Source organism: Prochlorococcus marinus XMU1412 (assembly GCF_017696315.1).
GTDB classification, from domain to species: domain Bacteria; phylum Cyanobacteriota; class Cyanobacteriia; order PCC-6307; family Cyanobiaceae; genus Prochlorococcus_A; species Prochlorococcus_A marinus_AF.
Window position 1 is genome coordinate 489,927 of the sequence record NZ_JAAORJ010000004.1, and the last position, 57,416, is coordinate 547,342.

Here is a 57,416-nt window from a genome sequence, read left to right on the forward strand (position 1 = left end):
GCTAAATCCATAGAATTTACAATATCAACTATTTCATTTTTAAAAGTTTTTGAACTATCACCATCAATTTGCTTTGAATAACTTAATTCTTTAAGCTGTATCAATCTCTCTGCTTGATCATCTGGGCATTCTTCTCTGAGCACAGATTCCCAGAGATCTTCAATTAAAAGACGATTTTTATCAAGTGGATCATTGTTACTTATCAGATCCACGTTATTATTTTTTATCTGTCGAAAAGATTCCATATAATTATTATGTCACAAGTGAAAATGTTCAGATCAAATGTTTATTTAAATAATCAAACATTCTAGGCCTCACTCCTAATCATATCTTCGATAGAAATTTTCATGATCTGCTCAATAGAAAGCCCTTTTTCATATTGATTTATCCATTTCATAGATTGATTGCCTTCTTCAAGCACTTTATAGATAGGATCTAAAAGATGTTTCATGCCAAAATTTTCTGCTGTGTATGATAAATCTGATAATAAGTTTTGAATCCATTCTCTACAAATAACTCTTTTGCCATCTTGCCAGTGAATTAACTCTGAATTCAGACTATCTTTAGCAGCATTAATTTCATTTTGATCACATATTTCTGACAACTCATCCATAGAAAAAGTACTAGCATTCATAGGATCTAATGTATTTATATTTTCAAAAAGATTTAAGATCCTTAGTTCTATCATGGCCGTTATCCCTAAAAGCAGATTAATATCGTGAACAAAATCACAAATTCTTAATTCCAAACGATCAAGCACTAAAGGTCTTTGGGGACCATTTGGTCGGATTGAAGACCAAAAATGCCTAATATTTTGCATTGTTTTATTAGATATATTTTCCTCTATCCAGTCAATATAAGAATTATGATTTTCAAAAAAAGGCACGCTATTAGGTGTTTTAGGAAACTGGATCCATCTCTGAGAGTGATTATTTGTAATTTTATTATTTAAAAAAGGTGAACTAGCACTTAATGATAGATATAGAGCAGCCTCAGATCTTATAAGTCTTATAGCTGCAAAAAGCTTATCTAAATTATCAATTCCTACGTTTATATGTACACTTGAAGTTGCTATGGCGGTTCCATAATGATCTTGTATAAATTGATGATAAAGATTATTAATATCAGACCTTTGAAATTGAATATCGTGTTCAAAACAAAGAGTGGATGAAGGAATGATTGTTAACTCTTTTGTGTTTAGCCATCGTCTTAACTTTTTTCTTGGAATTATTAATTTCTCATATAGAGAACCGTAATCTTTTTCAGGTGTTGTTATGTATTCAACGTTTCTGTTATCTGGCTCTTTAACAAAATCAGGAAATATTTTCTCAATTTCATCCGAAACACCAATATGAGAATTTAAAGAACCTGTAAAAAGTTCCACCTCAAAACCCTTATAAAGATTATTTTGACTCATTTATTTATCCAAACAGGCTAATGCTTTTAGTATCCCCTTCGCTTTATTTATTGTCTCTTGATATTCATTTTCAGGAAAAGAATCAGCAACTATTCCAGCCCCTGCTTGCACTGAAACATCATATTTCCCATCTATTGAAGGTTTAACTATCATAGTTCTTATTGTAATTGCTGTATTTAATGCGCCATTAATATCAATAGATCCGTACACACCAGCATAAGGTCCTCTAGCATCTTTTTCAAAGTGCTTAATCAATTGCATAGCTCTTATTTTTGGAGCACCAGTCACTGTCCCAGCGGGAAAGGATGCTTTGAGCAAATCCCATACATCAGCATTGTTTTTTAAGATTCCCTCAACTTGACTGACTATATGCATAACATGTGAATATTTCTCAATCACCATTAAATCCTTGACCTTTACAGTACCAATTTCACAAACTCTTCCAAGATCATTTCTCCCAAGATCAATTAGCATTACATGCTCAGCTATCTCTTTTGGATCATTTAATAATTCCTTTTCTAATTCCAAGTCTTGCTGATTATCAATACCTCTAGGTCTAGTGCCAGCTATTGGTCTTAAGCTTGCAACAATCTGACTATTTTTATTTTTTTCTGCTTTAACCATTACTTCAGGACTTGAACCTATCAAATACCATGAGCCAAAATCAAAAAAAGACATATATGGAGATGGATTAACCATCCTCAAACTTCTATATAAATTAAAGGGATCATTATTGACTTGAGTTTGGAATCTCTGACTAATAACTATTTGGAAGATATCTCCCTTTCTTATGTATTCTTTTGCAGAGAGAACTGCATCCTCAAAATCTTTTTTCTCCCAATTACTTTCTAGATCTAAATTCAAATTCTCATTTTCATTCCAATCTAAAAACTCATTTTCTTTTAGAGGAACTCTCATTAAATTTCTAGTTTTCTTAATTTTAGAAATTGAATTTAGATACAACTCTTCAATTGCGCACTCTTTTGAAGAAGTTGTATCTGCATAAACCACTGACGTAATACATCTTTTTATTTGATCAAAAACAACTAGCTGATCAAAAAACATCCAGGAACCATAAGGAATATTGTTTTCTAGTGTTTCATTTATTGGAACACTTGGTTCTATTCGATTTATTAATTCATAGCCCCAAGAGCCATATAACTGTCCAATTGATGGTAAGTCATCAAGCATGTTTGACTTGTATTCGTTTGTCCAACTTTTCAAAATATCAAAAGGATCACCTTTATGTGTTTCAGTTTTGCCATTATTCCAAGTTTTAATTATTTCTTCTCCATAACAAACGGCTTCCCAAAGAGGTTTAGTAGCAACGATACTCCACCTACCTAAATTCTCGCCACCTTCAACAGATTCAAGAAAAACACCATGGGAATCTTTTGAAGATAATTTTAACCAAGTCGATAATGGAGTCTCTAAATCTGCTGGCCAAGTTTCAACGATAGGTATAAAATTTTTACCTTCTTTGTAAGCCTTTAAAAAACTATCTTTTTGTGAGCTGATCATATTAATAATGTCAGCCCAAATTATAATTATTTTCTCCTTTTATATCAACTTTAAGGAAGTTAATCAAAAGTATTCTTAGTTGTAAATTTCAAACCAGCTGGATTAGGATTCTCGCCTATTCTTCTAGGATTATGACCTACTTTCTCTCTGCCTTCATTGACTTTTTCAGGGAAAACACCATCTTTGGGGTGTAAAAATTCAATATCACCACCCGGGAAAATTCGGTAGATTTTAAAATCTTCAATTCTTGGTTTGAAGGCTCTTAATTGTGTCCCTAATGCAAGGCATTGTTCTTTTCTTGCAAAGTACATTAAATTATCACCTTCATGCATTATAGCGGCTCCACCGGTGGGCAATTCAAATGCTTGTTCCTTGGAACTTTTCCATACAATTGCATATTTTTCTTCGGTTTCTGCTGAGTTTAATAAACCCCCAGTACTTCCTATATGCTTTGGAAATTGACCAACTAAAGTTTCAGTCATCCTAGATTTTGAGTTATTTCTAATAAGAAACTAGCATTCATATTTTGCAAAATTCAAAATTAATAGGAAATTTTCTACATTATTTAATATATGGAAAACTTGTTTATCATTTTATTTTGAATCTGAAATCGGAAAAAATACTGTCAAACCTGTATCACGTCTTTGTGTGACATGACCTCCTAAACTAGCTAACAACTTTTGAGTGGCATTTTGACTAAGTTGTAAACTTCCAGTTTGAGGATTCCAATTTAAAACAGGACCAATATCAGAACCGTTATCTTTTTTTAGAATTTCTTTTTGATTGTTATCTAATTTTTGTACTTTGAGTTGAAGTCTGAGTTTTTGACCAGCTGGTCTTAATTCTAAAATTAATGTACTCCCTTCTTTTAATCCTCTAGTATTTTTATCAATTAATCCTCTTAACATTAATTCTAATTTTTCAGAATCACTCAAAATTTGTGGAAGTTGTTTGGGGATATCTATCTTCAAAGAAATACCACGACGGTTTAATTGTTTATTCCATAAAGGAGCAAGCTTTTTGAAAATTTCGGCTAAATTAATCTTCGCCAAGTTATTCAATGATGGCACTTCATTACCAACTAATTCTGCTGCATTAAAGATTAAACCAAACCTATCAATTTGTTCATTACATTCATTATCTATTTGAATTAAACGATTTCTCATTGATTCATCCATTTTATATTTTTTTAAAGTAGAACTTATTAAGGTTCTTATTGTTGCCAAAGGAGTTCTTACTTCATGAGAAATTGCACGTAATAGTTTTGCTTCAGTGATTTGAACATTTTTTTCATCATTTTTCACAGAATTCTGTATATTATGATTTGGCGAAATTTTTGCTAATTGTGCCGATAATATTGGCCAAAATAATTTTTCAAATTGGTTATTAATATTAAGGTTACCTAAATTATTGATTGCATTACGAAATTTTACTCCTTCCTCATAATTTTCTTGATTTAATTTTGCATGCATTAATTCAATTGAAAGTTTAAGGCTCTCTTCATCACACTTCATTAATAGAATTTTCTTATCTTTTTCTCCTACAATTGATAATACGCATTGAAAATTTGGAGTGATTATCATCAAAAAAGGTTCATAGCCATCTTCTTGACAAAGATTTAAGACTTTATAATTACTAACTAAATCGAAATCTTTTTTTATCTTTTCTGAATTATTGACTGGTAAAAAACCTGCATTCTCATTTTGAAAGTATGGAAACCCTTCAGGAGACCAAAGCCATCCATGAAGTTGATTTAAAAATTTTTTATCATTAAAAGCTGGCAAAGGGGAGGCAACCCATATCCCCCCCTGTTTACAATTCTGAGAAAGGAAATCTTTTTGAATAACTTCTAAGGAAGCCCACCACATTCTTCTGGATGTATCATCATCCACATATATGGTTTTAATTCCTTTAATCAAAAGCTCTTGAATTTTTTTTATAGTTATTTTTGCTTTCATCAACTTCTTAGTGATCTAGAACGTTTCAATATAGATAAAACAAATCCAATAGATATAAAATTAGTCACCAATGACGTTCGACCATAGCTCATAAAAGGAAGGGGAATCCCAGTAACTGGTCCTAATCCAATAGTCATAAATAAGTTAATAATTATTTGAAATAAAAAAATTGAGGCTATTCCAATAACAATTAGAGATTCAAAGTTAGTCCTAGCAATTGTTGCAGTATTAATAAGTTTTTTAATCAAAAAAAAGAACAAAAATAAAACTATAGCGCACCCCACAAAACCTAATTCTTCCCCTAGAGCACTGAATATAAAATCAGTATGTTGTTCAGGTATAAATTGCAAATTAGTCAGCTTACCTTGTAGCAAACCAGTCCCAAATAATCCTCCAGAACCAATTGCAATTTTACTCTGTATCAAATGATATCCGCCACCCAATGGATCTCTACTTGGATCTAAAAATAAAACTAATCTATCTTTTTGATATTCTTTTAAGCCATATTGCCACAAAATTGGTGTAAATTTTGCGACTAATAAATGGAACGAAATAGCGAGAGCAGAAAAAATAATTTTCCTTTTTGTAGATCTATAAGCAAGATATCCTATAACTGGAATCCAGAAAATAAGAAGATTTGGTAAGGTTAGATATAAAATTGATGTGATAATACAAAGCACTAATATCAAAATCCACTCTATGGGCATTTGAGCCCAATAGAGCATCACACCTGACAAAACAATTAAAACTAAAGATGTACCTAAATCAGGTTGAAAGAAAATTAATAACCAAGTAATAATTACTACTAATAAGGGCAATACTAAATCTCTTATTGTTAGGATTATTTTTTTATCGAGTACTAAAGCAAGAGTTAATACACAACTAAGTTTAGCTACCTCTGAAGGCTGAAAAGAAAAGATGCCCAAGTTTAGCCATCTTTGAGCTCCAGAAACTGAAATCCCAAAAAAATAAATAAGTAATAAGGATATTAAAGTAAAAAAATAAAATGGAACCACATACTTTCTAATTCTCTCTAACGGTATATAAGAAATAAAAAATGCTAAGAAATAACCTAAAAAACCAGTTACGATATGACCTAAATAGTTCGATACTAAAAAATCACCCTGAATACTTTTTATCAAAAAACTCGAAATAATAACTAAAAACAGTGGAATAATAAGTAGCGGAGAAAATAAAAAACCTCTATTGAAGTTGTCTTTTTTTTGTAAAAATCCTCTGTTATTTAATAAAAAAATTCTCTTAAACATCAATAAGTTTTAACAAATTGATTCTTAATTAATTGCGCTAAATTACCAAATACGACAGAACTTTCTTTACTGGGCTGGCTTATTGAGATTGGTACACCTTTATTACTATCATCAACGAGAGGGATTTCAATAGGAATTTGAGCTAATAATGGTAAGTCATTTTCATTAGCTAATATTTGTCCACCACCTTTACCAAAAATTTCATATTTTTTACCTGGCATATCTGGCGGAATAAATACAGACATATTTTCTACAATTCCCAATAAAGGTACTCCGAGTTGTTTAAACATTGCTAATCCCCTCCTTGCATCTTGCAAAGATACTTGTTGAGGAGTAGTGACAACTATAGCTCCAGAAATAGGCACAGATTGAGAAAGTGATATTTGAGCGTCTCCTGTTCCTGGAGGCAAATCAATAACCAAAAAATCAAGATTATTCCATTCAACTTGGTACAAAAATTGTCTGATAATACTATTAAGCATTGGTCCTCTCCATATAACTGGCTGACCTTCTTCTATGAGGAAACCCATCGATACCATTGAAATTCCATATTTATTTATTGGAATTAACCTTTGATCACTGCCACTTCCTTCTGTAACCTTTGGATTCTGTTCGGCAACTCCCATCATTGAGGGAGTATTAGGTCCATATATATCCGCATCCAGCAAACCAGTTTTTAAGCCTAATTTAGCTAGAGAACAAGCGAGATTAACTGCAATAGTACTTTTCCCAACTCCACCTTTACCACTGCTAACAGCTATGATATGACTAATACCAACAATCTTCTGCAACTCAGGAGCATTACTTTGATTTTGAGATTCAGTTTTGGAAGGATTATTATCTATCTCTATTTGAACATCATCAATATCTTCAAAATCCATTAGTATCCCTCTAACCTCTTGAACAATTCTATCTCTCTGAGAATTTGCAAACGATGGTAATGATAATGTTACGATTACTCTCGGTATAGTTACTCTTACATTTTTAATCCAAGCTAATTCAATTACATTTTTCTGTGATCCAGCGTCTAGAACTTTTTGTAAAGCAAAATTCGCATCTTCTATTGTGGTCATTAAATTTTTAAATATTTTGACAAGGTAGTCGACTGTTTAAAAGATTAAGAACTATGTCGAACTATCAAATAATAGGCAATAAGGACCCCCTAAGAGAAATTATAAAGAGAAACTTATAATTAACCAAAAAAATTTTTTTCTTCAAGATTTACTAAATACATGTTGAAAGAACCTCCTAAAAACTCGAGAGAAAAAACTAAAAATCTCTTATTAACTCTACAAGACAAAATTTGTTCAGGACTTGAAAATGTAGATGGCAAAGCGAAATTTACAGAGGAATCCTGGCTAAGAGACGAAGGTGGCGGTGGAAGATCAAGAGTATTGAAAAATGGTTCTATTTTTGAGCAAGCTGGCGTTAATTTCTCGGAAGTACAAGGAAAAGAATTACCTCAATCTATAATCTCTCAAAGGCCCGAAGCAAAAGGTCATGAATGGTTTGCTACGGGAACTTCTATGGTTTTGCATCCTAAGAATCCCTATATTCCTACAGTTCATCTGAATTATCGATATTTCGAAGCTGGTCCTGTTTGGTGGTTTGGGGGAGGTGCAGATTTAACCCCTTTTTATCCTTATCTTTCTGATGTAAGGAATTTTCATAATGAACATAAAAAAGCTTGTGAGAAAGTTGATCAAGATTTGCATAAAGTTTTCAAACCATGGTGTGATGAATATTTCTTCTTGAAGCATAGAAATGAATCTAGAGGCATCGGAGGTATTTTTTATGATTATCAAGATGGTTCAGGAAATATTTATAGAGGAAATAATCAAAATGGAGACGCATCAAAAGCTTCACAAAATATTGGCAGATCTAATTTAAATTGGGATGATTTATTTTCTTTAGCGGAAAACTGTGGGCAGGCATTCCTCCCTTCATATTTGCCCATTATTGAAAAAAGAGCTTCTCAAACATATTCATCGAAAGAAAGAGAATTCCAGCTATATCGAAGAGGTAGATATGTCGAATTCAATTTAGTTTGGGATAGAGGGACAATCTTTGGACTACAAACAAATGGCAGAACTGAATCTATATTAATGTCCTTACCGCCTTTAGCTAGATGGGAATATGGATATAAAGCCACAAAGAATTCTCGAGAGGAATTTCTGACATCAATTTTTACAAAACCCCAAGATTGGTTAAATGATAAAGAGTTAGAGAAATTCTGTATAGAGAATAATATTTTTGATTAAAAATTATCGAATAGAATTTTAAAGTATCTTAAATAGGCGTTTTAAATAAAGAACCGTCACTTTTCAATTGAAGTTTTTCTCCGAGTTCATTTTCTAAAGAGATTAATTCATCTCTATGAGCTCTAAGCCTCAAAAAAGTTGAATCATTGTCTTTTTCGTTGATCAACCTTAATTCAAATTTCTCCTCTCTTGCTGATTTTTTAAAATAAACAATTCCAGACAAAGGGCCACCAATTAATCCCAAAAGAATAGGCCACCAACCCAATTCAGGATATATTTGAATAATTACTAATCCCAAAGCACAAGAACCAAAACCGCCAAGACAACCTAAAAAAATTGCTAAAAATTTACTAGAAACAACTTGACCCTTGAATATCAAAATTCTTTGTTCAAAATCTCCTCCTGTTTGCTTCCATCCCCTCAAATTAAGCCATTCACATAAAACATTTAAAACCTGAATTGGCTGCTGAGAAGATGAAATCTCAACGATGGTTGTTCTATCTTTACTGGAAGCCCTAAGAAAAAAAAATAATCCTATGGCCAAAAGAATTGTCAGCAATAATGTTGAATTTAAGGAATATGACATTAAATAATTTTTTCTAGTAATTCGAGAATAAAAATTAAAGTTACATCATATTATAATTTTTTAGAATTATTCAGTAAAATATTCCTATTAGATAAAAATTCTTAATTAAATAAAATCTTAAGTTATATTCTAAATCTTAAATTTCCTTAAATACTTTTTAAAAATGACTATTGAAAATAAAAATATTGATCTTCTTTATAGCGATTTAACAGTAGATTTATACAATCTTTATAAAAAGTCATCCTACCTAGCTATTGACACTGAAGCAATGGGTTTAATTCATGGAAGAGATAGACTCTGTTTAGTACAAATATGCAATGAATTTAAAAAAACATCCTGTGTAAAAATCGAACTTAATACATCTTCTTCACCTAATTTAAAAAAACTTCTTGAAGATGACAAAATTACTAAAATATTTCACTATGCGAGATTTGATGTAGCAGCTCTAAAATGCAATCTTGAAATTAATACAAAAAATATTTTTTGTACAAAAATTGCTAGTAAGTTGGCAAGAACTTATACAAATAAACACGGTTTAAAGGATTTAATTAATGAATTATTAGGTATAGAACTGGACAAAAGCTCACAAAGTAGTGATTGGGGTAGCAACGAAGATTTAACTAAAGATCAATTAGATTATGCAGCAAATGATGTTAGATATTTAATTGAAGCTATGCATAAATTAAAAGTTATCTTAAAAAGAGAGAATAGATATGAATTAGCTCAAAAATGTTTCGAAACAGTTTCTGTACATGCTGATTTAGACATACTAAAATTCTCAAATATATTTGAACATTAAGAATCAATCTTCAGTTAAAAAATTATCTTCACCATCAAGAGTTTCCATAAGCTTATCAAGTATTCTTGAAGAACTTAATTTATCTGCATCATTTTTTTCACAAATTTTTAAAACATTTTGCGCAACTTGTATTTTTTCTTGAATAGTTTTCGAGCCTTCTTTTGCAATTTGAATTTCTACTTTCTTTTTAGCAGAAGATAAGCTAACACTCATAAGTTTTGCAATCTCTGCACAAATTTTTAGATATTGCCGATCATTTATTGGATACATAAAAGAATTAATAATTAATAAGCTAGTGCCATTTACTAAGATAACAAATGAAGGTTTATGGCATCTACAATTTTCTTACTTGCTCCGGATTCCCCCATTCTTTTTTTTCCAATTTTTGCTTGTTCTAACCTATCAATTTTTCCTTTCAAAAGGAAACTTAAACGTTTTAAAAGAATTTTTTTGTTCTTGCAAACTAAAACACTACCTCCCAATAATCTTGATTGCCTTTTTGCAAATGATTTTGTAAATTGTGGTCCCGGTCCCGGTAGAGAAAGAGATGGAATTCCAAGGCCAGCAATTTGCTCTGTAGCAGTTCCTGCATTGGACAAGCCAACTTCTGCCATATTGGCCCATGAATTGAATTTACCTTTTCCAATCACTACATATTGATCTTTCTTTTTCCATACTGAATCTTCATCAATTAGAAATTTAACTTTACTCTGTTTTATAAAACCATATTTATTTAAATAACTTTGAATTTGAATCACATTCCCATTAGTGCTCAAAGGCAAAAGTATTACCAAATCCTTTGATAAATGAAAATCTTGCAAACAATTTAGAAAATTATCAAGATTTTTAAGAGCTTCAGGGTATCTACTTCCAACTAATAAAATAATCCTTTTAAAAGAAATAATATTTGATATATTTTTGTTTGTTGCATTAACAAAATCCATCATTGGATTACCCAAGTATTTTGCATCAATATTTTTTTTATTCAAATTATTAGCTGTAATTTTATCTCTCATAATTAAATTTCTACATCTTGAAGATTTCATTAAAAACATTTCCCATGGATCCCATTCAGAACCTTTCAACTTATGATAAAAATCACTTAAATCCCAACCTGGTCCGCTACTCCAAGTATGATCACTTTTGGGAGTTCCAATGAAACTAAATTCGCATTCTGAACTCCAAGCATAGAGTAATGGCAAGAAATCGCCCACTGCGATAATTTTGCAGTTATGTTTTGACTTCTGTTTTACGAGTAGAAAATTTCTTAAATTATCGATTAAAAATCCTGCAAAAAAATCAAGCACAAATCCCTTCAGACTTTGATTACTAAAACCTCCACTAGGCAGCTCTTTTAAATATCCTATTTTACGAAAATTCTTTGATTTTATGGAATTAAATACATCTCCATTTCCTACTAACGGCAAAACTTCAATATTTTTATTTTTTATTTTTTTTAGTAATCTTTTTATTATCTCCGATGCGATTACATCTTCTCCATGACCATTGCATATAAATAATAGAGAATACGACACCTTACTGTTAAGATCATAAAGAGACTCAATCGAATCTTTTTCGGCGGCATGGCCAAGTGGTAAGGCAGAGGATTGCAAATCCTTTATCCCCAGTTCGAATCTGGGTGCCGCCTTATTAAATTTTTTTAAGCATTTAATTATGAGGTTTTCTAAGAACTTCAATTTCAAATAAAGGGAATAAAGTTTCAATTACTTGTTGATATATGAAAAAAAAATCTTTTCTTTATTATTGATAAATAATAACTGATATCAATTAATAAAAAAAATTTAATTGTTTTATTAATTATTTTCATCAGATTATTTATATAGAAATTTGAATTATTTTAGTAATCATTATCTGCTACACACATTCCTAAACATCTAACACCATTTGATGCAGTCCTTTTGCAATGATTACATAAAATGGGATCTTTCTCTGAAGTAAGGTTAATTTTTGAATTATTTTGATCTTTAAAACTTATTAACTCTTGTGTTGAATCAAATAGAGTCATTCTTGGAATCATCACTTGGGTCGATACTAACAACAAGTGAAGCATTAGTGTTGGAAGAAGGTATATCCATAATTTTTACAGTTTCTTTAGGTTCATCAACAACTTGATTATCTTCAGTACCTTCATCAACTGCACAAGCTTCAAGAGCCTCTCTAAGTAGTGAATCAAAAGTTGCTCCAGGCAATCTATGTCTAGCAACCTCAAGGAAAGTTCTCGGTAACGATTCAGATGCAGCATCTCGCAAAGCAGGATTATTCTTTCTATGTTCTTGTTCTTCTTCTATTGATTTAATAAACCTCAGTGTGACATCTCTTTTGGTAGAAGCTTTTATCAGCGTATCGTTTTCCGGATTACTAACATTAGGTTCATTTTCGAGATCACTAAGTCTTTTTTCCAAACTATTTAAAACTTCATTAGCTTCTTTACTAATATGCGCTAATTGACCATCGGACAAATTAGGTAAATCAGCGACAAAAACTTTCCCATGATCCCTTAGTGTCAAGAAAGTTGGCCTTGGGCCTTGAGTCTGTCTACCAATTGATTCAGAATTATTACCTATTGGTCTTTTTGGAGGTGTAGGGCCAGCTGAACTACGTCTACGTGTAATTCTTTGATTATTTGCAAAGGGCATTGAATAAAGGTTAAATCTTAATACTTAAACTTCCGATATAATTCGGCGGTAATTTTATTATATTACACCTAACTTTTTCATTTGGGTATAAAAAATAATGTTTTAAAACTCATTTAAAAAAGATAAAAAAATTTAAGTTAAAATTTCTGGCAAAAATTTACTAATTGTTTTTTCATTTTTTCGAACTATCTTTCCAATTTCCCAACTATCTATACCATAATCTTTACAGATACTTAATATCGCGTCCTTAAATTGTTTATCAATAATTAAACAAAATCCCACTCCAAGATTGAAAGTATTCCAAAAATCTTTTTTAGGAATAGATCCTTTCTCTTTAAGGAATTTAAATAAAATAGGTATTTCCCAAGTACTGGTATTGATATAAGGAATAAAATCAGAAGGCATACATCTTGGTAAATTTTCTGGAATTCCTCCTCCAGTTATATGAGACATTGCTTTAATTTCTATATTTTCAGTTAAGATTTGGTTAATCACATTATTGTAAATTTTTGTAGGTTTCAATAACTCATCATAAAAATTTAAGTGAGAAACTTTTTCAAATTCTTTATCTATTTGATTATTGTTTTGAATAATTTTTCTTACTAAACTAAAGCCATTACTATGAACTCCATTACTTTTTAAAGCAATTATTAAGTCATTTTCTGAGACTTTTTTACCATTAATAAGCTTATCCTCATCAACTATTCCAACACAAAATCCTGCAAGGTCATACTTATTTTTCGAATAAAATCCAGGCATTTCAGCAGTTTCTCCACCGAGTAATGAACAGTTATTTTCTCCGCAGCCATGTGAAATTCCCTGAACAACCCTCAACAATTGTTTCTTATCAAGCTTACCAGTAGCAATATAATCCAGAAAAAATAAAGGTTTTGCACCACAAGTAATGATATCGTTCATGCACATAGCGACTAAATCAATACCAACCTCAAAGTGAAAGTTTTTACTTTGGGCTAATTCTAATTTTGTTCCAACACCATCAGTTCCTGAAACAAGAACTGGTTTTTTAAACCTATCGATAGGAATTCTAAACAAACCTCCGAACCCACCAATACCCTCAATCACATTAGATGTATGAGTCCCTTCAACTGCCTGTTTAATTTCGGAAACAAATTCTCGGCCAGCTTTTATATCAACACCTGATGTTTTGTAATCCATGAAATAAAAATGATAGACTTTCCTATATAGATATTCCTCCTAAGATTGCTTTTGTCCAGTAATTATTTATCAAATAGATTTATTTTTTAAAAACAAAGTGAAGAAAGTAATCATAAGGAAAACTGAAGAAATAGAAAATTGGAGGAGAAATATAAATAGTGAAATTAACTTCATTCCAACAATGGGTAATCTTCATAATGGACATATTAAACTAATATCAACAGCAAAAAATGACAATTCTAATGTTAATTTAGTAAGTATTTTTATTAATCCACTTCAATTTGATAACAAGTTAGATTTAGAGAATTACCCTAAAACAATTGATAATGATATAAAAATCTCCTTTTCAAATGGCGCAGATGCCATCTTTATCCCAAGTAATGAAGATATATATCCACCGAATAATAAAAATATTAAATTCCTAAAAGCTCCAAAAGAATTATCTTCTTCATTATGTGGATTAAATCGAATTGGACATTTTGATGGTGTTTGTACAGTAGTTTATAGATTACTTAATCTCATCAAGCCAAAAAATCTTTACTTAGGGGAAAAAGATTGGCAACAACTTTTAATTTTAAAAAATCTTGTTCTAAGAAAGAAATTAAATGTTACTATTAAATCCATTCCTACACAAAGAGATTTTGATGGAATTCCTTTAAGTTCACGTAATGTACATTTATCAAAAAATGAAAGAAAATTGATTAAGTTTTTTTCAAGTGAGTTATTAGAAGCAAAAAAAAAATTTCAACAAGATAAAAAGATTAATTTAAACCAAATAACTAAAAAGCTATCAGCAAAAAAAATTTCAATTGAATATTTAGAACATTTACACCCTCATACACTCCAAAAAGCAAGACTTGAGGATAATATTTCGTTACTTGCTGGTGCGATAAGATGTGGAGAGACAAGATTAATTGATCACGTTTTCCTAATGAAAAGAAGGCCTATTATTGCAATTGATGGTCCTGCAGGTTCAGGTAAAAGTACTGTAACAAAGTTAATAGCGAAAAAACTTAAACTTTTATATTTAGATACTGGCGCAATGTATAGGGCATTGAGTTGGCTTATGATAAAAGAAAATATTGATTATAAAAAAGAAGAAAAGTTACAAAATATTCTTAAAGATATATCTATTGTTTTCAAGTCGAATACAAATTCACATCAGGATGTTTATATTAATAATTACTGTGTTACTGAAGAAATTAGGTCACAAAAGATAAGCTCCATCGTTTCTAAAATTTCCTCAATAAAAGAAGTTAGAAAATTCTTAGTAGAAGAACAACGAAAAATTGGGAAATCAGGTGGACTTGTAGCTGAGGGAAGAGATATAGGAAGTACTGTTTTTCCACATGCAGAACTTAAAATATTTTTAACTGCTAGCATTGATGAAAGAGCAAAAAGAAGAAAATCTGATAAAAATAGTAAAGACTCACAAGAAATAGACCTTCATACATTAAAAGAACTTATAAAGAAAAGAGATTTTGAAGATTCCAATAGGGAAATTTCACCTCTAACAAAAGCGAATGACGCAATAGAAATTATTTCGGATGGATATAAAATTAATGAGGTAGTGGATAAAATTATTGATCTTTATAATGACAAGATTCCTAAAGAGACTGAGATCAAATAAATTCAAGAAATACTCTCCAAAAAACCGTTTACAGAGTCTTCTAAAATATCAAGGACAAAATCGAAGCCCTCATCACCTCCAAAATATGGGTCAGGAACTTCTTGCTCATTAAAAACTGATCTAAAATCTTGAATTTTTTTTATTGATGCAAAACCAGTTGAAGCTGTTCTATTTTTAAGATCTTGAATATTTCTAAAATTTGAATCGTCCATCGCAAGAATATAGTTAAACGCTTCAAAATCTTCGCTAGTAATCTGACGAGCCCTGCTTTTGATATTTATATCTCTTCTTTCTGCCGCAATTCTCATCCTAGAGTCAGCTTTTTTTCCAATATGCCAACTCCCAGTTCCAGCAGAATCTATAATAAAGCCATCTGTTAATCTTTTTTTTTCAAGTAAACTTATAAAAATAGCTTCTGCTGCAGGAGACCTACAAATATTTCCCAAACATACAAAAAGAACAGAAATTTTTTTCATATGATCTCAAACTTAATAAATTATAGGACTTTTAAGTAGTAAATAAAACTTCTTTAATTAAAGATTCAGTAAATTCTTTACCAAACAAACTCGACAACATTGGCCTTGCTGGATCGTTATCTCTTCTATAATTCAAATAATTATTTTGACCGTTTATTAATTCTTTTTGCAGTTCAATATTGGCTTCTTTGCTTTCGAAAAGAATTTCCAAATACAAATCAAGATATTCCTTAAATGAGATATATAGCTGATTAGCAATTAAAAAATCACTTCTTTCTTCTTTTGGTAATTTTGACCAGATTACTCCTGGAGAAAAAAATCTAGATACATCAGCAGACATTTTTTCAGCTAATGGGAGTGATAAATGACATTGATTTTTAAGTTTTATAAGTTTTTCTAATAACTCATTATTGTATTGATTTTGTATTTTTAATGAAGGCTGAAAATCTAATACTAATAAATAACTATTAGGTAGAGAAACAAAATCTACTCCAAAAAATGGGACGTTATAAATAGTATTAGGAATAATTAAAAAATTTAAAACAGAATAATTTGGACTATCTATACACACTGCTCTTGCGAATTTAATTCTTTTTTTATGAGTTACACCCCAAGTAGAGAGATTCACATTTTTTTTCGATTTTTTTGAACCATAAGTTGAATCTTTATAAGAATATTCCGAAGGTATTGTTTTTTCTAAACAGTTATATTTACTTAAATTATTTGTTAAATATTTTAAAAAATTGTGCCATCTCCAATCTGGCCTGTAAAAAATAGTATCTTGTATTAACATTCAATGAATAATCTCATTATTTAATGTAAATAGAAATTTATTGATAAATTTATTTGTCCATTTTTCACCAAAAAAAGATTTAAACAATTTATCTGCAGGGTCTTTTTCAAAACTGTACTTATCATATTTAATTTGATTAATCTTTATTTCTTCTGCATTTAAAAATTGATTAATAGGATTCGATTTATAAATGTTTAAATAATTATGTACAAATAAATGGAATATATTATTTAAATCTCTATCAAGATTTAATTTATTTCCTCTACATATAATAACCCATGGGGAAAAATACTTTTTTGAATCATAAATATTCTTCATTTTATTATTATCAAATGCAGAATATTTATTCTTAATATTTCCTAAACTTGAACAATATTTTTCAAGATATTTGCTTTCTTGAATTAAAGGTTGATAATCAAGTATTGCTAATAACTTTTGAGAAGTTCCAAACCATAAAATATCAGCTCCTAAAATAGGCATTTCACTATCAAAATTAGGATATGCGACCGTATTAAACACTTGCAGTTTTTTGCCACCATCTAATCTTGTTATTCGCCACTTTCTATATTCGGGAGATGAAAAAAGCCAATTTTTAATAATATATTTTGAATCTTCATTGTGATGTTCTTTGAATTCGCTAGATATTTGTACTTCATGTCCATTTAATTCATCAATATTGGTTTTAAGGAAATCAACTAATGAATCAAACATAAATATTAGGTCTCGGTACTTCCTTTCCTAACTTTTTTTGTAATGTAATTGAATACAATCTTGCCTAAAACAGCAATCAAGTTACCTTCAAGCTCCTTAAACATTTTCATATTGTAAGTAAAAGCTTGATTAGCTTCATCAATAATTTGATCAGCAGTCTTTTGATTTATTGGAAGTTGATTCAAAGTAAGGGAATATTCTTCCTTGAATTTCTTTTCGTCAGCAATTAATTCAAACTCATAAAAATTTAAACCATCATTTCCCTGCAAATTTAATGCTTTTTTAGCGATCCTTTTCAAGATTTGCCCCCCAGATAAATCTCCTATATAGCGAGTGTAGTGGTGACCAACTAAGAGCTCTGGTGAATTTTTTGCGACCTCTCGGATTCTTTCAACATATTCTTTTGCTGATTGAGAAATATTAATTTCATTCTTCCAGTTTTCACCAAAATAAAATTTAAGATCATTTATAAGAGTTTCTTTCCTGAATAATGATTTAAAACCTATAGGTTTAATTACGGGATGTTCCTCATTGACCAATCTTTCAATTTCTTCTTCCATAGCTTCATAAACAAAATATAAATCACTAATTAATTTTCTATAAGATTTTTTTTCAACAACTCCTTTTAAAAAACAAGCCACAAAGCCAGTATTTTCTGCCATAGTATGGGATTTTTTTGTCCCTTCTCTTAATTGTCCTGCAAGAGCAACTGCCATATATTTTGAATTATTTTTGTAAGTGTATTTAATCTACAAGGAAAATACATAAAACAGCTAATTTTTGTTACCAGCGGATGTTGTAGAGAATAGCTTATAAAGTTCTTTACAAACCAAAAAAAGATTATCTTTTTGTTCCTTTTGCGGTAGATGAGTCCCAGTCATTTCCCAATCACCGATGGTAGCCACTCTCCATCTCTCGGAGGGAACAATCATACCTCGCATTATTATTCCCAACAATTTCGGAACTCTGCCATTATTATCATTTTCAATTCTTAATTGTAAGAGTATTGCTCTACATTCAATAAGAGGACTCCAACCAGGGAAATGAAACGCAAAGTCAATAGTATCTTGCATAGATTCATTATTTGAATTGTCCCAAGGACTAAAGTTTACGCTTGCATCTGGAAAATATTGCCGAAACAAAGCTGCAGTGGAAGCAATTTTATTAGCTATTTCAACATTACTTGCATTTGAACTCGCATTCATAAGTAGCTGAGTAATTTTTTTGAAAATGACATAATTTGCTTTAACTTGCTTATTAACTACTTTTTCTTTTAATAAAGATGTTGAAATGCTGATCAATAAACTATTCTCTATTCACATTTGAATAATAAATTTCTAGGTTTTAAAGAAAATAACTCATCGCAAATTACAATACGAGGAACTTCAATGAGTTATCTTTTATTAATTCAATGCTATGCCAAAATTTGAAAAATTAACTTTACCTAATGAAGGCGAGATAATAACTTTTAATCAAGGCAAACCTAATGTTCCTAATAATCCAATTGTCCCATTTATTAGGGGGGATGGAACTGGAGTTGATATTTGGCCTGCAACTCAAATCGTTCTAGATTCAGCGATAAAAAAAAGCTATGGAGATGAAAGAAAAATTAATTGGTTTAAAGTCTATGCAGGCGATGAAGCTTGTGAACTTTATGGAACATATAACTACCTCCCTCAAGATACTATTGAAGCAATCAAACACTTTGGTGTAGCCATCAAAGGTCCTTTAACGACTCCCATCGGCGGAGGTATTAGATCTCTTAATGTTGCATTAAGGCAAATATTTGATTTATATAGCTGTGTTAGACCATGCAAATATTATTCTGGAACACCAAGCCCTCACAAAAATCCCCAAAATTTAGACGTTATTGTTTATAGAGAAAATACTGAGGATATCTACATGGGAATTGAATGGGAAGCTGAGGATAATAATTGTCTTGAATTAATTAATCACTTAAATAACATTGTCATACCAAAAAGTAAAAATTTAAAAAATAGATCTATACCAGAGGGATCAGGTATTGGAATTAAACCGGTGAGTAAATCTGGTAGCCAAAGGCATATTAGAAAAGCAATTGAACATGCCAAAAGATTATCTGGAGATAAAAGGCATGTGACTCTTGTTCATAAAGGCAATATTATGAAATATACAGAAGGTGCATTTAGAGATTGGGGATATGAATTAGCAGTAAATGAATTTAGAGAAGATTGCATTACAGAAAGAGAAAGCTGGATTTTAGATAATATTCAGAAAAATCCAGATATTACAATTGAAAATAATGCTCGAAAAATTGAACCAGGTTTTGACAAGCTTACAAATAACAAAAAAGCGTTCATTTGCGAAGAAATTAAAGAAGTTATCACATCAATATCAAATTCTCACGGAGATGGGAAATGGAAAGAACTTATTCTTGTTGATGATCGGATAGCTGATAGTATATTTCAACAAATTCAAACTAGACCTCAAGAATATTCAATTCTTGCGACCTTAAATCTCAATGGAGACTATGTTTCTGATGCAGCTGCAGCAATTGTTGGTGGCCTAGGTATGGCTCCTGGTGCAAATATTGGAGATAATGCAGCAATTTTCGAAGCTACTCACGGTACTGCGCCAAAACATGCAGGCTTAAATAAGATTAATCCAGGCTCAGTAATTCTTAGTGGTGTAATGATGCTTGAATATTTTGGTTGGGATGAGGCAGCTAACTTAATTACTAATGGTTTAAGTAAGGCAATAGAGCAAAAAAAAGTCACCTATGATTTAGCACGCTTAATGGAACCAAAAGTAGAACCCTTATCCTGCAGCAGTTTTGCTGAAGAAATTATCTCAAATTTCTAATTTTAAAAATTATTTTTTATTTTCAAAAACTTTCCAAATATTAACCAGTGAATCTTTATTGCCAATATTTCCAGGATGAGTAACAACGGGAAGTTTTTCGCCATTTTTTAGTTTGTAAGTTACTACTGAAATGCCAGTTAAAATCTGTCCTACAAGATAAACATAATCTGCATTAAATCCTTTACTAAGAATCAAATTTGTTGTTATTCCACCTTTTGAAATCAAATATCCTATTTCATACTTCAAATCTGCGACTAATTCAGCAATAAAACAAGCAAGTAAATTATAAAAATTAAATAGTTCAGAAGAATCTAGAGACATAAATTTTCTTGAGGTAAACAAAACAGGAGTTTTGCCTTTCTCAAAAGAAAATCTAATTTCTTTCAAAAATTTATTTTTAAACAAATTCCTTCGCTTCTGATTGTTATCTGATGAAGTAATTTTAAAGAATTCAAAAACATCTAATTCAACTGGATTGCAATTACTTATCTCTAATAAATTATTCAATTGTATTGTTGAAAGTTCTACATATGATCCAACAATTATCAGTCCTGGAAGAAAACTCTTTTCTTTATTTCTTATTCTTAAATTAGAGAAAAATATTTCACTCTGAGAAAAACTTCTTTTCTCAGAAATTGAACTTATAAAACTTGCTGCAGTTCGAAAAAGGAATTTTTTTTGTTTAATTAATTTTTTAATTACTAAAGAAAATTTTTTTAGTTGAGAATAATTTTCTGCATCTACAACTACATGTTTATTGTTCTTCAAGTTCTTTAATGTTTTAAAAACAATATTATTTTCTTCATCATTTAGCATTTCTATATCTGACAATAAAAGATTTTGAATATCTTCAAAATTTATTTGCGATTTACTCTGCTGAAATAAAAGATTCTTGACATTACTTGTCTTATATCCAAAAATTTTATCTGTTGCAAAAATTGTTTGACTAATAGGAGTTTTATCAACAAAATGAGATCCATTAATTGTTAATCTTTTACCCTCTATGAAGGCTGGAATATGAAAAGTAGCATCAAAAGGACCTAAGCAACTATTTAGAGCAATTGGCTCTAAATAGTTATGTCCTCGAAGAGTAGAGTCTCCTCTACTTATAAAAATAATTTTTTCTTCATAGGCTTGAGAAGTAATTACAGTCTTAAGATTTTTGCAAATTTCCTCTATTGTTAATTTCGCATCATTTTCTGATAGTGACCTTGTATTAGCCAAAATAAAAAATAAATTAGATTTAGATTCAAAACCTTTTACTAAAGTTGAGCAGTCCCACTTAAGCAGTAATAAGCAATCGTGAACAGTTTGAGAGCCTGTGGGATCATCATCTATAACGACAAATTTCATAAGTATTACAAAGTTACTTAAGAGATTTTATTTGTATTGAGGCACTTAAACTTTTACTATCATTTGAAGGAATCATAATATTTCTAAATCCATCAACAAAAGAATTTCGGGGACTAGTCCAAGGTTCGAGACATATCATTCTTCTTGGAGGATCGCTCCAAATAACGCCCAAATCAAAAGGATATGGATGATTTAAAGTTACTTCTCTTTTAAAAATTTTATCTCGAAAAGAGCTTCTACCAAAAGTATACATAAGTAGATCAACTCCTAAACTAATTTTGTTTAATTCATCCAAAGTATTACTTATAGTATTTCTTTCTTGATCCTGACAATTAAGTGGATTATCAACAAACTCTAAATTTTTGAAATCTGAAACATTAAAGTAAGGATGCAAGCCAAAATTTATAGGCATAGCAAAGTCTGTTTTATTATGAATTGAAATTTCAAATTCTAAAGAGTTTATTTTTAAGGTAACTTCTATTTTTAGTTCGAAATCGAAAGGATAATATTTTTTGGTTTTTTTAGATGCAGTTAAGAATAAGCATAAAAATTTTTCATTTTCATTGAAGGAGTATTGCCATTGCATATCCCTAGCGAAACCATGTTGTGGTAATTGCAAATAACCCTTTCCAAATACTGAACTGGAGGTATTGAGATTTCCACAAATTGGGAACAAGATTGGAATGCCTCCCCTAATACTTTTTGTCTTGTCCATAAATCTTGTTTCATCGAAATAAAGTATTTCGTTACCATCGGAAACCCAATTTGTAATAACGCCTCCTCTTTCAGGACAAAATTTAATGTAATTATTTTTATCTAATTGAAAGACAAAAATTCCTTGGTCCTTACTAAATAATTCAAGTTTCACGATTATTACTTAAAGAGAATCAACCCAATCCAAAATATGTTGATTAACTAATTCCGGTATCTCATCATGAGGACAATGTCCTGCATCAAGAATAATTTCTTTTGTATTCTTTGGTGTAAATTTTTTATATAGATTTCTTTTTTTTGGAGTGTTCATCCATGGATCTTTCCCTCCCCAAAGAAGTAATAATGGTGCATTTAGTTTTGCGAATAACTTATCCAACGGCAATCCCTGAGGACCTGATGGGTTAAATACACTTCTAAAAACATTAAAAGCTCCATAATCTAGAGAAGGCTTTCTTATTGACTCAACTAAGAAATCATCAACATTTTTTTTATCAACATAAACTTGATTCAAAGTTTTTTTAATATTTTTTGGATTTCTCATATTCTCAAAAATCAAACGTTGAAGAACAATATTTTTCAAAAATATGCCGGCAACTGTTTCAATTGAAGTTTGCAACATATTTTTTTTGATAGTTTTTTCTTCACTAAAATATCCTGCGGCATTAAGTAATATCACTCCTGCATTTAGCTCATTTAATTCCGCACCAGCTGCTAATGCTGCATAACCACCTAATGAATTTCCAACAACAATTGTAGGTTTTGTTATTTTCTCTTTTACATAAGCTACAACTTGATCCTTCCATAAAGATCCTGAGTATTCAACATCTTGGGGCTTAGGACTTTTTCCAAAACCGAGAAGATCCATCGCATGAACTTCGTATTTTTTACTTAAAGTCGGGATATTGAATCTCCAATGATCAGTGGAAGCTCCAAAACCATGAATTAATAAAATGGCACATTTTTTTGATGCTATCTCAGGCTTAGCTGAAACTGTATATATTGGGTAATCTAAAAAATTCCAGTCATAATTTACACTACTATCTATCAGAGCTGACTTTTCCATCTATTGAAAATTTATCTTGATTGATTCTAATAAACTTATTTCCTAAAGAAGACCCACAGGATCAGCTGCAACATCATCTGAAATTTTGTTGCCATCATTTGGGGGCTTATCTTTTAGAACAATTCTTAAGAGAACAGGTGCAAGAAATGTAGTTCCTATAACCATTAATAAAATAGCTGCTTCAAGAGAAGGAGTTAATAACTTAGCGCTTGTTCCTAGCCCAAGAAAAATTAAACCAACCTCTCCTCTAGGCATCATACCCAAGCCTACAACTAATCTATTTGTAGGTTTATCACTTGAAAATACCCATCCGGCTGCTATTTTTCCAATAATCGCAACAACTAATAAAAATCCTGCAACTACAAGAGCTGATCGGCTTGTTGGATCAAGTGGATTGATAACAGATAAATCCATTCCAGCTCCAACTAATACAAAGAAAATAGTTGCGAATAAGGAAACTAAAGGTAATACAGATTGTTGTATTGCATGATTATTTTTAGAACTACTAAGAATCAATCCAGCTGCAAAAGCACCTAAAGCTGCTTCTAATCCAATTGCTGTTGCGACAAAACAACATAATACAAGTATCACAAAAGATGCCACCACTACAGCTCCAGGAGCTTTCAATCTATCTAACAACCAATCAAATCCTGGCGCTGCTGTTCGACTTAGTGCGATAGCAGCAATAACAAATACTACTGCTGCAGCAACTAATTTAACAATAGGAGCAATTTCTAAAGAACCTCCAGCAGCAAGCGCTACAACAACTGCCAGAATAACAATTCCCAAAATATCGTCTAATACTGCTGCACCAATAACAATCTGTCCTTCTCTAGTTTTCAAATATCCCAATTCACCGAAAACACTTGCAGTAATTCCTATACTTGTGGCTGTCATAGATGCTCCAGCAAAAACTGCAGGAATTAGATCTACTTGGAAAATAAACATTAATCCAAGAGTTCCAAACGCAAACGGTAAAATTACGCCTGCCATAGCAACAGTAAAAGCCTGAGCTCCCACAGCTACAAGTTCCTCTAACTCACTTTCTAATCCTGTTAAAAATAAAAGTGCATATAATCCAAGTGTTGCTACTGCTTGGAGCGAGGGGAAACTTTCGAAATAAACATCAGGTACTGCTTCCGGGGGAATTGAAGCTAATGAACTAATAACATTTACAAGTCCCTCATTTAGTTCAGTTCCCGCTGAAGGCGGTATCAATAAATGGAAACCTGATGCTCCTATTACAACCCCTGCAAGAAGCTCACCTACAATCGTTGGCAAACTTAGTCTTACTAATACTTCTGCTAATGCTCTTGCTGCTAAAAAGATCAATAAAAATCTTATAACTCCGATCAACGTTTCAGCAACTTCTAAATCATGTGCACTTAATTCAGCAAGTAAAGAGTACATTTAAGTGTAAAAAATAAACTACCTAATTGGAAGATAGTTTATTGAGGGCCCACTTTAAGAAATATGTAAGAAAAAAGCAAAAATACTCAACAAGTGTGGATCTGAAGTTACAACAAAGAAATTTTCTTAAAAATGGCTATTGTCTGTTATATGGCTAATCCAATGAATTCCAACGAACCCTTTGATCTGCGCTTGCCTACACCAGGCTGCTATTTAGATCCTGAGAAAGCTGGGATGGATTCAGATGCTGTTTTTCAAGGAATGACAGCCCATCTTTTCTACACTCTTGGAAAGTTAGCAACCTCTGCAAGTCCTCACGACTTATATATGGCTTTGAGTTACGCAGTGAAAGATAGGCTAATGACAAGATACTTGGCTAGCCAAGAGGTCATAAGAAAAAAACCACAAAAAACTGTAGCTTACTTATCGGCAGAATTTTTAATAGGTCCTCAATTAAGTAATAACCTCCTCAATCTTGGCATAACTCAAGAAGCGGAAGATGCATTAAAAAGATTTGGTATTGAATCTTTATCAACAATACTCGAAGTAGAGGAAGAGCCTGGATTAGGTAATGGCGGTCTTGGTAGACTTGCTGCATGTTATATGGAATCATTAGCATCTCTACAAGTACCAGCAGTTGGTTATGGTATTCGCTACGAATTTGGCATATTCAATCAATTAATCAGAGATGGTTGGCAAGTTGAAGTTACTGACAAATGGCTAAAAGGTGGATGGCCTTGGGAACTTCCACAACCCGATGAATCATGTTTTGTTGGCTTTGGAGGAAGAACTGAAAGTTACAGAGATGATAAAGGACACTACAGATCAAGATGGATACCTTCTGAACATGCAATAGGTGTCCCTCATGATGTTCCAGTCTTAGGATACAGGGTAAATACATGTGACAGATTAAGATTATGGAGAGCTGATGCAACAGAAAGTTTTGACTTTTATGCTTTCAATATTGGTGATTACTATGGAGCAGTAGAAGAAAAAGTTGCCTCTGAAACTCTTTCAAAAGTACTATATCCAAATGATGGAACCGACGAAGGTAGAAGATTAAGACTCAAGCAACAACACTTTTTTGTAAGTTGTTCACTTCAGGATATGTTGAGAAGCCTTGAGAAAAGATCAATACCAATAACAGAATTTTCTAAGCATTGGACAGTCCAATTGAATGATACCCATCCAGCCATAGCAGTTGCAGAATTAATGCGACTTCTTATTGACCAGTATCAGATAGGTTGGGATAAAGCTTGGAATATAACAACTTCCTCAGTTGCATATACCAACCACACCTTACTGCCAGAAGCTTTAGAGAAATGGGATTTAAATTTATTTAATGATCTTCTTCCTCGACATTTAGAAATTATTTATGAAATTAATTGGAGATTTCTACAACAATTAAGACTACGTTATCCTGGTGATGACAAAATCCTTCAAAAACTCTCAATAATTGATGAAGAAGGCTCCAAATCAGTTCGGATGGCTCATTTAGCCACAATCGGGGCACATCATATTAATGGTGTCGCAGCTCTTCACTCAGATCTAATCAAAAGACAACTTCTTCCAGAATTCGCAGCTCTATGGCCTGATAAATTTACAAATGTAACTAATGGAGTTACTCCAAGGAGATGGGTTGCGCTATCTAATCCATCACTATCGAACCTTTTAGAAGAAGAAGTTGGTCCAAACTGGATAACAAATATGGAACTTCTTAAGAAGTTAGAAGTAAAAAAAGATGACAACAATTTTTTACAAAAATTTGAGGAAACTAAATTAAATGGCAAAAGAAAATTAGCTAGCTTTATCCATTCGAAAACTGGCATACTAGTGAATCCATCAAGTTTATTTGATGTTCAAGTAAAAAGAATTCATCAATATAAAAGGCAACACTTAAACGCCCTACAAATTATTGCCCAATATTTAAGAATCAAAAATGGTACAAACAAGTATGAAGTCCCAAGAACAATAATATTCGGAGGTAAAGCTGCACCCGGTTACTTTATGGCAAAGCTAATGATTCGATTTATTAATGGTATAGCTGATGTAGTTAATTCTGATCCAGATATGGATGGCTTATTAAGGGTTGTTTTTCTACCAGACTACAACGTTAAACTTGGTGAAATAGTCTATCCCGCGACAGATCTTTCAGAACAAATTTCAACTGCTGGAAAAGAAGCATCTGGAACTGGAAATATGAAGTTTGCAATGAATGGTGCGTTAACTATTGGAACCTTAGATGGAGCAAATGTGGAATTAAGAGATCTTGTTAAAAAAGAGAATTTCTTTCTTTTTGGTAAAACTGAAAGCGAAATTATGGATTTAAAAAATAATAATTACTCTCCCAAAACTTTTATTGATCAATGTCCGGAGCTTAAAGAGGTTATACGTCTAATTGAAATTGGGCACTTTAGCAATGGGGATAAAGAATTATTTAAACCTTTATTAAATAGCTTGACTGGACATGACCCATTTTTTGTTATGGCTGACTTTGAAGACTACTTAAATGAACAGGATGTAGTTAGTGAATGTTGGAATAATAAAAAATCTTGGAATAAAATGGCATTATTAAATACTGCTAGATCAGGATATTTTTCTTCAGATAGATCTATTAGAGAGTACTGTAAATCTATTTGGAAGGTCTCACCAATGCCGGTAGAAATTACTTGCGATGTCGAAGAATTATCTAATTAATATTTTTCTTATCTGGTGAATCTGGAGTTTGATGAAATAATCTATTCAAAATTAATCTATCCATGTTTAATGGGTCTGGAGCCAATTGATTTGCAATTTCTTTAAATTTTGATTCGATATTGTTTGAAATTTTTGTATCAAATATTCTTTCCATTAATGCCTCAATTGAATATAAATAGGCATTAACACTTTCAAGTTCATCTAAAGCTTCATTAATTTCTGTATCAGAGATATGTTTATCTTCAGGACTTATATCTTCGTTTGATCCTCTTTCAGATAATTCTTTCTGCAACTCATCAGTAACCTTAGTACAGAGAGTTCTGAAAGATTGTATAGATGCCCAATTCAATTCTTGTTGCTGCTTAAAAGTAGGAAATTCTCTAATCAGACGATCATGCTCTTTATAAAATCTCTGACAATCAGAGCATTGACATGGTTCTTCAGCCAAAAGAAAATATTATTCTTTTTATATCATCTCACTAATTGGGCAAAATTGTAGGGCCATCCAACAATTCGTCATTTTCATCGAGTGAATCTGGACTATCTGGCAAAGGTATCTCAATACTTGTAACCAAATTAATAACATCTCTTAGTCTCATAGAATCAGCAAACCATCCCATTGCTTGCTCGGCATCACCTCTTTTTTCAGCATCACTTGCTTGATCTTCGTGAGCTTCCGCCAAAAGAGCCAGCCAGCACAAGCATCTTGCTTGAACTATTGAAAGATCTAAATCATTAGGTTGGGATTTAGAAATGCGTTCATGCTCTTGTTGGATTAAGAGCTTTAAACGCATATCATGCAACTTAGCCATAAAAGATTTACTACTAACTATACGCTAGCTAGAGAGTAGCAAGTTTGCACACATACTACATATAGTTTTTTATTTTTACGGGACTGGCGGGAGTCGAACCCACGACCTACGGTTTAGGAAACCGTTGCTCTATCCTGCTGAGCTACAGCCCCAATAGATGATTTTTGGAGTATTAAGCATTATGCTAAATGAAAGCAGGAGAGGCAATCGCAAGAAAGTTTTATTTTGTTTCCAAAATAAAACTTTCTTGAGGAAAGTCCGGGCTCCCACATGGTCAGGCTTGCTGGGTAATTCCCAGTGCGGGCAACCGTGAGGATAGTGCCACAGAAACATACCGCCGAATACTTTATGTATGGTAAGGGTGCAAGGGTGTGGTAAGAGCGCACCAGCAACATTGAGAAGTGTTGGCTAGGTAAACCCCGGCTGGGAGCAAGGCTTAGTAGATTTATGACCATTAAACAATCTACTTTTAAGCGCCGCTTGAGACTGTGAAGTAATTCCAGTTCTAGATAGATGATTGCCCATCTTATTAATAAAGATGAACAGAACCCGGCTTATGACCTGCTTTCTAATTATTGTGATTATTCAAATCAGATGACAAATATAATTAACGCAAAAAGGATTAATCAAATAACTACTTTTTTAAAGTCTCTAAATATTAAATCAAAAAGATTTTCTGAAATAATTAGAACTCAAAATATTTCAATTATTCAAGATTTTAATCAAGCATTTATCCACTCCTCGAAGGACAAAATATTAAATTATGAAAAACTAGAATTTTTCGGAGATGCAGTCCTCAGATTAGCGGCTTCTAATTTTATTGAAAAAAAATATCCTCAAATGAGTGTAGGAGAAAGATCAGAGCTAAGAGCACAAATTGTAAGTGATGAATGGTTAACTAAATTAGGGGAAAAAATTGATATAGAAAAATTAATAATTAAAGGACCTAAGGCTCTTGGTGATGAAAATTCAAAAAATACTATTATTGGTGAAGCTACAGAAGCTTTAATCGGTGCTGTTTACAAGTGCTTTAATTCAATTCGGGAAGTCAATCTTTGGTTAGATGATATTTGGGAGGAAGATTCAGAAATATTTTTAAAAGCTCCTTATAAATACAAATCTAAAACAGTATTGCAAGAGTGGTGTCAAAGTAAAGGTTTTGATTTGCCAATCTATAAAATAATTGAAATCTCAAAGAAAAATGGGGACCCTAAAAGATTTTCTTGCGATATATTTATCGAAGGATTAAAAGAATCATCTGCATTCGGCAAGTCCCATAAACATGCAGAAACAAATGCAGCTAGAGTTTTGATAGAAAAATTTATTACTATAGGTAAAATCTAATTTTTATACTATTTCTAAATTAGTTAGCTTAAAAGTTATGAGTTTATCCCAGTTACCTCCTTCAAAAAGAACAGCTGCTCTTTTTTTTGTAACTCTCTGTACAAACCCTTTATATCCTCTATAGATAGAATTATTGTCTTTTACAACAACAAAAGATCCAGGGAGTATGGGTTTAGTAGATAATTCCATAAAACACTTTTTCTAATACAATACATGATAAATAAAAATGAATGGTTGACTGTTGGATTGATAACATCAAGTCATGGAATTAATGGACAGGTAAAGGTTAAATCTCTAAGTGATTTTGAAGAAAGATTTTTAAAACCGGGAACTAGATGGTTACAAAAAGAAAATGAACTTCCTTCAAAAATAGAACTTTTATCTGGTTTCAAACAGCCTGGCAAAGAAACATTCATAGTTAAGTTCCAAGGAATAAATACAAGAACCCATGCAGAGCAACTTAAAAAATTTAAAATTCTTGTGAAAGCGGATACACTACCCAAATTAAAAAAGGAAGAATTCCACTTGTTAGAACTTGTAAATCTCGAGGTCAAGACTTTAGAAAATGATGAATTAAAAAAAATTGGGAAAGTTATCAATTTAGAAAATGAGAAAAATAATTTACTTGTTATTGAACTATTTAAAAATCAAAAAAAAGTTCTCATACCATTTGTCAAAGAAATAGTCCCGTTAGTAGATATAAAAAATAATTTTCTAATCATCAATCCTCCAAATGGACTTTTAGAGCTATAAATTAAAAAAAATAAAAAATTTGTAAAAAACTCATTATTCAACAGTTACACTTTTAGCTAAATTTCTTGGTTGATCCACGTCAAGTCCCCTATGAGCTGCAATATGATAACTCAATAATTGTAAAGGCAATATATTAAGTAAAGGTGAAAGCCATTCATTAGAGGAAGGAACTTTCATCAAATAATCAAAGATTTCAGTTCCATTACATTCTGGAGCAATCCCAATTAAATATGAATCTCTAGCTTTTGCTTCTTGAGCATTACTGATAACTTTATCAAAAACCTCACCAGGGGAGGCAATCGAAATTACAGGTACTTTTTTATCTAATAAAGCTATTGGACCATGTTTCATTTCACCAGCAGGATATCCAGCTGCATGAATATAACTAATTTCTTTAAGTTTTAACGCGCCTTCAAGGGCAATAGGATAATTTATTCCTCTTCCTAAAAAAATAACATCTTTAATATTAAAAAAGTCATGTGCTAGCTTTTCTGAAGATTTATTATGTTTCTCTAAGAGATCTTCCAGTAATGGCGGAAGTTTTATAAGTTCGTTTATTAATTTACCTATTTCATCAGGACTTTGATTGCCTTTAATTTGAGCAAATTTTATAGCTAATCCATAAAAAGAAAGTAATTGAGCAAAAAAAGTTTTTGTCGCTGCAACTCCAACTTCTATTCCTGCACAGATATCAATTATATTTGAGACCTGCCTTCCTATAGAACTCTCTTTTCTATTTGTTATCGCAATAAGATTGGGTTTAAATTTTTTATTCTCAATTGAAGAACGTCTTTTAATTTCCATATCAATAGCTGCAATTGTATCAGCAGTTTCTCCGGATTGTGTGACTCCAATAGTTAATGTATTTGGCAATAGTGGTGGTGGTGAATATCGAAATTCGCTTGCATAAAAGACATTTGTAGGGACACCTGAAAATTGTTCTAATAAAAAGCTGCCCACCATTGCTGCATGTTTACTTGTACCACAAGCAATAATTTCAATTCTTTCTATTGATTCAAAAAACTCTGTATCAAATGGATAGTTGATTTGATATTGACCATTTTCTGAGTTCTTAATTAAATAATTTTCCAACCAGTTTTTTGCAGTCTGTGGCTGATCATATATCTCTTTCAACATGTAGTGTTTGAAATTCATCTTATCCATTATTTGCTCTGAGACTTTTAAAGAAACTGGATTTCTATATTGTCTCTCGTTGCTTGAGTCATATATTTCAATTCCAAGAGGGGTCAACAAAGCTATTTCTTCATCTTCCATAGGCAAAATAATATTGGTAAAGTTTGCAATGGCTGGAGTATCACTAGCACAAATAAATTCTCCTTCACCCAAACCAATAATCAAGGGAGCTTGTCTTCTTGCAACTACCAAAGAGGTTGGAGCACCAGACCATAAAACTGCTAAAGCATAAGATCCTTCTAAATCCGATAATACATTTCTCACAGCTACTAATAATGTTGACCCATTATTCTCAAGATTAAGTTTACTTAATGTATTTAACTCTCTTTGAATTAGATGGGGAATTACCTCGGTATCTGTATCAGAATTAAAAATAATGCCCTCTTCCTCTAATTTATTTTTTAAATCTTGGAAATTTTCAATAATGCCATTTTGAACAACTGCTATATTTCCTGAACTATCGGTATGAGGATGTGCATTTTTAACCTCAGGCTTTCCATGAGTTGCCCATCTGGTATGTCCTATACCCACAGTTCCAGAAATATTATGATTATTAAGATTACTTATTAAATTCTTGAGTTTTCCTTCTGCTTTGTTACAAGTAATGCAATTTGTTTCGGAATTGATTATTGCAATACCTGCAGAATCATAACCTCTATATTCAAGTTTTTCTAAACCATTAATTAATAATGGTAATGCTTTTTTATATCCAGTTACAGCAACTATTCCACACATACGAATTTTTTTTTCAATTATATTGAAATAAAATGCGTATTTACAAAAACATGGACTCTCTTAAAACTGCACTATAAAAATTAATATGCTAAACCCATACTCCTAGAAGTCTCATCTCCTAAATAAACACGAATACTTAAGAAATCTGTAGGACATGCGGTTTCACATCTTTTGCAACCTACACAATCTTCTGTTCTAGGAGATGAAGCTATTTGGCCAGCTTTACAGCCGTCCCAAGGAACCATCTCTAAAACATCAAGTGGGCAAGCCCTTACACATTGGGTACAACCAATGCAAGTGTCATAAATTTTAACTGCGTGTGACATGTAAAAATTGTCTTTTGAACCTCGTCTTATAATACTATTGTCTTACAAAGAAATTAAAAAAATTAAGATATGCTTCACTCTTGTTAACTCTAGGGCATAAAATCATATAGATAATTAGTATTTTCCATAAACTATGTCACAAGAAATCCTCGAAAAAGTCTGTTCTATTGTTTCAGAACAATTAAGCGTTGAAGCAGGAGAAGTCAAATCAGATTCAAATTTCCAAAATGATTTAGGTGCAGATTCTCTAGATACTGTTGAATTAGTAATGGCTCTTGAAGAAGCATTTGATATTGAAATTCCTGATGAAGCAGCTGAAGGAATAGCAACTGTTGGCGATGCAGTAAAATTCATCGAAGAAAAAAAAGGTTAGTATAGGATGCCAAATTTCCATCGAGTAGTTATTACTGGTATCGGAGCAGTAACGCCAATTGGTAATAACATTGATGAATATTTAGTCGGTCTTCAAAGAGGTACTAATGGGGTTTCAGATATTACTCTCTTTGATCCCGAACAACATCCCTGCAAATTTGCTGCAGAAGTAAAAAATCTTCAATCTGAAAATTTTATTGAACCTAAAGAATCCAAAAGATGGGATCGCTTTTCCCAGTTTGGAGTTATTGCTGCAAAGCAAGCCTTTAATGATTCTGGCCTTGAAATTACCGAAGCTAATGCATCAAGAATTGGAGTAATTATTGGTTCAGGTGTTGGAGGCTTACTAACTATGGAAAGTCAAGCTCAAATATTGAGTCATAAAGGGCCTAAAAGAGTAAGTCCATTTACAGTCCCAATGATGATTCCAAATATGGCCACTGGATTGGCTGCAATCGCTTTAGGTGCAAAAGGACCAAGTTCCTCTGTATCCACCGCTTGCGCTGCCGGTTCAAATGCAATTGGTGATTCTTTTAGATTACTCCAACTTGGAAAAGCAGATGCAATGATCTGTGGGGGAGCAGAAGCAAGTATTACGCCTCTCGGGGTAGCTGGTTTTGCCAGTGCCAAAGCTCTTTCTTCCAGAAATGAAAGCCCTCAAACTGCTAGCAGACCTTTTGATGCAGAAAGAGATGGATTTGTTATTGGAGAGGGATCTGGAATTCTTGTTTTAGAAACTTTAGAAAATGCACAAAAAAGGGATGCGAGAATTTATGCAGAAATAGTTGGTTATGGAACAACATGTGATGCCCATCATATAACTGCTCCATCTCCAGGCGGGATTGGTGGCGCCGAAGCTATCAAATTAGCGATTGAAGACGCTTGTCTTAGCCTTGAAAAAGTTGATTACATAAATGCTCATGGAACAAGTACATCAGCTAATGATAAAAATGAAACTTCTGCAATTAAATCTATTTTTAGAGACAGATCTTACCTCATTCCTGTAAGCTCTACTAAGTCGATGACAGGTCATCTCCTAGGAGGCTCAGGAGGTATAGAAGCTGTAGCTTGTATACTTTCTTTGACACATAATTTTATCCCTCCTACAATTAACTACGTCAATCGAGATCCTGAATGTGATCTTGATTATGTACCAAATAATGCAAGAGAAGCTCAAATAGGAGTAGCTCTTTCAAATTCTTTCGGCTTTGGTGGTCACAATGTTTGCCTTGCTTTCAGCAAAATGAATTGAAGACAACCAATTCTGTATTTCCAACTTAACTTATTTTAAAACAATGGTCGCTGCATCTGTTTCATTAGAATCACTTTGTGTAAATAGTATAAGAATGCTTGCTGTAGATGCAGTAAATAAATCTAATAGTGGACATCCTGGATTGCCAATGGGATGTGCTCCTATGGGTTATGCATTATGGCAAAACATACTTAATCACAACCCTAATAACCCAAAATGGTTCAATAGAGACCGTTTTGTATTATCAGCTGGTCATGGCTGTATGCTGTTATATTCCTTGCTTCATTTAACAGGATATAAATCAGTTTCCATAGAAGATATTAAAGAATTTAGGCAATGGGGATCAAAAACTCCTGGACATCCAGAAACATTCGAAACTGAAGGTGTTGAAGTTACAGCTGGGCCTCTTGGAGCAGGAATTTCAAATGCAGTTGGTTTAGCAATAGCTGAAACACACTTAGCAGCTAAATTTAATAAGCCTGATTGCAATATTGTTGATCACTATACTTACGTAATAATGGGAGATGGCTGTAATCAAGAAGGTATTGCATCAGAGGCTTGCTCATTAGCTGGTCATCTTAAGCTTGGAAAATTAATTGCACTCTATGACGATAATCAAATTACAATTGATGGACGAACCGATGTTTCTTTTACTGAAGATGTCTTAAAAAGATACGAAGCTTATGGATGGCATGTACAACATGTTGAAGATGGGAATCATGATGTTAAAGGAATCACCGAAGCTATCGAAAAAGCGAAATTAATTACAGACAAGCCTTCAATTATAAAAATTTCTACAACCATAGGTTACGGTTCTCCAAATAAATCAGATACTGCTGGAATTCATGGAGCAGCTGTCGGAGAAGAAGAAGCTGCATTAACTAGAGAGTTTCTAAACTGGGAATATCCTCCTTTTGAAATACCCGATGAAGTATATACGCATTTTAGAAAATCAATAAACAAAGGTGAAAATTTAGAGCAAGAATGGGATTCTAAATTTGAAGAATATCAAAAAAAATATCCCTCTGAAGGAGCCGAATTAAAAAGAATGTTAGAGGGTCAATTACCTGAGAATTGGGACTCAGACCTCCCCTCTTATTCGCCTAATGATAAAGGTTTAGCCACAAGAAAGCATTCACAAATATGTTTGGGTGCTCTAGGTCCTAACCTACCTGAATTAATTGGCGGATCAGCAGATTTAACTCACTCTAATTACACAGATATAAAAGGAGAAACTGGATCATTCCAGCCACATAGCCCTGAAAAAAGATATTTACATTTTGGTGTACGAGAGCATGCAATGGCAGCTGTACTTAATGGTATTGCCTATCACAATAGTGGTCTTATCCCTTATGGTGGAACCTTCCTTGTTTTCGCCGATTATATGAGGGGCTCAATGAGGCTTTCAGCACTTAGCGAATTAGGAGTAATCTATGTCTTAACACATGATTCAATTGGTGTAGGAGAAGATGGGCCAACACATCAACCTATTGAGACTATCCCTTCTCTTCGCGCAATGCCTAACATGCTAGTTTTCAGACCTGGAGATGGCAACGAGACGAGTGGAGCTTACAAGCTTGCTATTCAAAATCGAAAAAGACCTTCTGCACTTTGTTTAAGTAGACAAGGCATGCCAAATCAAGAAAATACTTCGATAGACAAAGTTGCTCTAGGAGGATATGTAGTTTCCGATTGTGAAGGAACACCAGACTTAATATTTATTGGTACTGGAAGCGAACTGAATCTTTGCATTGAAGCAAGTAAGGAACTTTCAAGCTTGGGTAAAAAAATTAGAGTTGTCTCTATGCCTTGTGTAGAACTTTTTGAAGAGCAAGAAGAATCTTATAAAGAAAGTGTTTTACCTAGTAGTGTGAAAAAGAGAGTTGTAGTAGAAGCCGCTCATTCATTTGGTTGGCATAAATATACAGGTTTTGATGGTATTTGTATCACTATGGATAGGTTTGGTGCATCAGCACCAGGTGGAGAATGTATGAAAAATTTTGGATTTACAGTCGAAAACGTAGTTAATAAGACTAAGGAAATTCTATAACTTGTAATTGATAACTACACTGAAGTATTACATTCTTCAAGTTTATCTTTTAGTTGATCTAGTGATTCATCTGAAATCTTTGAATTCATTGGACAATGTTTTGGGCCACACATTGAACAAAACTCAGCCTTTTTAAAGATCTCTTCAGGCAATGTTTCATCATGGTACTGCTTTGCCCTTTCCGGATCTAAAGAAAGTTCGAATTGTTTATTCCAATCAAAGTTATACCTTGCATGACTAAGTTCATCATCTCGATCACGAGCTCCAGCTCTATGTCTTGCTATATCAGCAGCGTGAGCAGCTATTTTATAAGCAATTAATCCTTCTCGTACATCTTCTGCATTTGGAAGGCCTAGATGTTCTTTTGGGGTTACATAACATAGCATAGAAGTTCCATACCACCCCGCCATTGCCGCCCCAATAGCACTTGATATATGGTCATAACCAGGAGAAATATCTGTTACTAATGGTCCAAGTACATAGAAAGGGGCTTCTGAACATTCTTCCATTTGCTTTCTCACATTAAACTCAATTTGATCCATAGGGACATGACCAGGACCTTCAACCATTACTTGAACATTATGTTCCCATGCTCTTCGAGTAAGCTCGCCTAAGGTCTTCAATTCAGCTAGCTGAGCATCATCAGAAGCATCATGCAAACATCCAGGCCTAAGTGAATCTCCGAGAGAAAAAGTACAATCATATTTCTTGAAAATCTCACAGATATCATCAAACCTTGTATAGAGGGGATTTTGTTTAAAATGATGTAACATCCATTGGGCTAAAATACCTCCCCCTCTACTGACAATTCCAGTAATTCTTCCTTTAACTTTTGGCAAATGCTCTATTAATAGACCAGCATGAATAGTTTGATAATCTACGCCCTGCTGACAATGTTTTTCAATAATATGAAGAAAATCGTCTTCTGTTAGTCTATCTATTGAACCATGAACACTTTCTAAAGCTTGATAAACAGGAACAGTTCCTATGGGAACAGGAGATTCTTGAATAATTGCTTGTCGGACTTCATCTAAATTTACTCCTCCCGTAGAAAGATCCATAACCGTATCAGCACCATATTTAACAGCAAGTTTGAGCTTTTCTACTTCTTCATTGATATCACTTGCGTTAGGGGAAGCACCAATATTGGCATTAACTTTGCATCTTGAAGCAATACCTATAGACATTGGCTCAAGATTCAAATGATTAATATTAGCTGGAATAATTAATCTTCCTCTTGCCACTTCTTCCATTATTAAAGAAGAAGGAAGATTCTCTTTTTTAGCAACAAAATCCATTTCTTCAGTGATATAGCCATTTCTCGCAAAGTTCATCTGAGTTACATTGTCTTTCCCAAGGCGAGGCTTAATCCAAGAACTTCTCATAATTTCTTAATTTTTAAAAGTGGTATTACTAAAGTTTGATCAAATCTCAACTTCCCTGCATCGAAATTAATGATTCAGGTTCAAAGGGTATGATCTCAGCTAAGTTAAATTTCTTAGCACCCCTAGTATTTATCTTATTAATAGCTCTTTTCTAAAAATAAGTCATCTCATATTGCGTGAAAATAAATAAAATTGTTTTATTTATTTTTTTGATAAGACTTTATCTTTTTTAAAATATTTTTTCTATCCAATTGTCTGCTCATACCCCTCTCCAAAATAATTACAATCCCCATTAAGCCAATAGGTAAATAAAAAATCTTCTTGGAATTATCCCTAAATATTAATCCAATGGCAGATATAAAAATCATGAAAGGAGCTACAAAAGATAAAATAAATCTTTTATTAATTTTCATTTGCCAATAGTATTAATTATTTCATTATTTAATTTTACTATGGATTCTGTTATCACTTTAATTCCAACAGCAATAGCTCTTTCATCCGGATCAAATTTAGAACTATGAAGAGGAGCACATCCATTGGAACTAGAAACCCCAAGCCTAAACATAGCTCCAGGAATTTCATTTAAGAATTCAGCGAAATCCTCAGCTCCTAATGATGGTTTTTGTAATTCGATTACATTTTCTTGACCCAAAACCTTAATTCCCGAATCTCTGAGGACTCTATTCATTTCAGGATTATTATTAACTGCCGGAGTGATTTCTCTAAATATAACTTTTGCTTCAGCTCCGCAACTATTAGCTAAAGAAGTGATATTTTCATTGAGCCAATTACCAAGATTCATAAATACTTTACGATTAGTGCATCTAACAGTACCAATTAAATTAACCTTTTCTGCGAGAACATTGAATGCATTGCCACCATTTATTTTCCCAAAAGTTATTACTACTGGATCTAGAGGGTCTAACTTCCGTGTTATTGATTCTTGAATTCCCGAGATAACTTTTGAGGCAGCCCAAATAGCATCAACTCCTTCATGAGGTCGAGCACCATGGCCTGATTTTCCTTTAATCTCAACATTAAGTTCTCCAGCAGCTGCAGTTAAACTTCCCTCTTTAATGCCAATAGTCCCTACGGATAAATCGGGGTAGACATGAACTCCAAAAATATGGGTTAAACCATTAGTTGCACCATCCTTAATCATCCATCTAGCTCCACTCGCAATTTCTTCAGCAGGCTGAAAAATTATCCGAGTCCCAAAATTTAGTTTTAAATCCTTAAGAATTTTTGCGACACCCAATCCAATCGAGATATGCAAATCGTGACCACAGGCATGCATAACACCATCTACTTTTGAAGAAAAACTTAATTTAGTTTCCTCAAATATTGGCAATGCATCCATATCCACTCTTAAACCTATAATACCTTTATCTAAAGGGCCAAAATCAGCTATAACTCCAGTCCTACCTATAGATTCTCTAACATTCCAACCAATATCTTTTAAAAAACCACTGATCAAGATCGCTGTTTGATTTTCAAGTCCACTTAATTCCGGATGTTCATGGATATGTCTTCTTAAGTTAATTAGTTCATCATTAAACGAATCAATTTTTTTATGTAACTGATCTCTATTCATTACTTATTTTAAATCGATAAAATTCATTAAATCTTTAATTGGTTGAGGAGGCCATCTTCTTATTTTTTTTAACCATTCTTCATCACTATATCTAGGATCTAATTCAGTTACCGCTATCCAATTACTCTCTGCTTTACCAGCTTCACCATTAGACCAACTCAAAGCTGTCAAAGCTGCCCTAGCATCTGCAAAAGTTGGATAACGTCTAATTAACTTTATTAATTCTTTTTCAGCTTCATCAATATTTCCCAACTGGAAATCTGCTAACGCCAAACTTGACCTAGCCATGGCAAATCCTGGATTATATAAAGCAGCTTTGGAGAATAAATCTCTTGCTTTATCCCAATGGGATGTAGATCCTTCTACGTTAGCTAAATTATATAATGCAGAGAAATTTTTACTATCTAGGGAAATAACGAACATATAATCCTTTTTCGCTTGCGACCATAAACCCAATGCTTCCTCAGCAATCCCCCTGTTAATGTAAGGATCTATTTCACTAGGATTCAAACTTATTGCCTTATTTTGGTCATCTATTGATCCCTTAACATCTCCTACAACAAGTCTTACATTTCCTCTATTGCTAAAACCTGCAGCATCATCAGGATAAGAATCGAGATATTGATTCCATTCTTGTAACGCGAGATTAAATTTTCCGCCTGAACTAAGATCTAACGCATTTTTAAACAAATCCTCCCTCGAAGATAATGAATAGCATGGTGCAATATAAAAAATATTGAAAAAAATAAAAATTAATAAAAAACAAACCTTAACTTTTTTAAAAGTTATCATCTTTTGAATCAATGTACTTTTTTCCTAAAGCAGTAAGCAATCTTCCTCGAGGAGTTCTCGTGAGAAAACCAATTTTAATAAGATATGGCTCAACAACAAATTCTAACATTGAAGAATCATCGCCCAACCCAGATGCAATTGAATCAAGGCCAGTTGGAATATTATTATTTTGGTTAAGAAAAGATAAATAGTGTCTATCTAAAGAATCCAATCCTTTTTCGTCTATTTGGTAAGAATTTAAAGCTTTTTTTATTAAATTCACTGAGATAGTATTAGTTTTCATAACAACTTGAGCATAATCTCTAACTCGTCTTAATAATCTTAATGCAATTCTTGGAGTCCCTCGAGATATCTTTGCCAAATCATAAGATGCTTCATCTTCTAAATTGAGGTTTATTAATCGGGAGAAATTAACAATAATTTGTTTTAATTCATCACATGTATAGAATTCAATTTTCTGAGATATCCCAAATCTGTCTCTTAGAGGTGCACTTATTGAGGCTAATTTAGTTGTCGCGCCAATCAGAGTAAACCTAGGAAGATTAATTGTTCTGCAACGGGCTCCTCTATTAGCTCCCATCGTTAAGTCAAGTCTAAAATCCTCCATTGCAGAATATAACAACTCTTCAGTTAACCTATTTAAGCGATGTATCTCATCGATAAATAAAACTTCACCTTCTTTTAATCCAAGAAGTAAACCTACAATATCTCTTGGTCTTTCAATTGCTGGTGCAGTCGCAATCTTACATTTTGTATTCAATTCGTGGGCTATCAAAAAAGCAAGAGTAGTCTTACCTAGACCAGGTTGTCCATATAAAAGAGTATGCTCCAAAGGTTCTTTTCTAATAATTGAAGCATCTATAGCTATTCTTAAAGAAGATTTAAGTTGTTCTTGGCCAATAAATTCTTTTAAATTAAGAGGCCGGGCTAAGTTCAAATTATTATTTCTCTTTTCTTCTGGAATGTTTTTTGAATCAACTAGCCTAAGTTCTTTTTTTCGAAAAGAAAAGTCATTATCGCCTATATTGGAAGAAATTATTGCCATAATGAAAGGTTAATTGCAATTGTTCTGAGTAGAAAGATTTTTTACAACTAAAATGGCAAAAAATTCAAACAAAGTTAAAAAAAATACTAATAAAGGAAATAATTTTAAACTTCTAGCTGATAATAGATATGCAAAATTTCAATATGCAATATTTGAAACAATCGAAGCTGGAATTGAGCTTTTAGGGACTGAAGTAAAGTCTATTAGAAACGGAAAAGCAAATTTAAGAGACGGATACTGTTCATTCAGAGATGGGGAGATCTTATTATTAAATGTTCACATTTCACCACATACAAATGTGGGGTCTTTCTTTAATCATGATCCACTAAGAAATAGAAAGTTGCTACTACATAAAAAAGAAATAATAAAAATGAAATCTAATACTGAAAAAAAAGGAATGACTATTGTTCCATTATCTCTTTATTTAAAAGGCTCATGGATAAAACTAACTATTGGAGTTGGTAAAGGGAAAAAATTACATGACAAACGACAAGATGAAAAACAAAAAAGCATAAAAAAAGAAATCAACTCTGCACTAAAAAGATAAAAGATTAGTCAGAATTATTGAAAGTATCAATCTAAACTTACTGAAGTTGGTGGTGGTGAAGGATCTGGATCTGCAATTAGCATATGCTGCAATACAGTTTCTGGCCTCTCACTATCTCTCCAGCGAATTTTGTATGCAGGCATTTTTGTACCTCTACTTGTAGTTTGCTCTACTGGTTCAATAACCCATCCTCTTCTTGATCGGCCTTGAGGATTTCTTTTTACTACTGCATCCGCGTGTTTGAAACGGAAACCAACACGTTCACCACTCATTTAAAAAATTTCGTATTGGATTGATTTAACTATTTTACTTCATTCGAGGGTAATTTTTAACTTTTTTTGGAAGTTATTTCTGGTTTTAACAATGGGAAAGGGATTACATCTCTAATCGATGCGCTATTAGTAATTAACATAATTAGCCTATCAATGCCTATACCTAATCCTCCCGTAGGCGGCATGCCAATCTCTAAAGCATTTAAAAAATCTTCATCTATACAGTGAGCCTCAAGATCTCCTTCATCTCTAAGAGATTGCTGTAATTGCATTCTTTCTCTTTGATCTACTGGATCTATCAACTCACTAAACGCATTTGCCAGTTCTCGACCAACAATGAATAATTCAAATCTCTGGACTATTTCTTTATTATCGTGATGAGGCCTAGCTAAAGGAGAAATTTCAACAGGATAATCAATGACAAAAGTGGGTTCTATAAGTTTTGATTCTACTTTTTGCTCAAAAACCTCATTTAAAAGTCTTCCCATAGTATTTACTTTATTAGAACAATCAACATTGATATTTTTAACGGCTTTTTTTGCTGCTAGAAAGTCTCCACTGAAAGAATCAAAATCAATCCCTGTATATTTTTTGACAATAGCTTTCATGGATATTCTTGACCAAGGCTTAGAAAAATCAATTTCTTTATTTTGATAATTTATAGTTAAGGACCCACATGCATCAGCTACGATATCTTTAATCAATTCTTCAGTTAAATTCATCATATCTACATAATCAGAATAAGCTTCATAAATTTCCACTGAGGTGAATTCTGGATTATGCCTTGTACTTATCCCCTCATTACGGAAGATTCTTCCCAATTCATAGACTTTCTCAAAACCTCCAACAACCATTCTCTTTAAATGTAATTCTGTAGCTATTCTTAAATACAACGGAATATCTAATGTATTGTGATGAGTTATAAATGGTCTTGCTTCAGCACCACCAGCTTCAGATTGCAAAATTGGAGTCTCTATCTCTAAAAAATTTCTATTATCTAGCCATTTTCTTATAAAACTTATACATTTCGCTCTGGTTTTAAATACATTTTTAGAGTGAGGATTAACTATTAAATCTAAATAACGTTGTCTATATCTTTTTTCAATATCAGTCAATCCATGCCATTTATCTGGGAGAGGTTGTAATGATTTGGATAACATTTCCCATTTTTCTACTTTAATTGAAAGCTCACCTTTATTAGTTTTTTTAATAGTTCCATAGACTCCTATCCAATCACCAATATCTACTATTTCCTTGAGATCTTCAAAAGAAAGTAATTTTTGTTTTTCTAAATTGAAATTAATAATCCTTTTATCTAGATAAAGCTGAATCTGACCTTCTTGATCGCTTATTGTGAAAAAGGCAATTTTGCCCATTACCCTTTTTGCCAGAACTCTACCAGCAATAGAAACACTGAAGTCTTCCTCTTGACCATTTTCTAGATGATCAAATTTTTGAATAAGAAAACTGGTAGTATGTGAAACCTTAAAGCTCTGTGCGTAAGAAGCAAATCCTTTATTCACGAGTGAACTAGCTTTTTGTAAGCGCGCTTCTTTAATTTCAGACAAAATTTATTTAAATATATTTGTTTTATTTAATAAAATTATCAGACTATTGCTCAACTTGCCAAAGATGTTGCTGTTTCGCCAACTCTCTGAGATGCGTAACCAATTCCTCTAACAGTTAGTATTAATTCTGGATTTCTTGGATCTGGTTCCAATTTACCTCTTAGTCTTGCAACATATACATCTACAACTCTTAAATCTGCCGCTCTACGAGGAGGATAGCCCCACAGCTGTTCCAAAATTTCTGCTCGAGGAACAACCTTACCAGGTTCGTCAAATAATAACTCTAGGAGACTAAATTCAGTATAAGTTAGACTAATTCTATCTCCAGCTCTAGAAACTTGTCTGCGATTAGTATCAACAACTAAACTTCCAAATTTCATAACTCCTTTGCCTGAAGGAACTTCTTTGGTTTCAGTAACCGATACAGTTGGCCCCATTCTTCTCAAAATTGTAGCTATTCTGGCCTCTAACTCTTTTGGGCTAAATGGTTTAGATAAGTAATCATCGGCTCCTAAATCCAAACCAGCAACTCTCTCTGAAATAGCCTCTAGAGCGGTTAAAAATATTATTGGTACTACTGACTCAGCTCTAATTCTTCTACAAACAGCAAATCCATCCATTTTTGGAAGCATAACATCAAGAACTATCAAATCTGGGGAATCCCTGTGGAAAGACTCAAGAGCTTCTTCGCCGTTAGTGGCTGAATATACTTGATATCCTGCAAGTTGAAGCCTCGTAACTAATACCTTCAAAACTGCTGGTTCATCATCAACAACTAAAATTCTTGCTTTTGACATAGTTAAAAAAAGATTTCTCGATATTTCAAAGCAAAGAACTATTGCATTGAACATTTATTCTAACAATTAAAAATATAACATTACGAACCCTCAAAGAGATATTCCTAAGGTTTACAAACATTTTAAATTAATTGAAAATATATAAATTTTTTCAAGCATTTTTTCCTCTTGGCAAAATTTATTATCACACTTTTCTTCTTGAAAATTTAAACATCCTTATAAGTTGGGAGCAAATAAAGGGAGCAAACAAACCTGTCAAAAAAACTTCAGCTAAGATATTTTTTACACCTGGAATAAACATTAAAAAATTACCATCTGAAGAATTTCTAAACAAAATTTGTGCAAGATAAAGAGTACCGCATAAAAAACTTCCAAAAGAACAAATTAAACCATACCTAAAATGTCCCACCAAAATATCACTATGTGATTTAATTCTCCCAAAGAAAAATCCACAAAAAATTAGGCCTGGAATTTGGGTAAAACTTTCATTTAAAGTTAGAGAATCTAAAATGAGACCTAAAAACAAACCAAATACTAATCCATTAATTGATCCATTAATCATTGCCCAAGGCAATAACCAAAATAACGGCCAATAAGGCTGAACACCTAAAAATCCAAGCCAATTAGGGTGCCACAAAAAAATAATTGGGATAAAAATAAAGCTTATAATGGGAAATTTTTTGGTAAAAAATTTATTCATTAAATATTTACTTTCAAAATTTGTACCCAATCAATTACATGAGGTTTTGCTATAAGTGAAATTTTTGCCGTTTTTTTTGATTTCAACGTCTCATCTATAGATTGGACAATACCAATAGGGATGTTTGGAGGTAATAACGTACTAGCAGGAGATGATGATACAAAATCTCCGACTTTAATATCGGCATCTTTTGAATAAAGTATTAGGCTAGGATAATCATCTCCTAAACCGACTAGTAATCCATTGATTTGAATTCTATCCACCCAAACGCCTAACTTACTTTCTGGAGAAGTTATCAAAGTTACCGACGAAGTGAATAAAGAAGTATTCTTTACTCTACCTAATAATCCACCCGGACCAATCACAATATTGCCAATTTCTACTCCATCCTTTGAACCTTTGTTTAAAATTATTTGTCTCCACCAACCTCCTGTTTTTCGCGAAATAACTGCAGCTGAAATATGTTCATCATTAGATGATTCTTGAAGAGATAAGATTTGTCGCAATCTTATATTATCTTTTGTAAGAAGATTTAACTTTATTAAATATTCTTGATCAATACTCTCAAGAACAATTTCTTTTTGAAATTGACCAGGCCAAAAAGGTTTTGAAATAAAATAATAAAAATCTTTATAAAAAGCTCCTTTTGATATTCTTACAAAAACCAAAAATAAAAAAATTGCAAAAAATAGCCAATTTTTCTTTTTATGCCACCAACGACTATTAGAAATTCGTCGGATACCTAACATAACATTAATCTCTTATGGCATTCCTTATGAATTCTGGAGTGTCAACAACTCTTTTGAGTTTTTTAAAATCATCCAACACCTCTCCACAACCATTCACTACGCAAAGCAGTGGGTTTTCTGCTATGTGAGTAAAAATTCCTGTTTCATCGCTCAATAAATCATTAATGCCTCTCACTAAAGCTCCACCACCTGCAAGCATAATACCTCTATCAACAATATCTGCGGCAAGTTCAGGAGGGGTTCGCTCTAAAGTTCTTTTTACAGCTTCGACTATTTTGCTAAGTGTTTCAGCCATAGCTTCTCTGATTTCTCCTGATGTCAAAGTGACTGATCTAGGTAGACCAGATAAAAGATGTAAACCTCTAACCTCTAAAGTAGTTTTATCAAAATCATCATCTGGAAATGCAGATCCAATTTTTATCTTGATATCTTCTGCAGTTCTCTCTCCAACAACTAAATTGTGAACTTTTTTAAGATAAAGCGCAATTGACTCATTTATCTCATCGCCTGCTATTCGAACAGATTCACTCAAAACAGTTCCTCCTAAACTTAATACTGCAACCTCAGTAGTACCTCCACCAATATCAACAATCATTGTTCCAATTGGCTCAGTTACTGGTAATGATGCTCCTATTGCTGCTGCGACAGGTTCATCTATTAAATGAACTTCTCTAGCTCCCGCTAATCCAGCTTCTCTTACTGCTCTTCGCTCAACACTAGTCACTCCACTTGGAATTCCAATCACTATCCTTGGAGCTACTATCCCCTTGCCTTCATTACATTTTTGAATAAATGTTTTTATCATTTGTTCTGCAGCATCAAAATCTGCGATAACTCCATCTCTTAGTGGTCTTACAGCTCTTATATTGCCAGGGGTCCTTCCAAGCATTAACTTTGCTTCTTTACCAACAGCTAATGGAATCCCTTCTTCTAAATCCATAGCTACCACAGAAGGCTCCTGTAAAACAACGCCTTTTCCTGATACATGTATAAGAGTATTGGCCGTTCCCAAATCTATGCCAATATCTCGAGAAAATTTAAATCTGTTAAAAATCACAATAAGAATTTCTTTTTATAAATAATATATCTATTTTTTGATAAGCTCTCGGAATTCTGACGTTTAGTTATGAATAGCACGTAAAACTTTGAGCAGAAACTAAAAATATGAGTATTATAAAAAAAAAAATTTATGGAAATTAACACTATTAACCTTGTTGGCAGAGCAGGAAGAGAACCAGATGTCAGATATTTCGAATCAGGCAGTATAGTAGCGAACTTCACAATTGCAGTTAACAGAAGAAGCAGAGATGAAGAGCCAGATTGGTTTAATTTAGAAATATGGGGCAAGCAAGCACAAATAGCCGCAGATTATGTGAAAAAAGGATCATTAATTGGAATTACAGGAAGCTTTAAGATTGATAGCTGGAAAGATAAAAATACTGGAGAAGACAGATTTAAACCAGTTGTTAGGGTAGATAGATTAAACTTACTAGGCTCACGAAAGGATTCTGATAATAACCAATATTCCAACAGCAATAACTCAAGTGAAATTCCTTTTTAAGCTCTATTTTTAAGAAATCTAATAAGTATTCTTATAAAAAAATATAAGAAAATTAAAATTAAAATTGGCTTTACAACATATTTGATTTGATCTAAATAAGTTTGAATGATTCGATAATTTTCACCAAATAAATAACCTGAATAAGTGAGAAGTGCTACCCATATTAGACTCCCAAATGTAGTCCAAAGCAAAAATTTTCTCAATGGCATAAGTTCTATGCCAGCAGGAACTGAGATTAAAGTTCTTATACCTGGTACTAATCTGCCCCAAAAAACTAAAGAAACACCGTATTTATCAAACCACCTTTTACTTTTACTTAAATCACTAGGAGAAATACCCAGATATTTTCCTTTTTTATCTAGAAAATTTGAAAGTCTTTTTTCATTTACTAATCTACCTAAATAGTACCAAGGTAATGAACCTAAAATAGTTCCAAGTAATCCCCAAAAAACTAAAATATAGAAATTTAATTTTTGTTGATAAACAAAAAAACCTCCTAATGGCATTATTATTTCCGAAGGAATTGGAGGTATTATGTTTTCCAAAAACATAGCCAAACAAATAGTGAGGTATGCAATTGTTGAATTCTTTTCAACAGCCAAACTAATATAGTCGGGAATTGAAGTAAGAAAATTTACAAAAATTAAACTCAAACTTAGTATCTATAAAGCTCTGGTTTGTAAGGTCCTTCAACAGAGACATTAATATAATCAGCTTGTTCCTTAGTTAATTTTGTTAATTTTGCACCAATTTTATCAAGATGTAATCTAGCTACCATTTCATCTAAATGCTTTGGTAAAACATAAACCTCTTTCGCATATTGCTCGGACTTATTGAAAAGTTCGATTTGAGCTAATACTTGGTTAGTAAAAGAATTACTCATAACAAAACTTGGATGTCCAGTGGCACAGCCTAAGTTAACTAATCTACCTTCGGCTAAAAGAATTATTTTATTGCCACTTGGTAAAGTTATGTGATCAACCTGCGGCTTAATATTTTCCCATGGATAATCTTTCAATGAAGCCACATCAATTTCATTATCGAAATGACCAATATTACAAACTATAGCCTCATCTTTCATCTTGACGAGATTTTCATTTGTAATTACTTGATAATTCCCAGTTGCTGTAACAAAGATATCTATATCTTCCACAACATCGTCTAACGTGACAACGCTAAAACCTTCCATTGCCGCTTGAAGAGCACAAATTGGATCAACTTCAGCAACTTTTACGATTGCACCAAGTCCACGCAATGACTGAGCTGAACCTTTACCTACATCTCCAAAACCCATTACCAAAGCAACCTTCCCAGCAATCATCACATCAGTTGCGCGCTTTATACTATCAACTAAAGATTCGCGACAGCCATATAAATTATCAAATTTGCTCTTAGTTACTGAATCATTAACGTTGATCGCAGGGAAAGGTAAAGCATTTTGCTTTTGCAGTTGATACAGTCTTGCAACTCCTGTCGTAGTTTCTTCAGTGACACCAATGATATTACTTTTAATTCTAGAATAGAAGTCATTATCATTTTCTAATTTAGACTTAATAGAATTGAATAAAGCAATTTCTTCTTCATTACCAGGATTATCTAAAACAGACAAATCTTTTTCCGCTTTACTGCCGAGTATCAATAAACCAGTTGCATCCCCACCATCATCAAGAATCATATTTGGAGAGTCTGAACCCCAATCAAGAATGTAGTGGGTATATTGCCAATATTCATCAAGTGTCTCACCTTTTTTTGCGTATACAGGAATTCCTTGATCTGCAATAGCCGCCGCCGCATGATCTTGAGTTGAAAAAATATTGCATGAAGCCCATTTCACTTCTGCCCCAAGATCAACAAGAGTTTCTATTAAGACTGCAGTCTGAATAGTCATATGCAAACTTCCGGCTATTTTTGCACCTTTTAGTGGCTTTTCTGATTGATATTTATCTCTAAGTGCCATTAATCCAGGCATTTCCGTTTCGGCAATTTTAATTTCTTTACGGCCAAAATCTGATAAGGAGATATCAGCAATTTCATAATTTGGTGTAGGGGTTTTAACTGAATTTGCGATAACCATATCTAGTAAATACATTTATTATTAAACTATAAATGATTTTTGTGTAATTTTGTGTTTGTTGAAAATTTAAAAGAAACTTTAAATTTAGGAAAAAAACTCTCACACAAATTAAATCCACAATCAATTGTTTTATTAAAGGGTCCAATTGGGGCTGGGAAAACTTCATTTGTACAAGGGATTGCTAAAGGCTTATCAATCTCTGAGGACATTACAAGCCCTACATTTGCTTTATCGCATCACTATAACTCCGGAAAAATTCCACTAATCCACCTTGATTTATACAGGTTAGGAAATGTATCTTTAGCAAAGGAAGTTTTTTTTTCTGAAGAAGAAGAAGCAATACAAAGACAAGCTATTTTAGTTATTGAATGGCCAGAATTAATAGAACCAGTTATTGATAATTTCTGGAAAATAGAAATTAGTTACGCAAAAGATTATGGAAGAAACTACGAAATAAGAGATCCCAAAAATTTATTAACCTTTTCATAATATGGCTGTTGCTCGATGGCGCCTTCACCAAGACAAGTTAATAATCCACAAACACCTGCGAACTTAATGCAATCTTCTATCTCTAAATCATTTGTAGGATAGCCAGAAGAAATTAATTTTGAAATAAAGCCAGCTAGAAAAGCATCGCCTGCCCCGGTTGTATCAACAATTTTTTGTGAAGTAGGAGTTTCGGTAATTCCCTGAAATCCGTTGATGCTCCATAAAACAGGATTTTTTCCATCAGTTATTATTACATCTGGTCTATTAGACAGTCGTTGAGATATTAGCAAGGGATTTTCATCCTCAAAAAACAAAATTGCTTCTTCCTTCGCAAGCTTTAAAACATTTGCATGATTTAAAAAATTCTTGATTAAATTAACTCTCGCGGCTTTACTAATTTCGGATGAGAAACTTGTATGATCCCAAAAGACCTCTCTCCAATTCAAATCAATAACTATTTTGACTTCAAATTTATTAGCCTGTTCTATAAGAAAAAAAATAGTCTCTGCTGATATTGGAGATGATAATAAGTTCGTTCCTGTTACCAAATATTTTATTTCTAGAAAAGATTTCTCCAAATTTAAAATTTCTTTTTCTATTAATTTCTTGCTAAGAACTTCGTCTGCATAGCATACATGAGAACTTTCCTCAAAGCCTGAAAAAAAACGATCTCCAAATTGATCCCTATCAACATTAACCACACGAGTAGATGAATCATTATTTAATTGCAAGAAATCTAAATTAACTCCCAATTGATCAAATTGAGAAATAAATTTTTTTCCATAATCATCATTACCCAAACTTCCCATAAAGATTGAATCTATTTTTAATTTTCTCAATGCACAAGCTACATTAGCCGGCGCACCACCCAAAAAATCTGTAAATCCTTTATTTGACTTATTTCTGATTCTGTCTATTAAAGCCTCACCAATACATATAACCTTTTTCTTTTTCATAAAATGAACGCTTTTTCTTAACTAAGAATAATTTATTAAAAACGAATAATTTTTTTTTGAATTAAAGTTTAATTAAAAGCATATACACAGTGTCTTTAAATAAATCTGAAACTTGGAAGTGGAAAAATTGGGAAATTTCTTGGTCTTTATCCAAAGAATCTACTTCTGAAAAAAATATTAAAATTTTATTAGTTCATGGATTTGGGGCATCAAAAAACCACTGGAGACATAATCAAGATTTTCTTGGTAAATTTTCTAACTGCTATGCAATTGACTTATTAGGATTTGGTGAAAGTAGTCAGCCTAGTGCTTTATTAAATTACGAACCTGACAAAGTAAACTCCATTAAATATTCTTTTGACTTATGGGGTAATCAAATATCAACATTTTGTGCAGAGGTAATAAAATCTCCTGTTTACTTGGTAGGAAATTCAATTGGAGGTGTTATTGCATTGAAAGCTGCTGAAATCCTCAAAGATAATTGCAAAGGTATCATTTTGATTGATTGTGCACAAAGAACTATGGATGATAAACGTTTAAAAAAAAGTGATATCTTAATGAATCTACTGAGACCTGTCCTTAAAACGATAGTCAGGCAAAGAGTAATTAGTAATACACTTTTTACAAGAGCCGCTAATCCAAAAGTTATAAAGAAAATACTTGAACAGGCTTATCCTTCAGGAAAAAATATCGATAAAGAATTGATTGAAATACTTTATCAACCCTCCCAAAGGAAAAATTCTAAAGAAGCTTTTCGTGGTTTTATTAACTTATTTGATGACTATCTTGCTACTGACCTTTTCCCTAAAGTTGATTCTCCAATCCAATTGATATGGGGTGAGGAAGATCCTTGGGAATCTTTAAATGAAGCAATAGAGTGGAAGAAACTATTCAGTAATATCAAAAGATTAGACATAATAAAAGGCGCTGGTCACTGCCCTCATGATGAAGAACCCGAAAAAACAAATAAGTTAATAAATGAATTTATTCAAGAAACAAAATAAGCTTCTACATTATCACTAAGTCTTCTTAAGCCTCTTAATCCATCTCTTTCTAAGTTTCTTACTCGATCTCTGCTTATCCCTAGTACCCTTCCTATACCTGTAAGAGACATTGGCTCATCACCATCCATTCCGTACCTCATTCTTAAAACTCTACATTGCAGATCAGGCAATTGATGCAAGAGAGAATGTAGATCACCTCTCATACAATCCATCTCTATTTGTTCGTCTGGTAAATCATCGCCCCCTGCCAGTAAATCTAATAAAACAGTATCTTCGCCATCACCAACTTTAGTTTCAAGACTAACTGGCTGCCCAGCTTTGCACATCAAATCTTTCACATCATCTTCAGGAAGCTCTACGTATTTTGCAAGTTCAGTTACAGTTGGAGTCCTAGACATTTCTTGACTGAGCTCTCTTTGACCTTTTTTTAACTTATTCAACATTTCAGTTATGTGAATTGGCAGCCTAATCGCCCGACTTTTTTCAGCTATAGCTCTTGTAATGCCTTGTCTAATCCACCAGTATGCATATGTTGAAAACTTATAACCTCTGGCTGGATCAAATTTTTCAACTCCTCTTACTAATCCTATAGTTCCCTCCTGAATTAAATCTAAAAGTTCCATGTTTCTTTTTGTATATTTTTTTGCAACGCTTACTACCAATCTTAAATTTGCTGCAACCATTCTTTCCTTAGCTCTCTGACCAGCTCTCAATCTTTTTTTAATTATTGAGGTAGATAAGTTTAATTTGGCCGATAATTCATCAATACTGGGCTTATCTCCTGTTAATTCAATAATTTCTAATTCTGCTCTTTCAACTTCCATGTACTCCTGAACTTGACGACCTAGAGTAATTTCTTGCTCATGCGATAGTAATGGAACTCTTCCTATGTCTCTTAAATATGATCGAACAAGATCTACATCATTACTAGCTTTTATGCTTGCGATTGACGCTAGCTTGTTTTCACTTATTGTTTCAGAAGACATGAAAGTTGAATGATGTTTTGTAAACAATACCATTAAGAAATGTAAAGTTAAACAAAAAAATCCACATTTTTACAAAAATGAGAATAAATACCTACTTAATTTAAACTAATGAAGAGCTTAATAGCCATTTTGCTGTACTTAGATAAATAAATACACCAGCAATATCAGTGACGGTTGTAATGAAAGGTGAGGACATTAAGGCTGGATCCAATTTCATTCTGTCAAACAACAATGGGAGGATTGCTCCTGTTGTAGCAGCTAAAGTTGTTATGGATATTAAACTTATACCCACCGCAGAGGCGATTAAAGGCCCTTCGCCTTGCCACCAAGCGAAGGGAAATACTACAAGCATCATAAAAACACCTAAAAGAGCACCTGTTATCGCCTCCTTAACTACTGCCTTAATTGCTCCAAGAGACTTCAATTTTTGAGTACTTAAACCTCGAATGACAACCGTTGAACTTTGAGCACCAACATTTCCGCCAGTACCTATAAGTAGTGGAATAAATGCAGCTAATAAAACTATTTCTTTTAATATTTGATCATTCATAGCTATAACTTTTGTCGTTAAACCATTTGCCAAAACCAAAATTAATAGCCATAAAATTCTTCTTCGAGCAATCGTAAACAAACTACTTTGAAAATAATCATCTTCATCGCCAGGTTGTACTGCCCCCGCTGCATAAATGTCTCTTGTTGCTTCTTGTTCAATGACATCAATTAGATCATCGACGGTTACTATCCCAACAAGTCTTTTTTCCCTATCAACGACTGGGAGAGCTAAAAAATCATATCTTTGTATTGCTCTAGCAACTTCTTCTTGATTCGTATTAGTAGAGATATTAACTACATCTCTTGTCATAACATCACCAATTGGCTTAGAGGGATCAGCAGTTACAAGGTCTCTTAAGGAGAGAATACCAGTTAAATGTCTTTCTTTATCTGTAACATATAAGCTATAGATAGTTTCAGTGAATGGGGCTCTTTTTCTAACTAAAGAAAGGGCCTCAGATGCTGTTTGCATCTCTTTAAGATCTATAAATTCAGTTGTCATTAATCTTCCAGCAGTTTCAGGCTCATATCCAAGTAATTCAGCTGTTACTTTCCTTTCACCAGGACTAAGAGCAGATAAAAATTTTCGAACAACTTTTGCAGGTAATTCATCAAAGAGTTGAACCCTATCATCAGGGGACATTTTTTCAACGATTTCTAAAACTTCTCCTGAACGCAGTCTTTCTAATAAAGTTTGCTGAACTACTGGATCTAAATATTCATAAACCTCAATTGCTTCATTTTTCTTTAATAATCTAAATGCTAATGCCTGCAATATTTGTGGAAGACTTCCAATAGCATCTGCAATATCAACAGGTTGAGATGGTTCTAAAAGTAACTTTGCCTCATCATAATTTCCCGCAATGAGCAATTCTTCAAGTTGAATAGTAATATTTTCTCTTGTACTTAAATCAGAAGATAACGATGTAACTGTTTCAAGATTATTTTCATTCATACATATAATCCCTTATCAAAGTAACAACACCATTATAAGAAATCTAAGTAATTTTTCTACTTATCCAGAACCCGAAAACCATTGTGAATAAATTTACTATTATGATTAAATTAAAAAATATTATAAATTTTATCCAATCCCCTTGATTTAAAATTTTGTACAAAAAATATATAAATCCGCTAAAAGATGTAAAGCAAGAAAAAAAACCACTCAATAAAATTTTTTCAGTTGAATAACTTAATCTTTTACTGATGAAAAAACCTACTAAAAATGATCCAATTATTGAAATAAAAAAATTATTATTTATAGTCAATCTTAGAAAGGTAGCAAGATAAGCAGATAAAAGAATATAAATAAAATTATTTACTTTCATTTTAAAAAAACTGAATAAGAAAGTAACCTAAATAAAAAAAAAGGAATGAAAAAATTATCACTTCAATATAATGTAAAAATAATCTTAGGTATTTTCTCTTTTTAAATAGGATAAATAGTTGATATATAAAAGAAGAAAATGTACTAAAACATCCTAAAAAACCGATATAAAATAATACTAATATTTCGTTATTAATAAAATTTAAAGCTACTAAAATTCCTAAAAAAAAAGATGATAAGAAATTTACTATTGAAGTATTTTGAATATCAAAACCTATACTTTTTTTAAAATTATTTTGTATGAATATTCTCAGTATTAATCCAAAAGTACTGCCAATTAAAATTATACTTATTGAACTAAAATCCAAAATTTACATTTTTATCCAGCCTCTTAAAATCTTATTAGGATCATCTAAAAATTTATTAGAAGCTAATTCAACCCTAACCCAAGTTTCACTATTGCTGACTTTCCATTTACGTAATACTGATAAGGTTGTACCTAGATCAAGAACTAATAATTCCTTAGCATAAATTTCCGGACAAGAAAAAAGAGAAGTATTGGAACTCAATATAATTTCATTTGTATTATTAGGGAACTTATTTTGATTTAAACTTTTTTGGATCCCACCAGCAGGTAGTGTAATTGGAGCAATTAAAGCAAAAGTAATTAAGCAAAAATTCTTGAGAACATTATTAATCATATGTCTAAAGTTGCCATATCTAAGTTGCTACTATGGGTTTCAATAAATTCTCTTCTTGGTGCAACTTTATCTCCCATTAAAATATTGAATATTCTGTCAGCTTCAAGTGCATCTTCGATTTCAACTCTTTTCATCATCCTCGTTTGAGGATTCATAGTTGTATCCCATAATTGTTTTGGCATCATTTCACCTAATCCCTTAAATCTTTGAATATTATAATTTGCATTTTCTCCAAAACCTTGAATTGTGTCCTTTAATTGTTTCTCGTTATAACAGTAATTATGATTCTTACCTCTTTCAACTTTATAAAGAGGCGGACAAGCAATGTATATAAAACCTTTCTCAACAAGTTCTCTTTGGTATCTGTAAAAAAATGTCAGCAATAAAGTTCTTATATGAGCACCGTCAACATCAGCATCAGTCATAATTACAACTCTATGATATCTTAAAGAGCTCTCGTCGAACTCCTCTCCTTTTATTCCTAATCCTAGAGCTGTTATTAATGACTGTATTTCTGTGTTTTTATATATTTTAGTATCGTCAGTTTTTTCAATATTAAGAATCTTACCTCTGAGAGGCAAAATAGCCTGAAAATTTCTATCTCGTCCTTGTTTTGCGGAACCACCAGCTGAATCTCCTTCAACTATATAAATTTCTGATTCTGAGGGATCTCTGGAACTACAATCTGCTAATTTTCCCGGTAATGTAGAACTTTCTAGGACACTTTTTCTTCTTACTAATTCTCTAGCCCTTCTCGCAGCTTCTGCTGCATTAAATGATTGAATTGCTTTTTCAAGAATCAAGTCCAAAATTCCTGGATTGAATTCCATATATTTTGTGAGAGCCTCCCCAATGAGAGAATCCACAATTCCTCGTACTTCAGTATTTCCTAATTTTGTTTTTGTTTGTCCTTCAAATTCAGGATCTGGAACTTTTACTGATAAAACAACAGTTAAACCTTCTCTAATATTTTCGCCAGCTAAATTTTTTTCTATATCTTTTCTCTTGCCTCTCTTTTTTGCAAGATTATTGAAAGTCCTTGTCAGGACTGTTTTTAGCCCTTCAATATGAGTTCCTCCATCAATAGTTCTAATATTATTTGCAAATCCTAAAATATTATCTGAATATACATCTGAACACCATTGCAAAGCTGCTTCTACATATACATTTTCTTTCTGTGAGTCAACATAAATTATTTCAGGATGAATAGAATCTTTTTCAGCATTCATGTATTCAACATATTCTTTAATACCTCCTTGATACAAGTAAATTTCTTCCTTAAAAGAGCCATCTGATAATTGATTTCTTTCATCTCTAAAAACAATCTTTACTCCGCCATTAAGATAAGCTAGCTCCCTTAATCTAGATGAAAGAAGAGCATATTCAAATTCAATTCCTCCAGAAAAAATCGTTTTGTCGGGTTTAAAGCAAATAGTTGTTCCTTTCTTAGATGGTCTGCCAGTCTGCTTTTTAGTTTCTAATTCACCCTTTGATACGCCTTTTTCAAATCTTTGATTAAATTCGCTTCCATCCCTATAAACAGTTACATTAACCCATTCGCTTAGAGCATTAACTACAGATATTCCTACTCCATGCAAACCCCCTGAAACTTTATAACCACCACTTCCAAATTTACCTCCTGCATGAAGAACAGTTAGTACAGTTTCTAAGGCACTTTTCCCTGTTCTTGGATGAATATCTGTTGGAATACCTCGTCCATTATCAGAAATTAAAGCAGAACCATCTGCGCGAAGAACTATTTCTATATGATCACAATGTCCTGCAAGTGCTTCATCAACCGAGTTATCAACTACCTCATATACTAAATGATGTAATCCCCTAGGTCCTGTTGAACCTATATACATCCCGGGGCGTTTACGAACTGGTTCTAACCCCTCTAAAACCTGAATCTGTTCCGCGCCATAATCATTTGAGATTTTATTAGATCTTTTGTCCTCACTCATTTAATATAAAAAAAATATTAAACTTTTAAAATGTTATTTTTAAAAGGTCTTTCATTAAATTTACCACCGCAATAAGATAAAGGCTTGAAGTCAATGAAAAATTTAATCACTTTAATTATATAGCCAAAATTTTTTTCTTCAGAAATCCATATGTCTTCATATCCACCTCATGTAATAATTTTAA

Annotated in this window: 62 protein-coding genes, 2 tRNA genes and 1 other RNA gene (2 of these 65 cut by a window edge); 17 read left to right on the forward strand and 48 right to left on the reverse strand. The window is 32.4% G+C overall.

What is annotated here, in order from left to right; genetic code table 11:
- From ppc to HA152_RS09230, 7 genes are all read right to left on the reverse strand, one after another.
- Positions 1-245 carry the 5' portion of a phosphoenolpyruvate carboxylase gene (gene ppc, locus HA152_RS09200; RefSeq protein ID WP_209135701.1) on the reverse strand. It extends 2,725 nt beyond the left edge of the window, so the window shows 245 of its 2,970 coding nt (coding positions 1-245); it begins with the start codon at positions 243-245; the stop codon falls past the left edge of the window.
- A 62-nt stretch (positions 246-307) separates the two neighbouring features.
- A complete protein-coding gene (gene gshA / locus HA152_RS09205) occupies positions 308-1,417 on the reverse strand; it encodes a glutamate--cysteine ligase (RefSeq protein ID WP_209135703.1) in 1,110 nt (369 codons plus the stop codon).
- Positions 1,418-2,938, reverse strand: coding sequence for an anthranilate synthase component I family protein (locus HA152_RS09210; RefSeq protein WP_209135705.1), 1,521 nt, complete (start codon positions 2,936-2,938; stop codon positions 1,418-1,420). It lies immediately after the preceding gene.
- Between the two features lie 59 nt (positions 2,939-2,997).
- Positions 2,998-3,420, reverse strand: coding sequence for a photosystem I reaction center subunit II PsaD (locus HA152_RS09215; protein ID WP_011863680.1), 423 nt, complete (start codon positions 3,418-3,420; stop codon positions 2,998-3,000).
- A 111-nt stretch (positions 3,421-3,531) separates the two neighbouring features.
- Complete coding sequence (locus tag HA152_RS09220; RefSeq protein ID WP_209135707.1) at positions 3,532-4,896, reverse strand: sensor histidine kinase; 1,365 nt, start codon at positions 4,894-4,896, stop codon at positions 3,532-3,534.
- Entirely contained in the window at positions 4,896-6,164 is a 1,269-nt protein-coding gene (gene rodA, locus HA152_RS09225; protein WP_209135710.1) for a rod shape-determining protein RodA, read from the reverse strand. The genes HA152_RS09220 and rodA overlap by 1 nt, the downstream gene beginning before the upstream one ends.
- Entirely contained in the window at positions 6,164-7,237 is a 1,074-nt protein-coding gene (locus HA152_RS09230) for an Mrp/NBP35 family ATP-binding protein (RefSeq protein WP_209135712.1), read from the reverse strand. Before HA152_RS09230 ends, rodA begins: the two co-directional genes overlap by 1 nt.
- Before the next feature lie 159 nt (positions 7,238-7,396).
- Here HA152_RS09230 and hemF point away from each other — a divergent pair, with 159 nt between their 5' ends.
- The gene (hemF, locus tag HA152_RS09235) at positions 7,397-8,425 is read left to right on the forward strand and encodes an oxygen-dependent coproporphyrinogen oxidase (RefSeq protein WP_209135714.1); all 1,029 of its coding nucleotides are present in this window, start codon (positions 7,397-7,399) and stop codon (positions 8,423-8,425) included.
- 28 nt (positions 8,426-8,453) lie between these two features.
- Here hemF and HA152_RS09240 read toward each other — a convergent pair whose 3' ends face one another.
- Entirely contained in the window at positions 8,454-9,011 is a 558-nt protein-coding gene (locus HA152_RS09240; protein ID WP_209135716.1) for a cofactor assembly of complex C subunit B, read from the reverse strand.
- 163 nt (positions 9,012-9,174) lie between these two features.
- On the opposite strand from HA152_RS09240, the gene HA152_RS09245 reads away from it, so the two are divergent.
- The gene (locus tag HA152_RS09245; RefSeq protein WP_209135718.1) at positions 9,175-9,810 is read left to right on the forward strand and encodes a ribonuclease D; all 636 of its coding nucleotides are present in this window, start codon (positions 9,175-9,177) and stop codon (positions 9,808-9,810) included.
- A 3-nt stretch (positions 9,811-9,813) separates the two neighbouring features.
- On the opposite strand, the gene HA152_RS09250 is transcribed toward HA152_RS09245, so the two are convergent.
- Positions 9,814-10,080: a hypothetical protein gene (locus HA152_RS09250; RefSeq protein WP_209135720.1), complete on the reverse strand. Its 267-nt coding sequence runs from the start codon at positions 10,078-10,080 to the stop codon at positions 9,814-9,816.
- A gap of 35 nt (positions 10,081-10,115) precedes the next feature.
- Entirely contained in the window at positions 10,116-11,345 is a 1,230-nt protein-coding gene (locus HA152_RS09255) for a lipid-A-disaccharide synthase-related protein (RefSeq protein WP_308789027.1), read from the reverse strand.
- Between the two features lie 42 nt (positions 11,346-11,387).
- On the opposite strand from HA152_RS09255, the gene HA152_RS09260 reads away from it, so the two are divergent.
- Positions 11,388-11,458: transfer RNA gene (locus HA152_RS09260), tRNA-Cys, on the forward strand.
- A 210-nt stretch (positions 11,459-11,668) separates the two neighbouring features.
- Here the strand turns inward: HA152_RS09260 and HA152_RS09265 are convergent.
- The 3 genes from HA152_RS09265 to purM form a co-directional block, all read right to left on the reverse strand.
- On the reverse strand, positions 11,669-11,836 hold the full coding sequence (locus tag HA152_RS09265) for a hypothetical protein (protein WP_179850891.1): 168 nt from the start codon (positions 11,834-11,836) through the stop codon (positions 11,669-11,671).
- Entirely contained in the window at positions 11,823-12,467 is a 645-nt protein-coding gene (locus HA152_RS09270) for a histidine phosphotransferase (RefSeq protein ID WP_209135722.1), read from the reverse strand. Before HA152_RS09270 ends, HA152_RS09265 begins: the two co-directional genes overlap by 14 nt.
- Before the next feature lie 132 nt (positions 12,468-12,599).
- Positions 12,600-13,643 carry a phosphoribosylformylglycinamidine cyclo-ligase gene (purM, locus tag HA152_RS09275; protein ID WP_209135724.1) on the reverse strand — a complete coding sequence of 348 codons (1,044 nt, stop codon included), beginning with the start codon at positions 13,641-13,643 and terminating at the stop codon, positions 12,600-12,602.
- 97 nt (positions 13,644-13,740) lie between these two features.
- On the opposite strand from purM, the gene HA152_RS09280 reads away from it, so the two are divergent.
- Positions 13,741-15,273, forward strand: coding sequence for a bifunctional pantoate--beta-alanine ligase/(d)CMP kinase (locus HA152_RS09280; protein WP_209135726.1), 1,533 nt, complete (start codon positions 13,741-13,743; stop codon positions 15,271-15,273).
- A 2-nt stretch (positions 15,274-15,275) separates the two neighbouring features.
- Here the strand turns inward: HA152_RS09280 and HA152_RS09285 are convergent, their stop codons facing one another.
- The 5 genes from HA152_RS09285 to HA152_RS09305 are packed head-to-tail and all read right to left on the reverse strand — an operon-like array spanning position 15,276 to position 18,458.
- Positions 15,276-15,749 carry a low molecular weight protein-tyrosine-phosphatase gene (locus HA152_RS09285; RefSeq protein WP_209135728.1) on the reverse strand — a complete coding sequence of 158 codons (474 nt, stop codon included), beginning with the start codon at positions 15,747-15,749 and terminating at the stop codon, positions 15,276-15,278.
- Between the two features lie 31 nt (positions 15,750-15,780).
- A complete protein-coding gene (locus HA152_RS09290) occupies positions 15,781-16,542 on the reverse strand; it encodes a phycoerythrobilin:ferredoxin oxidoreductase (RefSeq protein WP_209135730.1) in 762 nt (253 codons plus the stop codon).
- Positions 16,543-17,253, reverse strand: coding sequence for a 15,16-dihydrobiliverdin:ferredoxin oxidoreductase (locus HA152_RS09295; RefSeq protein WP_209135732.1), 711 nt, complete (start codon positions 17,251-17,253; stop codon positions 16,543-16,545).
- 5 nt (positions 17,254-17,258) lie between these two features.
- Positions 17,259-17,969 (reverse strand): heme oxygenase (biliverdin-producing), encoded by a 711-nt coding sequence (locus HA152_RS09300; protein ID WP_209135734.1) that lies wholly within the window; start codon positions 17,967-17,969, stop codon positions 17,259-17,261.
- 57 nt (positions 17,970-18,026) lie between these two features.
- Positions 18,027-18,458 (reverse strand): hypothetical protein, encoded by a 432-nt coding sequence (locus HA152_RS09305; RefSeq protein ID WP_209135849.1) that lies wholly within the window; start codon positions 18,456-18,458, stop codon positions 18,027-18,029.
- Positions 18,459-18,669: 211 nt separating this feature from the next.
- On the opposite strand from HA152_RS09305, the gene HA152_RS09310 reads away from it, so the two are divergent.
- Positions 18,670-20,094, forward strand: coding sequence for an NADP-dependent isocitrate dehydrogenase (locus HA152_RS09310; protein ID WP_209135736.1), 1,425 nt, complete (start codon positions 18,670-18,672; stop codon positions 20,092-20,094).
- 9 nt (positions 20,095-20,103) lie between these two features.
- On the opposite strand, the gene HA152_RS09315 is transcribed toward HA152_RS09310, so the two are convergent.
- From HA152_RS09315 to HA152_RS09330, 4 genes are read right to left on the reverse strand one after another with little or no spacing between them, the layout of a single operon-like run.
- Positions 20,104-21,447 (reverse strand): four-carbon acid sugar kinase family protein, encoded by a 1,344-nt coding sequence (locus tag HA152_RS09315; RefSeq protein WP_209135738.1) that lies wholly within the window; start codon positions 21,445-21,447, stop codon positions 20,104-20,106.
- Between the two features lie 13 nt (positions 21,448-21,460).
- Entirely contained in the window at positions 21,461-22,315 is an 855-nt protein-coding gene (locus HA152_RS09320) for a galactose mutarotase (protein WP_209135739.1), read from the reverse strand.
- Between the two features lie 9 nt (positions 22,316-22,324).
- On the reverse strand, positions 22,325-23,224 hold the full coding sequence (locus tag HA152_RS09325; protein ID WP_209135740.1) for an alpha/beta fold hydrolase: 900 nt from the start codon (positions 23,222-23,224) through the stop codon (positions 22,325-22,327).
- A gap of 42 nt (positions 23,225-23,266) precedes the next feature.
- Positions 23,267-24,634, reverse strand: coding sequence for a cation:proton antiporter (locus HA152_RS09330; RefSeq protein ID WP_002805629.1), 1,368 nt, complete (start codon positions 24,632-24,634; stop codon positions 23,267-23,269).
- 150 nt (positions 24,635-24,784) lie between these two features.
- Here HA152_RS09330 and HA152_RS09335 point away from each other — a divergent pair, with 150 nt between their 5' ends.
- Positions 24,785-27,331 carry a glycogen/starch/alpha-glucan phosphorylase gene (locus HA152_RS09335; RefSeq protein ID WP_209135850.1) on the forward strand — a complete coding sequence of 849 codons (2,547 nt, stop codon included), beginning with the start codon at positions 24,785-24,787 and terminating at the stop codon, positions 27,329-27,331.
- On the opposite strand, the gene HA152_RS09340 is transcribed toward HA152_RS09335, so the two are convergent.
- The 3 genes from HA152_RS09340 to HA152_RS09350 form a co-directional block, all read right to left on the reverse strand.
- On the reverse strand, positions 27,324-27,779 hold the full coding sequence (locus tag HA152_RS09340) for a hypothetical protein (RefSeq protein ID WP_209135741.1): 456 nt from the start codon (positions 27,777-27,779) through the stop codon (positions 27,324-27,326). The genes HA152_RS09335 and HA152_RS09340 overlap by 8 nt on opposite strands.
- Before the next feature lie 31 nt (positions 27,780-27,810).
- Entirely contained in the window at positions 27,811-28,143 is a 333-nt protein-coding gene (locus HA152_RS09345; protein ID WP_209135742.1) for a hypothetical protein, read from the reverse strand.
- A gap of 78 nt (positions 28,144-28,221) precedes the next feature.
- Positions 28,222-28,295: transfer RNA gene (locus HA152_RS09350), tRNA-Arg, on the reverse strand.
- Between the two features lie 38 nt (positions 28,296-28,333).
- On the opposite strand from HA152_RS09350, the gene rnpB reads away from it, so the two are divergent.
- Together rnpB and HA152_RS09360 are read left to right on the forward strand one after the other, a co-directional pair.
- Positions 28,334-28,716, forward strand: an RNA gene (gene rnpB / locus HA152_RS09355) — RNase P RNA component class A.
- A gap of 21 nt (positions 28,717-28,737) precedes the next feature.
- A complete protein-coding gene (locus HA152_RS09360; protein ID WP_209135743.1) occupies positions 28,738-29,487 on the forward strand; it encodes a ribonuclease III family protein in 750 nt (249 codons plus the stop codon).
- Between the two features lie 3 nt (positions 29,488-29,490).
- Here the strand turns inward: HA152_RS09360 and HA152_RS09365 are convergent, their stop codons facing one another.
- Positions 29,491-29,676, reverse strand: a complete 186-nt coding sequence (locus tag HA152_RS09365) for an NAD(P)H dehydrogenase subunit NdhS (RefSeq protein WP_209135744.1) — start codon at positions 29,674-29,676, stop codon at positions 29,491-29,493.
- A 24-nt stretch (positions 29,677-29,700) separates the two neighbouring features.
- Between HA152_RS09365 and rimM the strand changes: the two genes are divergently transcribed.
- Positions 29,701-30,240 carry a ribosome maturation factor RimM gene (gene rimM / locus HA152_RS09370; protein WP_209135745.1) on the forward strand — a complete coding sequence of 180 codons (540 nt, stop codon included), beginning with the start codon at positions 29,701-29,703 and terminating at the stop codon, positions 30,238-30,240.
- Positions 30,241-30,273: 33 nt separating this feature from the next.
- Here rimM and glmS read toward each other — a convergent pair whose 3' ends face one another.
- Complete coding sequence (glmS, locus tag HA152_RS09375) at positions 30,274-32,169, reverse strand: glutamine--fructose-6-phosphate transaminase (isomerizing) (protein WP_209135746.1); 1,896 nt, start codon at positions 32,167-32,169, stop codon at positions 30,274-30,276.
- Between the two features lie 80 nt (positions 32,170-32,249).
- Entirely contained in the window at positions 32,250-32,495 is a 246-nt protein-coding gene (gene psaC, locus HA152_RS09380) for a photosystem I iron-sulfur center protein PsaC (RefSeq protein WP_007099573.1), read from the reverse strand.
- Positions 32,496-32,628: 133 nt separating this feature from the next.
- Here psaC and acpP point away from each other — a divergent pair, with 133 nt between their 5' ends.
- From acpP to tkt, 3 genes are read left to right on the forward strand one after another with little or no spacing between them, the layout of a single operon-like run.
- Positions 32,629-32,868, forward strand: a complete 240-nt coding sequence (acpP, locus tag HA152_RS09385) for an acyl carrier protein (RefSeq protein ID WP_002808065.1) — start codon at positions 32,629-32,631, stop codon at positions 32,866-32,868.
- Between the two features lie 6 nt (positions 32,869-32,874).
- On the forward strand, positions 32,875-34,119 hold the full coding sequence (gene fabF, locus HA152_RS09390; protein ID WP_209135747.1) for a beta-ketoacyl-ACP synthase II: 1,245 nt from the start codon (positions 32,875-32,877) through the stop codon (positions 34,117-34,119).
- Between the two features lie 43 nt (positions 34,120-34,162).
- On the forward strand, positions 34,163-36,169 hold the full coding sequence (gene tkt, locus HA152_RS09395; RefSeq protein ID WP_209135748.1) for a transketolase: 2,007 nt from the start codon (positions 34,163-34,165) through the stop codon (positions 36,167-36,169).
- 14 nt (positions 36,170-36,183) lie between these two features.
- On the opposite strand, the gene thiC is transcribed toward tkt, so the two are convergent.
- From thiC to ruvB, 5 genes are all read right to left on the reverse strand, one after another.
- Positions 36,184-37,554 carry a phosphomethylpyrimidine synthase ThiC gene (gene thiC / locus HA152_RS09400; RefSeq protein ID WP_011819223.1) on the reverse strand — a complete coding sequence of 457 codons (1,371 nt, stop codon included), beginning with the start codon at positions 37,552-37,554 and terminating at the stop codon, positions 36,184-36,186.
- Between the two features lie 197 nt (positions 37,555-37,751).
- Positions 37,752-37,967 (reverse strand): DUF3188 domain-containing protein, encoded by a 216-nt coding sequence (locus HA152_RS09405; RefSeq protein ID WP_025889591.1) that lies wholly within the window; start codon positions 37,965-37,967, stop codon positions 37,752-37,754.
- A complete protein-coding gene (locus tag HA152_RS09410; protein WP_209135749.1) occupies positions 37,964-39,148 on the reverse strand; it encodes an amidohydrolase in 1,185 nt (394 codons plus the stop codon). The genes HA152_RS09405 and HA152_RS09410 overlap by 4 nt, the downstream gene beginning before the upstream one ends.
- 3 nt (positions 39,149-39,151) lie before the next feature.
- Positions 39,152-39,940 carry a tetratricopeptide repeat protein gene (locus tag HA152_RS09415; RefSeq protein WP_025882455.1) on the reverse strand — a complete coding sequence of 263 codons (789 nt, stop codon included), beginning with the start codon at positions 39,938-39,940 and terminating at the stop codon, positions 39,152-39,154.
- Positions 39,927-40,985, reverse strand: a complete 1,059-nt coding sequence (gene ruvB, locus HA152_RS09420) for a Holliday junction branch migration DNA helicase RuvB (protein ID WP_209135750.1) — start codon at positions 40,983-40,985, stop codon at positions 39,927-39,929. The genes HA152_RS09415 and ruvB overlap by 14 nt, the downstream gene beginning before the upstream one ends.
- Before the next feature lie 52 nt (positions 40,986-41,037).
- Between ruvB and smpB the strand changes: the two genes are divergently transcribed.
- Positions 41,038-41,532 carry an SsrA-binding protein SmpB gene (gene smpB, locus HA152_RS09425; RefSeq protein WP_209135751.1) on the forward strand — a complete coding sequence of 165 codons (495 nt, stop codon included), beginning with the start codon at positions 41,038-41,040 and terminating at the stop codon, positions 41,530-41,532.
- Between the two features lie 26 nt (positions 41,533-41,558).
- Here smpB and HA152_RS09430 read toward each other — a convergent pair whose 3' ends face one another.
- The 6 genes from HA152_RS09430 to HA152_RS09455 all read right to left on the reverse strand — a co-directional run bounded on the left by HA152_RS09430 (position 41,559) and on the right by HA152_RS09455 (position 46,675).
- Positions 41,559-41,804, reverse strand: coding sequence for a hypothetical protein (locus HA152_RS09430; RefSeq protein ID WP_011819229.1), 246 nt, complete (start codon positions 41,802-41,804; stop codon positions 41,559-41,561).
- Between the two features lie 56 nt (positions 41,805-41,860).
- Positions 41,861-43,372: a lysine--tRNA ligase gene (lysS, locus tag HA152_RS09435; protein ID WP_209135752.1), complete on the reverse strand. Its 1,512-nt coding sequence runs from the start codon at positions 43,370-43,372 to the stop codon at positions 41,861-41,863.
- A gap of 50 nt (positions 43,373-43,422) precedes the next feature.
- A complete protein-coding gene (gene rpaB / locus HA152_RS09440; protein WP_011819231.1) occupies positions 43,423-44,169 on the reverse strand; it encodes a response regulator transcription factor RpaB in 747 nt (248 codons plus the stop codon).
- Positions 44,170-44,353: 184 nt separating this feature from the next.
- The gene (locus HA152_RS09445) at positions 44,354-44,869 is read right to left on the reverse strand and encodes a hypothetical protein (RefSeq protein WP_209135753.1); all 516 of its coding nucleotides are present in this window, start codon (positions 44,867-44,869) and stop codon (positions 44,354-44,356) included.
- On the reverse strand, positions 44,869-45,618 hold the full coding sequence (gene mreC, locus HA152_RS09450; protein WP_025928940.1) for a rod shape-determining protein MreC: 750 nt from the start codon (positions 45,616-45,618) through the stop codon (positions 44,869-44,871). The genes HA152_RS09445 and mreC overlap by 1 nt, the downstream gene beginning before the upstream one ends.
- A gap of 4 nt (positions 45,619-45,622) precedes the next feature.
- Entirely contained in the window at positions 45,623-46,675 is a 1,053-nt protein-coding gene (locus tag HA152_RS09455) for a rod shape-determining protein (RefSeq protein ID WP_011819234.1), read from the reverse strand.
- Positions 46,676-46,807: 132 nt separating this feature from the next.
- On the opposite strand from HA152_RS09455, the gene HA152_RS09460 reads away from it, so the two are divergent.
- Entirely contained in the window at positions 46,808-47,179 is a 372-nt protein-coding gene (locus tag HA152_RS09460) for a single-stranded DNA-binding protein (RefSeq protein ID WP_011819235.1), read from the forward strand.
- Here the strand turns inward: HA152_RS09460 and HA152_RS09465 are convergent.
- Together HA152_RS09465 and ahcY are read right to left on the reverse strand one after the other, a co-directional pair.
- Positions 47,176-47,832 (reverse strand): DedA family protein, encoded by a 657-nt coding sequence (locus HA152_RS09465; RefSeq protein ID WP_209135754.1) that lies wholly within the window; start codon positions 47,830-47,832, stop codon positions 47,176-47,178. The two genes, HA152_RS09460 and HA152_RS09465, sit on opposite strands and share 4 nt — an antisense overlap.
- A gap of 2 nt (positions 47,833-47,834) precedes the next feature.
- Positions 47,835-49,253, reverse strand: coding sequence for an adenosylhomocysteinase (gene ahcY, locus HA152_RS09470; RefSeq protein WP_209135851.1), 1,419 nt, complete (start codon positions 49,251-49,253; stop codon positions 47,835-47,837).
- 51 nt (positions 49,254-49,304) lie between these two features.
- Between ahcY and tsaE the strand changes: the two genes are divergently transcribed.
- On the forward strand, positions 49,305-49,742 hold the full coding sequence (gene tsaE, locus HA152_RS09475) for a tRNA (adenosine(37)-N6)-threonylcarbamoyltransferase complex ATPase subunit type 1 TsaE (protein WP_209135755.1): 438 nt from the start codon (positions 49,305-49,307) through the stop codon (positions 49,740-49,742).
- Here tsaE and HA152_RS09480 read toward each other — a convergent pair.
- Entirely contained in the window at positions 49,700-50,698 is a 999-nt protein-coding gene (locus HA152_RS09480; RefSeq protein ID WP_209135756.1) for a carbohydrate kinase family protein, read from the reverse strand. The genes tsaE and HA152_RS09480 overlap by 43 nt on opposite strands.
- Positions 50,699-50,787: 89 nt before the next feature.
- Between HA152_RS09480 and HA152_RS09485 the strand changes: the two genes are divergently transcribed.
- Positions 50,788-51,702 (forward strand): alpha/beta fold hydrolase, encoded by a 915-nt coding sequence (locus HA152_RS09485; RefSeq protein ID WP_209135757.1) that lies wholly within the window; start codon positions 50,788-50,790, stop codon positions 51,700-51,702.
- On the opposite strand, the gene HA152_RS09490 is transcribed toward HA152_RS09485, so the two are convergent.
- The 6 genes from HA152_RS09490 to gyrB form a co-directional block, all read right to left on the reverse strand.
- Complete coding sequence (locus HA152_RS09490; RefSeq protein ID WP_209135758.1) at positions 51,687-52,688, reverse strand: RpoD/SigA family RNA polymerase sigma factor; 1,002 nt, start codon at positions 52,686-52,688, stop codon at positions 51,687-51,689. The two genes, HA152_RS09485 and HA152_RS09490, sit on opposite strands and share 16 nt — an antisense overlap.
- A gap of 100 nt (positions 52,689-52,788) precedes the next feature.
- Positions 52,789-54,195, reverse strand: coding sequence for a magnesium transporter (gene mgtE / locus HA152_RS09495; RefSeq protein WP_209135759.1), 1,407 nt, complete (start codon positions 54,193-54,195; stop codon positions 52,789-52,791).
- Between the two features lie 43 nt (positions 54,196-54,238).
- Positions 54,239-54,568: a CrcB family protein gene (locus tag HA152_RS09500; RefSeq protein WP_209135760.1), complete on the reverse strand. Its 330-nt coding sequence runs from the start codon at positions 54,566-54,568 to the stop codon at positions 54,239-54,241.
- 1 nt (position 54,569) lies between these two features.
- Positions 54,570-54,935, reverse strand: a complete 366-nt coding sequence (locus HA152_RS09505) for a fluoride efflux transporter FluC (protein ID WP_209135761.1) — start codon at positions 54,933-54,935, stop codon at positions 54,570-54,572.
- 3 nt (positions 54,936-54,938) lie between these two features.
- Complete coding sequence (locus HA152_RS09510; protein ID WP_209135762.1) at positions 54,939-55,268, reverse strand: hypothetical protein; 330 nt, start codon at positions 55,266-55,268, stop codon at positions 54,939-54,941.
- Positions 55,265-57,232, reverse strand: coding sequence for a DNA topoisomerase (ATP-hydrolyzing) subunit B (gene gyrB / locus HA152_RS09515; protein WP_209135763.1), 1,968 nt, complete (start codon positions 57,230-57,232; stop codon positions 55,265-55,267). The genes HA152_RS09510 and gyrB overlap by 4 nt, the downstream gene beginning before the upstream one ends.
- 150 nt (positions 57,233-57,382) lie before the next feature.
- On the opposite strand from gyrB, the gene miaA reads away from it, so the two are divergent.
- On the forward strand, positions 57,383-57,416 hold the start of the coding sequence (miaA, locus tag HA152_RS09520; protein WP_209135764.1) for a tRNA (adenosine(37)-N6)-dimethylallyltransferase MiaA. The gene runs 866 nt beyond the window's last position; the window shows 34 of its 900 coding nt (coding positions 1-34); it begins with the start codon at positions 57,383-57,385; its stop codon lies beyond the right edge, outside the window.

What these genes read in the sequence shown, in the direction of transcription:
- gshA (WP_209135703.1), bottom strand. Translation starts at nt 1,417, where the DNA reads ATGAGTCAAAATAATCTTTATAAGGGTTTTGAGGTGGAACTTTTTACA.
- HA152_RS09460 (WP_011819235.1), top strand. Translation starts at nt 46,808, where the DNA reads ATGGAAATTAACACTATTAACCTTGTTGGCAGAGCAGGAAGAGAACCA.
- HA152_RS09285 (WP_209135728.1), bottom strand. Translation starts at nt 15,749, where the DNA reads ATGAAAAAAATTTCTGTTCTTTTTGTATGTTTGGGAAATATTTGTAGG.
- hemF (WP_209135714.1), top strand. Translation starts at nt 7,397, where the DNA reads ATGTTGAAAGAACCTCCTAAAAACTCGAGAGAAAAAACTAAAAATCTC.
- HA152_RS09315 (WP_209135738.1), bottom strand. Translation starts at nt 21,447, where the DNA reads ATGAAATTTGTCGTTATAGATGATGATCCCACAGGCTCTCAAACTGTT.
- thiC (WP_011819223.1), bottom strand. Translation starts at nt 37,554, where the DNA reads ATGAGAAGTTCTTGGATTAAGCCTCGCCTTGGGAAAGACAATGTAACT.
- HA152_RS09480 (WP_209135756.1), bottom strand. Translation starts at nt 50,698, where the DNA reads ATGAAAAAGAAAAAGGTTATATGTATTGGTGAGGCTTTAATAGACAGA.
- HA152_RS09215 (WP_011863680.1), bottom strand. Translation starts at nt 3,420, where the DNA reads ATGACTGAAACTTTAGTTGGTCAATTTCCAAAGCATATAGGAAGTACT.
- HA152_RS09210 (WP_209135705.1), bottom strand. Translation starts at nt 2,938, where the DNA reads ATGATCAGCTCACAAAAAGATAGTTTTTTAAAGGCTTACAAAGAAGGT.
- HA152_RS09330 (WP_002805629.1), bottom strand. Translation starts at nt 24,634, where the DNA reads ATGTACTCTTTACTTGCTGAATTAAGTGCACATGATTTAGAAGTTGCT.
- HA152_RS09415 (WP_025882455.1), bottom strand. Translation starts at nt 39,940, where the DNA reads ATGATAACTTTTAAAAAAGTTAAGGTTTGTTTTTTATTAATTTTTATT.
- HA152_RS09335 (WP_209135850.1), top strand. Translation starts at nt 24,785, where the DNA reads ATGGCTAATCCAATGAATTCCAACGAACCCTTTGATCTGCGCTTGCCT.
- HA152_RS09265 (WP_179850891.1), bottom strand. Translation starts at nt 11,836, where the DNA reads ATGACTCTATTTGATTCAACACAAGAGTTAATAAGTTTTAAAGATCAA.
- purM (WP_209135724.1), bottom strand. Translation starts at nt 13,643, where the DNA reads ATGGATTACAAAACATCAGGTGTTGATATAAAAGCTGGCCGAGAATTT.
- HA152_RS09325 (WP_209135740.1), bottom strand. Translation starts at nt 23,224, where the DNA reads ATGGAAAAGTCAGCTCTGATAGATAGTAGTGTAAATTATGACTGGAAT.
- HA152_RS09300 (WP_209135734.1), bottom strand. Translation starts at nt 17,969, where the DNA reads ATGGCAGTTGCTCTTGCAGGACAATTAAGAGAAGGGACAAAAAAATCC.
- HA152_RS09410 (WP_209135749.1), bottom strand. Translation starts at nt 39,148, where the DNA reads ATGAATAGAGATCAGTTACATAAAAAAATTGATTCGTTTAATGATGAA.
- rodA (WP_209135710.1), bottom strand. Translation starts at nt 6,164, where the DNA reads ATGTTTAAGAGAATTTTTTTATTAAATAACAGAGGATTTTTACAAAAA.
- HA152_RS09445 (WP_209135753.1), bottom strand. Translation starts at nt 44,869, where the DNA reads ATGAATAAATTTTTTACCAAAAAATTTCCCATTATAAGCTTTATTTTT.
- ahcY (WP_209135851.1), bottom strand. Translation starts at nt 49,253, where the DNA reads ATGGTTATCGCAAATTCAGTTAAAACCCCTACACCAAATTATGAAATT.
- HA152_RS09510 (WP_209135762.1), bottom strand. Translation starts at nt 55,268, where the DNA reads ATGATTAATAATGTTCTCAAGAATTTTTGCTTAATTACTTTTGCTTTA.
- HA152_RS09430 (WP_011819229.1), bottom strand. Translation starts at nt 41,804, where the DNA reads ATGAGTGGTGAACGTGTTGGTTTCCGTTTCAAACACGCGGATGCAGTA.
- rimM (WP_209135745.1), top strand. Translation starts at nt 29,701, where the DNA reads ATGATAAATAAAAATGAATGGTTGACTGTTGGATTGATAACATCAAGT.
- HA152_RS09220 (WP_209135707.1), bottom strand. Translation starts at nt 4,896, where the DNA reads ATGAAAGCAAAAATAACTATAAAAAAAATTCAAGAGCTTTTGATTAAA.
- HA152_RS09345 (WP_209135742.1), bottom strand. Translation starts at nt 28,143, where the DNA reads ATGGCTAAGTTGCATGATATGCGTTTAAAGCTCTTAATCCAACAAGAG.
- HA152_RS09310 (WP_209135736.1), top strand. Translation starts at nt 18,670, where the DNA reads ATGCCAAAATTTGAAAAATTAACTTTACCTAATGAAGGCGAGATAATA.
- psaC (WP_007099573.1), bottom strand. Translation starts at nt 32,495, where the DNA reads ATGTCACACGCAGTTAAAATTTATGACACTTGCATTGGTTGTACCCAA.
- HA152_RS09250 (WP_209135720.1), bottom strand. Translation starts at nt 10,080, where the DNA reads ATGTATCCAATAAATGATCGGCAATATCTAAAAATTTGTGCAGAGATT.
- HA152_RS09295 (WP_209135732.1), bottom strand. Translation starts at nt 17,253, where the DNA reads ATGTTTGATTCATTAGTTGATTTCCTTAAAACCAATATTGATGAATTA.
- fabF (WP_209135747.1), top strand. Translation starts at nt 32,875, where the DNA reads ATGCCAAATTTCCATCGAGTAGTTATTACTGGTATCGGAGCAGTAACG.
- HA152_RS09365 (WP_209135744.1), bottom strand. Translation starts at nt 29,676, where the DNA reads ATGGAATTATCTACTAAACCCATACTCCCTGGATCTTTTGTTGTTGTA.
- HA152_RS09270 (WP_209135722.1), bottom strand. Translation starts at nt 12,467, where the DNA reads ATGCCCTTTGCAAATAATCAAAGAATTACACGTAGACGTAGTTCAGCT.
- ruvB (WP_209135750.1), bottom strand. Translation starts at nt 40,985, where the DNA reads ATGGCAATAATTTCTTCCAATATAGGCGATAATGACTTTTCTTTTCGA.
- tkt (WP_209135748.1), top strand. Translation starts at nt 34,163, where the DNA reads ATGGTCGCTGCATCTGTTTCATTAGAATCACTTTGTGTAAATAGTATA.
- rpaB (WP_011819231.1), bottom strand. Translation starts at nt 44,169, where the DNA reads ATGTCAAAAGCAAGAATTTTAGTTGTTGATGATGAACCAGCAGTTTTG.
- HA152_RS09360 (WP_209135743.1), top strand. Translation starts at nt 28,738, where the DNA reads ATGACAAATATAATTAACGCAAAAAGGATTAATCAAATAACTACTTTT.
- acpP (WP_002808065.1), top strand. Translation starts at nt 32,629, where the DNA reads ATGTCACAAGAAATCCTCGAAAAAGTCTGTTCTATTGTTTCAGAACAA.
- HA152_RS09240 (WP_209135716.1), bottom strand. Translation starts at nt 9,011, where the DNA reads ATGTCATATTCCTTAAATTCAACATTATTGCTGACAATTCTTTTGGCC.
- mgtE (WP_209135759.1), bottom strand. Translation starts at nt 54,195, where the DNA reads ATGAATGAAAATAATCTTGAAACAGTTACATCGTTATCTTCTGATTTA.
- HA152_RS09490 (WP_209135758.1), bottom strand. Translation starts at nt 52,688, where the DNA reads ATGTCTTCTGAAACAATAAGTGAAAACAAGCTAGCGTCAATCGCAAGC.
- glmS (WP_209135746.1), bottom strand. Translation starts at nt 32,169, where the DNA reads ATGTGTGGAATAGTTGCTGTAACTGGATATAAAAAAGCATTACCATTA.
- gyrB (WP_209135763.1), bottom strand. Translation starts at nt 57,232, where the DNA reads ATGAGTGAGGACAAAAGATCTAATAAAATCTCAAATGATTATGGCGCG.
- HA152_RS09405 (WP_025889591.1), bottom strand. Translation starts at nt 37,967, where the DNA reads ATGAAAATTAATAAAAGATTTATTTTATCTTTTGTAGCTCCTTTCATG.
- HA152_RS09290 (WP_209135730.1), bottom strand. Translation starts at nt 16,542, where the DNA reads ATGTTAATACAAGATACTATTTTTTACAGGCCAGATTGGAGATGGCAC.
- HA152_RS09230 (WP_209135712.1), bottom strand. Translation starts at nt 7,237, where the DNA reads ATGACCACAATAGAAGATGCGAATTTTGCTTTACAAAAAGTTCTAGAC.
- HA152_RS09245 (WP_209135718.1), top strand. Translation starts at nt 9,175, where the DNA reads ATGACTATTGAAAATAAAAATATTGATCTTCTTTATAGCGATTTAACA.
- smpB (WP_209135751.1), top strand. Translation starts at nt 41,038, where the DNA reads ATGGCAAAAAATTCAAACAAAGTTAAAAAAAATACTAATAAAGGAAAT.
- HA152_RS09500 (WP_209135760.1), bottom strand. Translation starts at nt 54,568, where the DNA reads ATGAAAGTAAATAATTTTATTTATATTCTTTTATCTGCTTATCTTGCT.
- mreC (WP_025928940.1), bottom strand. Translation starts at nt 45,618, where the DNA reads ATGTTAGGTATCCGACGAATTTCTAATAGTCGTTGGTGGCATAAAAAG.
- HA152_RS09305 (WP_209135849.1), bottom strand. Translation starts at nt 18,458, where the DNA reads ATGAATGCGAGTTCAAATGCAAGTAATGTTGAAATAGCTAATAAAATT.